At 58.7% G+C, this 57,523-nt stretch carries 52 protein-coding genes (2 of these 52 only partly in view); 36 read left to right on the top strand and 16 right to left on the bottom strand.

Annotated features, from left to right (window positions below; translation table 11 throughout):
• Nucleotides 1-437 carry the 5' portion of a c-type cytochrome gene (locus BLW50_RS29995; protein ID WP_090710761.1) on the bottom strand. Its footprint begins 223 nt before the window's first position, so 437 of the gene's 660 nt are visible here — the first part of the coding sequence; it begins with the start codon at nt 435-437; the stop codon falls past the left edge of the window.
• A gap of 24 nt (nt 438-461) precedes the next feature.
• Nucleotides 462-1,616 (bottom strand): alpha/beta hydrolase family protein, encoded by a 1,155-nt coding sequence (locus tag BLW50_RS29990; RefSeq protein WP_090710933.1) that lies wholly within the window; start codon nt 1,614-1,616, stop codon nt 462-464.
• Nucleotides 1,617-1,786: 170 nt separating this feature from the next.
• On the opposite strand from BLW50_RS29990, the gene BLW50_RS29985 reads away from it, so the two are divergent.
• The 4 genes from BLW50_RS29985 (at nt 1,787) to BLW50_RS29970 (ending at nt 5,365) form a co-directional block, all read left to right on the top strand.
• Entirely contained in the window at nt 1,787-2,662 is an 876-nt protein-coding gene (locus BLW50_RS29985; RefSeq protein ID WP_244544538.1) for a helix-turn-helix domain-containing protein, read from the top strand.
• A gap of 107 nt (nt 2,663-2,769) precedes the next feature.
• The gene (locus BLW50_RS29980; RefSeq protein WP_090710757.1) at nt 2,770-3,534 is read left to right on the top strand and encodes an alpha/beta fold hydrolase; all 765 of its coding nucleotides are present in this window, start codon (nt 2,770-2,772) and stop codon (nt 3,532-3,534) included.
• A gap of 11 nt (nt 3,535-3,545) precedes the next feature.
• Nucleotides 3,546-4,910 carry an MFS transporter gene (locus BLW50_RS29975; RefSeq protein ID WP_090710753.1) on the top strand — a complete coding sequence of 455 codons (1,365 nt, stop codon included), beginning with the start codon at nt 3,546-3,548 and terminating at the stop codon, nt 4,908-4,910.
• On the top strand, nt 4,907-5,365 hold the full coding sequence (locus BLW50_RS29970) for a GlcG/HbpS family heme-binding protein (protein ID WP_210186187.1): 459 nt from the start codon (nt 4,907-4,909) through the stop codon (nt 5,363-5,365). Before BLW50_RS29975 ends, BLW50_RS29970 begins: the two co-directional genes overlap by 4 nt.
• A 50-nt stretch (nt 5,366-5,415) precedes the next feature.
• Here BLW50_RS29970 and BLW50_RS29965 read toward each other — a convergent pair whose 3' ends face one another.
• Nucleotides 5,416-6,345 (bottom strand): LysR family transcriptional regulator, encoded by a 930-nt coding sequence (locus BLW50_RS29965; RefSeq protein ID WP_090710750.1) that lies wholly within the window; start codon nt 6,343-6,345, stop codon nt 5,416-5,418.
• A gap of 183 nt (nt 6,346-6,528) precedes the next feature.
• Here BLW50_RS29965 and BLW50_RS29960 point away from each other — a divergent pair, with 183 nt between their 5' ends.
• From BLW50_RS29960 to BLW50_RS29955, 3 genes are all read left to right on the top strand, one after another.
• Nucleotides 6,529-7,359 carry an alpha/beta fold hydrolase gene (locus BLW50_RS29960; protein WP_090710747.1) on the top strand — a complete coding sequence of 277 codons (831 nt, stop codon included), beginning with the start codon at nt 6,529-6,531 and terminating at the stop codon, nt 7,357-7,359.
• A 47-nt stretch (nt 7,360-7,406) separates the two neighbouring features.
• Entirely contained in the window at nt 7,407-7,631 is a 225-nt protein-coding gene (locus BLW50_RS30550) for a hypothetical protein (protein WP_139267793.1), read from the top strand.
• Between the two features lie 394 nt (nt 7,632-8,025).
• Entirely contained in the window at nt 8,026-9,408 is a 1,383-nt protein-coding gene (locus BLW50_RS29955; protein ID WP_170850475.1) for a DHA2 family efflux MFS transporter permease subunit, read from the top strand.
• A 1,532-nt stretch (nt 9,409-10,940) separates the two neighbouring features.
• Here BLW50_RS29955 and hutH read toward each other — a convergent pair.
• Nucleotides 10,941-12,512, bottom strand: coding sequence for a histidine ammonia-lyase (hutH, locus tag BLW50_RS29945; protein WP_090710741.1), 1,572 nt, complete (start codon nt 12,510-12,512; stop codon nt 10,941-10,943).
• A 253-nt stretch (nt 12,513-12,765) separates the two neighbouring features.
• Here hutH and hutC point away from each other — a divergent pair, with 253 nt between their 5' ends.
• Nucleotides 12,766-13,506: a histidine utilization repressor gene (gene hutC / locus BLW50_RS29940; RefSeq protein WP_090710738.1), complete on the top strand. Its 741-nt coding sequence runs from the start codon at nt 12,766-12,768 to the stop codon at nt 13,504-13,506.
• 23 nt (nt 13,507-13,529) lie between these two features.
• Here the strand turns inward: hutC and BLW50_RS29935 are convergent, their stop codons facing one another.
• Entirely contained in the window at nt 13,530-14,462 is a 933-nt protein-coding gene (locus BLW50_RS29935) for a DUF6282 family protein (protein WP_139267792.1), read from the bottom strand.
• Between the two features lie 152 nt (nt 14,463-14,614).
• Here BLW50_RS29935 and BLW50_RS29930 point away from each other — a divergent pair, with 152 nt between their 5' ends.
• Nucleotides 14,615-15,868 carry an MFS transporter gene (locus BLW50_RS29930; RefSeq protein ID WP_090710733.1) on the top strand — a complete coding sequence of 418 codons (1,254 nt, stop codon included), beginning with the start codon at nt 14,615-14,617 and terminating at the stop codon, nt 15,866-15,868.
• 69 nt (nt 15,869-15,937) lie between these two features.
• Here the strand turns inward: BLW50_RS29930 and BLW50_RS29925 are convergent, their stop codons facing one another.
• On the bottom strand, nt 15,938-16,417 hold the full coding sequence (locus BLW50_RS29925; protein ID WP_090710730.1) for a RidA family protein: 480 nt from the start codon (nt 16,415-16,417) through the stop codon (nt 15,938-15,940).
• Nucleotides 16,418-16,519: 102 nt separating this feature from the next.
• Here BLW50_RS29925 and hisC point away from each other — a divergent pair, with 102 nt between their 5' ends.
• The gene (gene hisC, locus BLW50_RS29920) at nt 16,520-17,641 is read left to right on the top strand and encodes a histidinol-phosphate transaminase (protein WP_090710728.1); all 1,122 of its coding nucleotides are present in this window, start codon (nt 16,520-16,522) and stop codon (nt 17,639-17,641) included.
• 39 nt (nt 17,642-17,680) lie between these two features.
• Here hisC and BLW50_RS29915 read toward each other — a convergent pair whose 3' ends face one another.
• Nucleotides 17,681-18,604, bottom strand: a complete 924-nt coding sequence (locus tag BLW50_RS29915) for an ABC transporter substrate-binding protein (RefSeq protein ID WP_090710726.1) — start codon at nt 18,602-18,604, stop codon at nt 17,681-17,683.
• A 285-nt stretch (nt 18,605-18,889) separates the two neighbouring features.
• On the opposite strand from BLW50_RS29915, the gene BLW50_RS29910 reads away from it, so the two are divergent.
• The 10 genes from BLW50_RS29910 to BLW50_RS29865 all read left to right on the top strand — a co-directional run bounded on the left by BLW50_RS29910 (nt 18,890) and on the right by BLW50_RS29865 (nt 28,678).
• A complete protein-coding gene (locus BLW50_RS29910) occupies nt 18,890-19,855 on the top strand; it encodes an ABC transporter ATP-binding protein (protein WP_090710723.1) in 966 nt (321 codons plus the stop codon).
• Nucleotides 19,852-20,850 carry an ABC transporter ATP-binding protein gene (locus BLW50_RS29905; RefSeq protein WP_244544530.1) on the top strand — a complete coding sequence of 333 codons (999 nt, stop codon included), beginning with the start codon at nt 19,852-19,854 and terminating at the stop codon, nt 20,848-20,850. Before BLW50_RS29910 ends, BLW50_RS29905 begins: the two co-directional genes overlap by 4 nt.
• Before the next feature lie 2 nt (nt 20,851-20,852).
• Nucleotides 20,853-21,860 (top strand): ABC transporter permease, encoded by a 1,008-nt coding sequence (locus BLW50_RS29900; protein ID WP_090710720.1) that lies wholly within the window; start codon nt 20,853-20,855, stop codon nt 21,858-21,860.
• Between the two features lie 25 nt (nt 21,861-21,885).
• Complete coding sequence (locus BLW50_RS29895; protein WP_090710927.1) at nt 21,886-22,761, top strand: ABC transporter permease; 876 nt, start codon at nt 21,886-21,888, stop codon at nt 22,759-22,761.
• Between the two features lie 28 nt (nt 22,762-22,789).
• Nucleotides 22,790-24,325 (top strand): ABC transporter substrate-binding protein, encoded by a 1,536-nt coding sequence (locus tag BLW50_RS29890; RefSeq protein ID WP_090710717.1) that lies wholly within the window; start codon nt 22,790-22,792, stop codon nt 24,323-24,325.
• 87 nt (nt 24,326-24,412) lie between these two features.
• Nucleotides 24,413-25,279 (top strand): alpha/beta fold hydrolase, encoded by an 867-nt coding sequence (locus BLW50_RS29885; protein ID WP_170850474.1) that lies wholly within the window; start codon nt 24,413-24,415, stop codon nt 25,277-25,279.
• Between the two features lie 54 nt (nt 25,280-25,333).
• Nucleotides 25,334-26,020 (top strand): isochorismatase family protein, encoded by a 687-nt coding sequence (locus BLW50_RS29880; RefSeq protein WP_210186186.1) that lies wholly within the window; start codon nt 25,334-25,336, stop codon nt 26,018-26,020.
• A gap of 63 nt (nt 26,021-26,083) precedes the next feature.
• Nucleotides 26,084-27,034 (top strand): ABC transporter substrate-binding protein, encoded by a 951-nt coding sequence (locus BLW50_RS29875; protein ID WP_170850473.1) that lies wholly within the window; start codon nt 26,084-26,086, stop codon nt 27,032-27,034.
• 10 nt (nt 27,035-27,044) lie between these two features.
• A complete protein-coding gene (locus BLW50_RS29870) occupies nt 27,045-27,854 on the top strand; it encodes an ABC transporter ATP-binding protein (protein ID WP_210186185.1) in 810 nt (269 codons plus the stop codon).
• The gene (locus BLW50_RS29865; protein ID WP_170850472.1) at nt 27,854-28,678 is read left to right on the top strand and encodes an ABC transporter permease; all 825 of its coding nucleotides are present in this window, start codon (nt 27,854-27,856) and stop codon (nt 28,676-28,678) included. Before BLW50_RS29870 ends, BLW50_RS29865 begins: the two co-directional genes overlap by 1 nt.
• Nucleotides 28,679-28,761: 83 nt before the next feature.
• Here the strand turns inward: BLW50_RS29865 and BLW50_RS29860 are convergent, their stop codons facing one another.
• Genes BLW50_RS29860 through hutI form a run of 4 tightly spaced genes read right to left on the bottom strand, consistent with a single transcriptional unit; the run spans nt 28,762 to nt 33,073 of the window.
• Nucleotides 28,762-29,358 (bottom strand): HutD/Ves family protein, encoded by a 597-nt coding sequence (locus tag BLW50_RS29860; protein WP_090710704.1) that lies wholly within the window; start codon nt 29,356-29,358, stop codon nt 28,762-28,764.
• A gap of 2 nt (nt 29,359-29,360) precedes the next feature.
• Complete coding sequence (hutU, locus tag BLW50_RS29855) at nt 29,361-31,028, bottom strand: urocanate hydratase (RefSeq protein ID WP_090710702.1); 1,668 nt, start codon at nt 31,026-31,028, stop codon at nt 29,361-29,363.
• 27 nt (nt 31,029-31,055) lie between these two features.
• On the bottom strand, nt 31,056-31,874 hold the full coding sequence (hutG, locus tag BLW50_RS29850; RefSeq protein WP_090710700.1) for an N-formylglutamate deformylase: 819 nt from the start codon (nt 31,872-31,874) through the stop codon (nt 31,056-31,058).
• On the bottom strand, nt 31,859-33,073 hold the full coding sequence (gene hutI / locus BLW50_RS29845; protein WP_090710698.1) for an imidazolonepropionase: 1,215 nt from the start codon (nt 33,071-33,073) through the stop codon (nt 31,859-31,861). Before hutI ends, hutG begins: the two co-directional genes overlap by 16 nt.
• Nucleotides 33,074-33,191: 118 nt before the next feature.
• On the opposite strand from hutI, the gene BLW50_RS29840 reads away from it, so the two are divergent.
• Nucleotides 33,192-34,556, top strand: a complete 1,365-nt coding sequence (locus BLW50_RS29840; RefSeq protein ID WP_090710694.1) for a formimidoylglutamate deiminase — start codon at nt 33,192-33,194, stop codon at nt 34,554-34,556.
• 146 nt (nt 34,557-34,702) lie between these two features.
• On the opposite strand, the gene BLW50_RS29835 is transcribed toward BLW50_RS29840, so the two are convergent.
• Nucleotides 34,703-35,833 (bottom strand): cobalamin-independent methionine synthase II family protein, encoded by a 1,131-nt coding sequence (locus BLW50_RS29835; protein ID WP_090710692.1) that lies wholly within the window; start codon nt 35,831-35,833, stop codon nt 34,703-34,705.
• Complete coding sequence (locus BLW50_RS29830; protein WP_210186184.1) at nt 35,830-36,318, bottom strand: nuclear transport factor 2 family protein; 489 nt, start codon at nt 36,316-36,318, stop codon at nt 35,830-35,832. Before BLW50_RS29830 ends, BLW50_RS29835 begins: the two co-directional genes overlap by 4 nt.
• Before the next feature lie 533 nt (nt 36,319-36,851).
• On the opposite strand from BLW50_RS29830, the gene BLW50_RS29825 reads away from it, so the two are divergent.
• The 4 genes from BLW50_RS29825 to BLW50_RS29810 all read left to right on the top strand — a co-directional run bounded on the left by BLW50_RS29825 (nt 36,852) and on the right by BLW50_RS29810 (nt 39,782).
• Nucleotides 36,852-37,355, top strand: coding sequence for an RNA polymerase sigma factor (locus tag BLW50_RS29825; protein WP_244544529.1), 504 nt, complete (start codon nt 36,852-36,854; stop codon nt 37,353-37,355).
• Nucleotides 37,345-38,145, top strand: a complete 801-nt coding sequence (locus BLW50_RS29820) for an anti-sigma factor (protein WP_090710689.1) — start codon at nt 37,345-37,347, stop codon at nt 38,143-38,145. Before BLW50_RS29825 ends, BLW50_RS29820 begins: the two co-directional genes overlap by 11 nt.
• An 81-nt stretch (nt 38,146-38,226) precedes the next feature.
• Nucleotides 38,227-39,444 (top strand): SorA family sulfite dehydrogenase catalytic subunit, encoded by a 1,218-nt coding sequence (locus BLW50_RS29815; RefSeq protein WP_090710686.1) that lies wholly within the window; start codon nt 38,227-38,229, stop codon nt 39,442-39,444.
• Nucleotides 39,445-39,461: 17 nt separating this feature from the next.
• Nucleotides 39,462-39,782, top strand: a complete 321-nt coding sequence (locus BLW50_RS29810; protein ID WP_244544537.1) for a SorB family sulfite dehydrogenase c-type cytochrome subunit — start codon at nt 39,462-39,464, stop codon at nt 39,780-39,782.
• 41 nt (nt 39,783-39,823) lie between these two features.
• Here BLW50_RS29810 and BLW50_RS29805 read toward each other — a convergent pair whose 3' ends face one another.
• Nucleotides 39,824-40,981, bottom strand: a complete 1,158-nt coding sequence (locus tag BLW50_RS29805) for an FAD-dependent monooxygenase (RefSeq protein WP_090710915.1) — start codon at nt 40,979-40,981, stop codon at nt 39,824-39,826.
• An 89-nt stretch (nt 40,982-41,070) separates the two neighbouring features.
• Between BLW50_RS29805 and BLW50_RS29800 the strand changes: the two genes are divergently transcribed.
• The 11 genes from BLW50_RS29800 to BLW50_RS29750 all read left to right on the top strand — a co-directional run bounded on the left by BLW50_RS29800 (nt 41,071) and on the right by BLW50_RS29750 (nt 55,535).
• On the top strand, nt 41,071-41,640 hold the full coding sequence (locus tag BLW50_RS29800) for a MarR family winged helix-turn-helix transcriptional regulator (RefSeq protein WP_139267791.1): 570 nt from the start codon (nt 41,071-41,073) through the stop codon (nt 41,638-41,640).
• A 315-nt stretch (nt 41,641-41,955) separates the two neighbouring features.
• Entirely contained in the window at nt 41,956-43,041 is a 1,086-nt protein-coding gene (locus BLW50_RS29795; RefSeq protein ID WP_170850471.1) for an ABC transporter substrate-binding protein, read from the top strand.
• A 4-nt stretch (nt 43,042-43,045) separates the two neighbouring features.
• Nucleotides 43,046-44,818, top strand: coding sequence for an ABC transporter permease (locus BLW50_RS29790; RefSeq protein WP_090710680.1), 1,773 nt, complete (start codon nt 43,046-43,048; stop codon nt 44,816-44,818).
• A gap of 8 nt (nt 44,819-44,826) precedes the next feature.
• The gene (locus BLW50_RS29785) at nt 44,827-45,918 is read left to right on the top strand and encodes an ABC transporter ATP-binding protein (RefSeq protein WP_170850470.1); all 1,092 of its coding nucleotides are present in this window, start codon (nt 44,827-44,829) and stop codon (nt 45,916-45,918) included.
• An 18-nt stretch (nt 45,919-45,936) separates the two neighbouring features.
• Nucleotides 45,937-47,736 (top strand): thiamine pyrophosphate-binding protein, encoded by a 1,800-nt coding sequence (locus tag BLW50_RS29780; protein ID WP_090710676.1) that lies wholly within the window; start codon nt 45,937-45,939, stop codon nt 47,734-47,736.
• Nucleotides 47,737-47,779: 43 nt separating this feature from the next.
• A complete protein-coding gene (locus BLW50_RS29775; protein WP_170850469.1) occupies nt 47,780-48,898 on the top strand; it encodes an ABC transporter substrate-binding protein in 1,119 nt (372 codons plus the stop codon).
• Between the two features lie 41 nt (nt 48,899-48,939).
• Nucleotides 48,940-49,932: an ABC transporter substrate-binding protein gene (locus BLW50_RS29770; RefSeq protein WP_139267790.1), complete on the top strand. Its 993-nt coding sequence runs from the start codon at nt 48,940-48,942 to the stop codon at nt 49,930-49,932.
• Between the two features lie 658 nt (nt 49,933-50,590).
• Nucleotides 50,591-51,007, top strand: a complete 417-nt coding sequence (locus tag BLW50_RS29765; protein ID WP_139267789.1) for a hypothetical protein — start codon at nt 50,591-50,593, stop codon at nt 51,005-51,007.
• On the top strand, nt 51,004-53,844 hold the full coding sequence (locus BLW50_RS29760; protein WP_090710665.1) for a hybrid sensor histidine kinase/response regulator: 2,841 nt from the start codon (nt 51,004-51,006) through the stop codon (nt 53,842-53,844). Before BLW50_RS29765 ends, BLW50_RS29760 begins: the two co-directional genes overlap by 4 nt.
• Entirely contained in the window at nt 53,841-54,812 is a 972-nt protein-coding gene (locus BLW50_RS29755) for a GGDEF domain-containing response regulator (protein ID WP_170850468.1), read from the top strand. The genes BLW50_RS29760 and BLW50_RS29755 overlap by 4 nt, the downstream gene beginning before the upstream one ends.
• Nucleotides 54,813-55,259: 447 nt before the next feature.
• On the top strand, nt 55,260-55,535 hold the full coding sequence (locus tag BLW50_RS29750; protein WP_280141546.1) for a c-type cytochrome: 276 nt from the start codon (nt 55,260-55,262) through the stop codon (nt 55,533-55,535).
• 144 nt (nt 55,536-55,679) lie between these two features.
• Here the strand turns inward: BLW50_RS29750 and BLW50_RS29745 are convergent, their stop codons facing one another.
• Nucleotides 55,680-57,275: a GMC family oxidoreductase gene (locus BLW50_RS29745; protein WP_090710661.1), complete on the bottom strand. Its 1,596-nt coding sequence runs from the start codon at nt 57,273-57,275 to the stop codon at nt 55,680-55,682.
• 5 nt (nt 57,276-57,280) lie between these two features.
• On the bottom strand, nt 57,281-57,523 hold the end of the coding sequence (locus BLW50_RS29740) for a gluconate 2-dehydrogenase subunit 3 family protein (protein WP_170850467.1). Its footprint extends 300 nt past the window's final position; 243 of the gene's 543 nt are visible here — the last part of the coding sequence; the start codon falls outside the window, past its right edge — the gene reads right to left on this strand; the stop codon is at nt 57,281-57,283.

Genomic DNA, 57,523 nt, shown 5'->3' with positions numbered 1-57,523 from the left:
TGCGGATTGCCTTCCCGATAGATTTTCATACCTCGCTGTATGGCTTCTGCGCTGGTGGGCTGGGTCTCCGCCGGCGTCTGGCGGGCATAGTAATCGGCGAGGCCGCGGAGGGTCGCGCTGTCGAGGCCCTCGACAACCGGCCCCATGATGTCGCTGGCGCGATGGCTGGGGCCACCACCTCCGCCCGGCTTGAAAGCGGTCAGCTGCTTGAAGAGATATTCCGGAAACTGGCCGGCAATTCTCGGGATGTTGGGAAGTGGAGCATCCTTGCCGAGGCCTGCACCTGTCGGGCCATGGCAGGCCGCGCAGGTGTCGCGAACCAAGTCTTCGACCGTGGAGACTTGCACGTGTACTTGCGCTTGTGCTTGGCCACAGAGAAGGGCTAGTCCGGCTATCCCTACCAGGAGGCTGCGGTAGACGAATGATCTGTCGAGCATAGGCTCATCCTTGCGCGGATCTTGTCAAAGGTGATCGGAGAACCAATCGGCGATGCGGCTCGCCGCCGGTTCTTGGCGGTCGAGCTGAACATGGGAGGCGCCGCCTTCTTCGCGCGTGTAGATGCGCAATTGCTTATTGCGCGAGCCGATGGCCTTGAAGAGCGCCTGGCAGTTCTCCAGGCTTGTCTGGCGATCGTCCTCGCCATGCACCAGCAGGATGTCGCAGGAAATCTGGCTGGCGCAGTCCCGCAGGTGGAACGGTTCAAGCTTGCGCAGTGCATCGTCATAGTCGGTGGCGCCGAAGATATTGAGCAAGTGCTTGCCGGTGGTGCCGAGCGCGCGCTCGTAGTTCATTGAGGTCGACCCCGCGCTTTGGTTGAGGCGGCGAACCCAGACGTCGTGGTAGTCGTAGATCGCGCCCCAGGCGACGCATGCCTTGATGCGCTTTTCGAAGGCGACGGCGCGCGGCGCCGAATAGCCGCCCATGCTGGCCCCGATCAGGCCGATGCGGGCCGGGTCCACGTCGCTGCGTTTGGCGAGCCATTCATAGGCGGCGGTGCCTGATTCCTCGGAATTGTATCTGGCGGTCAGGCCTTTGAGGCGCAGCGAGGCGCCCTGGCCCGGAATGTCGATGGCGAGGCAAGAAATGCCGCGGGCGGCGAGGTGCCCGGCCATCGGATACATTTCCTCCTTCGTTCCGTCGAGACCATCCCAGAGGATGACCGCTGGGCCGGGCTTTTGCACGCCGGCGGCGGGGACGTAATAGGCGGTCAGGGCGGTGTTTTCGAACGGGACTTCGACGAGTTCGATCGCCGGCGCATGCAATTGCGTCCATTGCTGAAAGCAGTCGAGATGGCGGCTGTAGGTGGGTGCGGCGCGGCGGTCGTCCGGGTCCAGGAACGATTCGGCCCATTGCCAGTAATGGGTTGCGCGAAAGAATTGGGCGGCGGCGGTAGCTTTATGACCACTGGCGAGGGCGTCGCGGCCGGTCTGTTCTGTTTGAGTGGCGAGCTTGACCCAGGCCTTATGCCAAGCTTCGCTGTCGCCTTGCGGTGCTTGCTTGGCGGCGTCTTGGAGATCCTGGAGGGCCCAGTGGATTTCGCCGAAGTGGCCACCCGAGGCGAGGCAACGATTGACACCTAGGGACCACATATAATTACCGGGAAAATAAAAGAACATGCTCGCCATCCAAAGTCAGAGTACAGGGGCCGCCGGGCGGCCGTTCGCTTTCCGCAGTGAGGCTTTGCTGATAGATTTGCGGACGTATTTCGGGGAGGGCCACGCGTCCCGGCGCTGATCCAATCGTCCGATTTACGTGTCGACAGCCGGAGAGGGCGATTTTGGTTGAAGTGGTAAGTCATCCGGATGAAGCTCGCTTTCCAAGCGGTATCGTTCAGGGCGTTTTCGGGCGGGTCACTGTTAATGCCTTGGCGCGTCAGCTGGCGCCGCACGCGCATGCGCAGCTCAATATGATCGTCAAACTGAGTGGGATTGACGGCACTTTCGCCATAGACGACCGTATTCTCAAGCTGACCGATACAACGGCGCTTGTGTTCAATCCTTGGCAACCGCATCGTAAATTGGCCAATTCGGAAGGGCCGGCTCTACACCTGACCCTGCTGATTGAAACCAGCTGGCTTCGCAGCCGCGAAAGTGGTCTGCCGATGGTTCTTGATACGCTCTTTCCCTCATCTGCAATCGAGGTGACGCCGGCGATGCGTCTGGCCATCGATCAGTTGGCTGAATGCATCATCGGCGACATGCATCTGCAAGAGCAGCAGATCGAGAGAGTGATCGGCGATCTCCTACATGAGACAATCTTGGCGCATGGCAGTACCGGCCGAAAATTATCCTCGCGCTCTACTGACGCGCGGATTCGAAAGGCGATGCGTTTTCTGCAGGAGCAGGCGGCACGCAATCCCAATCTTGATAAAGTCGCGGAAAGCGTCGGCATGTCGCGGTCGCGCTTCTTTGAGCAGTTCAAGGGATGCACAGGGGTCTCACCGCAGCAATATCTCGACACGGTGCGCGTTGCCGCTGCGACGTCGGCGCTTTTACGCACCGAACGCAGTATCGCTGATCTCGCGGCGGATCTGGGTTTTAGCGAACAAACCCATTTCAGCCGTTTTTTCGTTCAGCATGTGGGGATCCCGCCCGGGGAATTCCGCCGGCGGGCGCTGGTATTGAGTGGTGCCGGCTCGGGCGAGAGCGGAGAAGCGCGCTGACGTTGACCCATTAATCGGACAATCGGGTCAGGCTTGGGAAACAACGGCGGCTTCCGTTCGCGGGCGCGGTGCTAGACGTGCCTCGTCAACGGGAGAGATGAACCAAGATGATCGGACATAATGTGGTCGGGCGTGGTCCCCGGCACGTGCTTGTTTTGCACGGGTGGCTTGGCGATAGCGAGGTGTTCGCCCCAGCATTGTCGTCGCTCGACTTGGATGCCTTCACCTACACCTTCATGGACTATCGCGGTTACGGCCGCTCGTTGGAGCAGAATGGCGCTTATACGCTGGACGAGATCAGCCGGGACGCACAGGCGTTGGTTGATCATCTGGGCTGGGGCCGGTTCGCCATTCTCGGCCATTCCATGGGCGGTGCCGCGGCGTTGCGTCTGGCGGTGGATGCGCCGGGACGGGTCACTGCGCTGATCGCGGCGACGCCAGTGCCTGCCTCTGGCGTGCCGATGCCGTCCGAGGGCCAGCAATTGTTCGGAAATGCCGTCCGGGCAGATGAAGCGCGCCAGGGTATTCTGAACTGGACGACGGGTGGCCGGTATACGCCGGCCTGGGCACGCGGGAGCGCCGCGCGGCTCGCGCGTTTCGCGCGGCCAGAAGCCATGGGCGGCTATCTGGACGCCTGGACCAAAGCCAATTTCGCTGGCGAGGCGCGCGGTCTGTCGATTCCGATCTTGGTGATCGTGGGGGAACATGACGGTGGCGTCACCGCCGAAGCGATGCATGCCACCTATCTCGCCGACTACCCAAATGCGATCCTGCACGTCCTGCCGGCCTGTGGCCACTACCCGATGCAAGAGGTGCCGATCCTTTTCGCCTCCGAGGTCGAGCGCTTTCTTGACGCCCATATGCCGGTTTGAAGGACGAGTCGATGTCCGCTATCCAGTCGGTGCAACCATTTGAAGTTGAAGATGCGGTCGAGACCGGTCGAATGACCGCGTTGCAATGGCGCGTCGTTGCGCTTTGTGGCTTAGTTGCTCTCTTCGACGGGTTCGATACGCAATCAATTGGGCCCTCGGCGTCCGCCATCGCGGCTGACCTTGGTATTCCAGTCAGTTCCTTCGGTACGATCTTCAGCATGTCGCAGGTGAGTTTTCTGATCGGTGCCCTGGCTTTTGGCCCGATAGGTGACCGCTATGGCCGCCGTCCGGTCCTGATCGCAATGACGCTGTTGTTCGGTGTCGCTTCGCTGCTGACAGCATTTTCCAACAGTTATTGGTTGTTGTTGGTCTCGCGTTTCCTTGGCGGGCTCGGGCTTGGTGGTGCTTCGCCGACTTTTGTCAGTCTCGCCGCTTCCTACGTGCCGAGGGCTCTGCGCGCTCGCGTCATCACCGGCATGTGGGCAGCGGTGCCATTCGGCGGCATGCTCGGATCTTTTGTCGCGGCCTTGCTCATTCCTGAAACCGGATGGCGGCCGGTCTTCCTAATCGGTGGCGTTCTGCCCTTGCTGGTCTGTGTCCTTCTAGTTGTGGCATTACCAGAGTCGCTGGATACCCTGGTCGCACGCGGCAGAGGGACGGCCGGGCAGGTCGCTGCGATCGTCGCGAAATTACGGCCAGACCTGGCGGATCTGGGCTCGCGTCAATTCGTGCGTTCTGGGCAATTGCCAGTTGGGGCGCCGATCCGCGATCTGTTCACTCAGGGGCGCGCGGCTTCAACCCTGGCGCTTTGGCTGGCATCGTTTCTCGGTTGGCTGATCATCGTCGTCGTTGCCTTCTGGACACCTCCATTGATGCAGAAAGCCGGGATGTCGACGGAGGCGGCTGCATCCATCCTGGGCATTGAAAATATAGGGGGCGTCATTGGCACGTGCTTCATCGGCTTTGCCATTGATCGGCTTGGTGCCTTTCGCGCGCTCTTTTGGTCATTCTGTTTCGCTGCCACGATGTTGTTGGGGCTTGGCATCTGTGCGCCGGCGTTTGGCGCGAGCGCAGTGTTCGCGGCCGTGCTTGGCTTCTTTGCTTCCGGGTCTGCTGCCGGGTTGATCGCACTCTCCGCGACGCTCTATCCGTCGCATATGCGGGGCACGGGCGTGGGGTGGGCGCTTGGGATCGGCCGAATTGGCTCGATCTTGGGGCCGCTGGCCGTCGGGCACTTCCTATTTCCTTATTGGTCGGTCGCAACGATCTATGCGGTGCTTTTTGTGCCGGCGCTCGCGGCGGCCTGTACGGTGATCTTTCTCGGCCTTCTTCATCGTAACTTAAATGCCGATATGAACCGCAAGGAAAATTCATGAACGAGACGGATCTGATGCCGCGTACGATCACCACACTATCGTATGGGCAGGCGGCGAAGGCGATTGAGGCCTCGGTTGCTTATGCGACCCAGCGCCAGCTGGCGTTGAGCTTCGTTGTTCTCGATCAAAGCGGACATTTGTTGGCTTCCGCACGCATGGACGGCGCGGCTTTCGTGACAATCGAAGTGGCGCGCGGCAAGGCCTTTGCAGTGGCTGCAACCGGCGGCATTCCCGGCGCCATCCTCGCCAAACGCTATGAGGAAAATCCGATGGTTTGGGGCAATGCGGCCAGCATTGGCCTTGGTGCGCCGATGCTTCCGGCAAAGGGGGCGCTCCCGTTGTTTCTCAAAGGTGCTTTCATCGGCGCAATGGGCGCCAGCGGCGCGCCGTCCGATGTTGATGAGGCGGCCGTAGCCGCTGGCATAGCGGCGATTGGTGCCAGTCCGACGCCCTGACAGTCTTATAATTCGAGAATCGCAGAAAAGTGGCTTCCTGCTGGGATTCGTTATGAGCCAATTTCAGCATGTTTCGTGGGCGTTGCAGGCAGTCGTCGCCCGAACCGCCCGATGAGAAAATCGATAAAGACGCGGATTTTGATTGGCAGATGTCGCGTAGGAGAATAGAGCGCGTAAAGCGCTATGTCAGGCGCCTTGTACCGCGACAGGATCGGGTGAAGAACTCCCGATCTTAAGTCGGCGCCGGTAACGAATGCCGGCAGCAACGCAATGCCTCGCTCCTTGACCGTGGCGTCGCGCAGAACCTCAGCATTGTCGGAGCAGAGCGTCCAGGGAACCTGGATCCAATGTTCGTCTCCTGTTGGGCCCGTCAATTTCCATTGGTTATTAGTTGCTGGATTGCCGTAGTTAAGACAATCGTGCTGGCGTAGATCTCCGGGATGATTGGGTATTCCGCGTCGTTGCAGATAGGTGGGGGCCGCGCAGAATATGCAAGGTGTATCGACGATTTTCCGGGCAATCAGGCTGGATGGCAACGGCTCAGTGATATGAAGCATCACATCGATCCCTTCCTGAACCGGGTCAATCAACCGATCATTTGTAATCAGTTCTATACGCAGGTCTGGATAGGCGGCCATAAAATCGGCCACGATCTCGCCCAGAGGCAATATGCTGAAAGATACAGGGGCGTTGACGCGAAGCGTCCCGCGAGGCGCTTTCTGAAGCTGACCCACAAGGTGGTCCGCATTTGCCAGATCGGTCAGTATGCTCTGGCAGCGCTCGTAATAGGCTTGACCACTTTCTGTCGGTCGCGCGCTACGCGTTGTTCGGCTCATGAGCTGAACGCCAAGATGCTGCTCCAGATCGATGACGTACTTGCTGATTGCTGAACGTGAGAGATGAAGCTCTTTGGCTGCTTTTGAGAAGTTTCCGTGTTGCACAACTTTGGTGAAGGCGCGAATGCTTGAAAACTTATCCATGTCATCAATCTTACAACAAGCCCAATTTCGTTTGTTCTTAAATCATGGACAGCATGGTGATGATTGACCGGATTGTCCGGAAAAGGCGCGCCTTCTAGGCTCTGCAAATAAAGCTCCGTTCGGGCTTTTGCATCGCAGGCAGATCAAACGTAGCCTGCGAAGTCGCGAGATGGGCGGTCAATTATGCCATTTGTCACTTCCAAAGATGGTATCGATATTTTCTTCAAGGATTGGGGCCCGAAAAGTGCGCAACCGATCTTCTTCCATCACGGATGGCCGCTGAGTTCGGACGACTGGGATGCCCAGATGCTGTTCTTCGCGGCCCAGGGCTATCGCGTGATCGCGCATGACCGACGCGGGCATGGCCGCTCAACCCAGGTCGGGGAAGGGCACGATATGGATCACTACGCCGCTGACGTCGCGTCCGTGGTTGATCATCTCAACCTCTCGAACACTGTCCACGTAGGCCATTCCACAGGTGGTGGTGAAGCGCTGCATTACGCGGTGCAATTTGGCAAAGGCCGCGTTGCCAAATTGGTGCTGATCGGGGCCGTCCCGCCGCTCATGTTGAAGACCGAGAGGAATCCTGGCGGCCTGCCGATCACAGTCTTCGACGATTTCCGGAAAGCGCTCGCGGAGAATAGAGCTCAGTTCTTTCTGGATGTCCCAAGCGGTCCATTCTACGGCTATAATCGACCAGGAGCCAAAATTGATCAGGGTGTGATCAGAAATTGGTGGCGTCAGGGTATGATGGGCGGTGCCAAGGCCCACTACGATGGGATCAAGGCGTTCTCCGAGACTGACTTCACCGAGGATCTCAAAACGGTCGATATTCCGACGCTTGTGATGCACGGCGATGACGATCAGATCGTGCCTCTTGCCGATTCCGCCCTCATATCAGCGAAGCTGCTTCGGCAGGGCTCGCTCAAAGTCTATGAGAAGCTGCCGCACGGCATGTGCACAACCCATCCCGATCTGATCAACGCTGATCTGATAGCTTTCATCAAAAATTGATTGGGTCAGCTGGGATCGCTTTCGGCCGTTAGCAAGGAGAAGTAATTATGAAATTCTCTGCACTCAGTCTCGCCATCACGGTTTCCGCGATTGTTGCGACGCATCCCGCATCGGCCCAATCGCAACGCCCTTCGCGAACCAAAGCTGTCGAGCAATGTATGATGCTTGCACATAACAATGCGCCGAAGCCAACTGATGCGGCCGATCCAGCGCAGAACGTTGCCGTTAATATGTATAGATCGTGCATGAAAAAGTATGGATATCGCCCGTAGGGCGACAAGCTTTGGGTAGGTGATCGAAGAATGATAGATAGAGTTTAACATTGTCGATTAGATCTCCTTCATATTAAGCCGCAGCACTTGATAATATTGAGGGAGTACATTTTTGTGCGGGCGCTATCCAATATACACGCCCATAGAATCTAAGCTTTGCATTGTAGCGAAAGTGACTTTCTGAACTTGCTATCGCTGATTTGCCGAATGCTGTGACGCAACATCGCGCTTTTGTTTGGACGGCTGAAGCGGCCCTGAGCTTTGTGCATTTGGTGATGCGCGGTCCAGCTTGTCGGCTTTCGCTGGATGGGCTGTCTGAGAGCGTGCAACGTTAAGCACTCTCGCATACAGTTCGCGTATGAGCGCCTTCATTCATACATCTTGCGATGCCGCCATGGCCGCGGCGATTCCTCCAAAATCCGCCGCATCGCATCCCAATTTAATTCTCGCGACGACTATTCTGGCATCGAGCCTCGCTTTTATCGATGGCTCTGTAGTGAATGTTGGCTTGCCTGCAATCCGCGCATCATTCGGCGTGGAGGGTGCGTTGCTGCAGTGGATTATAAATGGATATCTTCTGCCGCTCAGCGCGCTGTTGCTTCTCGGCGGTGCTGTTGGTGACCGCTTTGGCCGTGCTCGGCTTCTAGTCCTTGGGATATTGATATTCACCTTTGCGTCAATGCTCTGCGCAGCATCACAGAGCATTTCCTGGCTGATTTTCGGTCGGGTAGTGCAAGGCATCGGCGCGGCGATCCTGTTGCCAAATAGTTTGGCTATACTTGCTGATGCATTCGCCGGGGCGCAGCGTGGGCGTGCGATTGGAGTCTGGGCTGCAGCGGCCGCGATTGTGGGCGCGGTTGGACCGGTTCTTGGCGGATGGCTGATTGATACGGTTGGCTGGCGGGCGATCTTTCTGCTGAATATCCCTTTGGCAATCGCTGCGATTGTGCTGACCTTTCTTTTCATCAAGGACAGTCAAAGTGGCAGCATCGGTGTACGGCTCGACACGTTCGGCGGTGTTCTGGCGACTGTGGGGTTGGGTGCTTTGACTTGGGCGCTGACAATGGGCGCCGGGCGGGAGGGTTGGACATTTCCGGCCTTCATTGCTTTCGCAGTGGGCGGCCTTGCGATGTTCGCGTTTGTTTGGTTCGAGAGCAAGCAAGGTGAACGGGCCATGATGCCTCTGACGTTGTTTGGCTCAAAAATGTTCGTCGGCCTGACCTTACTAACCTTCTTTCTCTATGGTGCCCTTGGGGGCCTGATGGTCTTGTTGCCATATGTCTTGATCGAGTCAGAGTATCACTACTCAGGAACCGCTGCAGGTGCCGCGTTGCTGCCGTTTCCTCTGGTTATCGCTTTGGGGTCGCCTGCAATGGGTTGGCTGGCCGACCGCATCGGTCCGCGATGGCCGCTCACGGTTGGATCGGCTGTCGCTGCGGCTGGTTATTGTCTTATGTTGCGGATCGATGGCGCTGGCAGCTACTGGACTGCCGTTTTTCCCGCCGTACTCGTCGTTTCAATTGGGATGGCGATGGCCGTGGCGCCCTTAACGAATGCAGTGCTTGCTTCGGTTGATGCCGCGCATACGGGATCGGCATCGGGATTTAATAGCGCGGTGTCGCGCGTAGGCGGACTCATCGCTACGGCATTGCTGGGCGCGTCGCTCGGAACCAGCGGGCAGGAGCTCATTGTATCTAGCCATGCTGCCGCACTCATCGGGACCGGGATGGCTGCTGTCGCATCAGCGAGCGCATTTCTGCTCGTACGAGACCAATAAGTATAGAGCCATAGTTTAGCGCGATGTCGCTCGCGCGGGCGGTGCTCTTCCATTGCCGAGTCGGTCGATCGCAGGCAGCTTCAAGCCGACGGAGCGCTGCGCAGCATCGAATCCGGCAGCACCAGGAGCCCTGGACCTATAAGAGGTGACAATGTGCTGGCAGCGTTAGCATCTTAGCTGTCGCCTCTTCCAGTGAATCGGCTCTCGCCAATCGCGGGAATGGAGCAGGACGTTGTGTTACGATAGGCGTTCGGAGTGCCCACGCGATTTTTGTCTTGTCTGGGCGCGGATAGTGCGTCGTTGAAAACCCGCGAAAAGTTCATGAGCAAGGACGCAGCTCTCGGCCGCTCTGTGCAGTACGTCCCACGTCAGTGCTTCCGGTCCCATTTTTCGTGTCTCACGGCAAATTGCGGCTTCTTTAGATTTAAATCCAGGCATAGGCGAAGTAGTCTTTCTCGAGTACTCGATCACAAGCCAGGCGATCGACGTAGCTATGGAGAGATACTGTGCAGATGCGTTTTAAAGCTGCGATCGTCGGCGTTCTGTTTGCGATCTCTCTCGCTGGTTGCCAAACGACGCAGGAATCGGCCGTCAGCGCCCAGATGACCTGCGAGGCTCAGGGCTTACGGCCTGGAACCGAAGCTCATCGTCGTTGCGTCGCCGCAACCTTTCAGAACAACCGCGCGCAGTCACAGGATGCTGCGAACGCCGCCACGGCCGCTGTGGCTGCTGGTGTGATCGGTGGCGCCGTGATTGGCGCGGCCGCAAGCCGTCCTACTTATCATCGCCATTACATTCACAGGTCGCATTGGCAGCATCCAGGAATGGGATGGCATCGTCCCATGCATCGTCCGGGAATCGGGCCGCGGCCTCCTCGTCCCGGCTTTCATCCGCCCATGCACCGTCCTGGGATTGGCCGCCCAACGACTCGCCCCTTAGGTGTTCAGGGCTAGACGTGTGATCTAGCCCTGGAAGGCCTATTTGATGAGGTGGCAGGAGTGATGGGTGTACGCCCAAGTGCCGGGGTTTGGGAGATAGTTCGTTAAGGAACTTTCTTCGTCCAAGGAGGAGAGGCATGCGTAAACAATTTGCAGCGGCCGCAATTTTATTCGGACTTGTATCTAGCGCATCTGCGATGCCCGTTCCGGCACCGTTAGGGGATATCTCCCTCGTGCAAGATGTTGCGCGAGGATGTGGGCCGGGTTGGGTGCGAGACGCCCGGGGCCGTTGTGTTCGAAAGGCGCGGTTTCATACACTGCCTCCTCGTTCCCGTTTTCAAGCGCCGCCGTGGCAGCAACCGCGGTTTGGACCACGCCCGCCCCGGCCGGGATTGGCACCGCCGCTGCGACCGGGCGTAGGGCGCCCGACGACACACCCATTGGGTGCTCCCCAATAGCCTCTTAGTTGCGGGCCACCAGTGGAGCACACCTGTCACTGGCGCGGTGAAATTTAAGGGCCAAAAACCGCTCGAGTGAGGCGATCGTGACAGAGTCCCCACGTCGCCCACAGACAACAGCTTAAAGTGCAATATCTTAAATGATGGAGCTTGCGCTAAGGGTGCATGCCGCTTGCCCGCAGATCGAGGGCAGGAGAGGAGTGCCCGCGGCCTCGGCGACGGCACCACTCCGGACGAGGTGAATAGCATTTTGTATATGCGGGTATATATACTGGTCGTCGTCGATATACGGCACCTTCGAACGTACGCAATTGCGAACTGCCTGAAGCGGTATGCTCGACGCCAGTGGCTGATGGAAATCGCACCCCTGGGCGGCGGTAAGCAATTCGATGCCGATCACTGCAGCAGCGTTCTCGGCCATGCTAAGTAGGCGGCGTGATCCATGTGCCGCCATGGACACGTGGTCCTCTTGATTGGCGGAAGTGGGGATGGAGTCGACGCTGGCAGGGTAAGCTTTCTGCTTATTCTCCGAGACCAGCGCTGCTGCCGTTACTTGCGGGATCATGAACCCGGAGTTGAGGCCCGGCTTCGCCGTGAGAAAAGCGGGCAAACCTGAGAGAGCCGGATCCACCAGCATAGCAATGCGACGTTCGGCCAGAGAGCCGATTTCGCAGATCGCGATCGCGATGATGTCGGCCGCGAAGGCGACGGGTTCGGCATGGAAATTTCCGCCGGAAACGGCCTCTTCCTCGGCGGTGAAGATCAACGGATTGTCGGTGACGCTGTTCGCTTCGATCTCGAGAATATTCGCCGCGTTTTGCAGGGCATCGTAGCACGCGCCCATCACCTGTGGCTGGCAACGCAGGCAATAGGGATCCTGAACACGCTCATCATTGACACGGTGGGAGGCGCGAATGGCGCTGCCTTCCAGCAGGTGGCGGAGCGTTGCTGCGGTTTTCACCTGGCCCGGGTGCGGGCGTAGCGCATGGATGCGCGGATCGAACGGCGTATCGGAACCGCGCGCGGCATCGGTCGATAAAGCTCCTGTCACCAAGGCTGACTGCATAAGCAGTTCTGCTTCGAAAAGGCCGGCAAGGGCATAAGCGGTTGAGAACTGGGTACCGTTGAGCAGGGCAAGGCCTTCCTTCGGGCCAAGCACGATTGGCAGGAGGCCGGCTTCGGCCAGCGCTTCCGCTGCGGGCAGGCGGCCACGCGATGTCGTAATATGGCCGACGCCGAGCAGAGCCGCTGTCATATGCGACAACGGCGCGAGGTCGCCGGACGCACCCACAGATCCTTGTGCGGGGATATCGGGAATGAGATCTTTGTCGAGCAGCGTCTCAAGCATCTGGATCGTCTGCAGACGGGCTCCGGAGGCGCCTTGCGCAAGGCTGGTCAATTTGAGGGCAAGCATCAGACGGACGATTTCGCGTGGCATCGATGGGCCCGTTCCTGCCGCATGCGACAACACGATATTGCGTTGAAGCGCAGCAAGGTCCACCGTTTGAATGCGGACGTGCGCCAGCTTACCGAAGCCGGTATTGATTCCGTAGACGGGCTCATCGCGGGAGATAATCGTCTCCACGGCCTTCGCTCCGGCTTCGATCCTGGCAAAGCAATCGGGGTTGAGCCGTGCAGCGGCGCCACGATAGATCGCGCGCCAGTTGCTGAGCGGCACCTGTCCGGGGTTCAAAACGATTTCCGTCATCAAGGTTCTCCCGGATCGTGTAAGCGCATGGGCGTTGCCGTGTGGCGCTTACATAACCCGACTCGATTTCTTTTGTCTATACAAATAGTGCGCGTTGACGCCGGCGCTTTGACGGCGAGCGGAAACGTCACGGCGTTCATTTTGGTGTCGATGGTTGAGTTGATCGTGCCAAACGCGCTGGATAAAGCTTGTTGCTCATCGGTAAAGCGGTGCATATTCACCGGGAGAGCGACAAAAGATTGAAAAGGTTTTCATGCCGACGAAGATTCGCGCCAAGCGGCCCATAGCCACGACACTGAAGGACCGGATTCGTTCGGACATTGAAACCAAGATTTTCTCCGGCCGTTGGTCTCCCGGCCACCGCATCCCCAACGAGCATGAACTCGCTGAGAAATATGCTTGCTCGCGGATGACCGTGAACAAGGTTCTGTCCGACCTGGCGGCCAAAGGTATTATCGAACGGCGGCGCAAGGTCGGTACCTTTGTCGGGAAGCCCACGGTTCAATCGGCCGTTCTTCGCATCCCGGATATCAAAGCTGAGGTTGAGGCGCTTGGTTATCTTTATCGCTACGAACTCTTGACCTTACGGCGTCGACACGCGAGCAAGGCGGATCAGGAACTGATGCAACTGAGCCCGAAGCACGATATCGTTGAATGTCGCTGCCTTCATTGGGCCAACCAGCAACCGTTCGCCTATGAGCATCGGTTTTTGAACGCGGCCGCCGTGCCTCAAGCGCTAGAGCAGAGCTTCGAGATCGAGCCGCCCGGAACCTGGCTGCGCAACCACGTTCCCTGGACCGAGGCGGAACACAGCATTTTTGCCGAAGATGCGGATACAGAAGCGGCTCAGGCGCTACGCGTAACGAAGGGCGCGGCCTGTCTCGTGGTGCAGCGACGCACATGGCGCGGCGGCGAGATCATCACGCACGTCCGCACCATTTTCCAGGGCTCTAGCTACCGTCTGAAAGCCAATTTCACGCCGAACAACGACTGACGCGGCATGAAATTGGTTTCAGCTTATCTCATGTTTTCGAAGAGCAGCTTGTTGGTGTTGAGCACCGACATCTGCACGATATCGTCCTCCTTGATGCCGCGCTTCTGAAACTCGCTGAAGAATTCGCGCAGGGCATCTCCGACAGGTGGGGAAAAGATCTGGCCTACGTCCGAGGAGAGAATAACGCCCTCTGATCCCACAGCCTCGATGACCGCGATGTATTGTTCATAGGTGAGATGGTCCATGGCGAGATTCACGAAGGCGAGTTCGCTGTAGGCGCCATACTGCTCCCACATGCGCCGCATCGTTTCCGGATCGAGCTCGGTCGATTGAAACAGCGGGTGGGTCATGATGATCCGGCGAATGCCGGTCTCGTAGGCCAGCTTGACGACGGTAAGCGTCTCGTTCCGGTCGAGGTGGCCCGTGGCCAGGATGAGATCGTTGTCGCGGATCACTTCCAGGGCGCGGCGCATCGCCGCCAGTTTGTCGGTATTATCCGGATCAAAAGTATAGCCGGTCCCCTCGGCATAGAACCGGGTATACTTGCGCTTGATACCCCAGGCCTCCGAAAGATCGCGCCGGTCATAGCAACGCAGATGCGCCTCGCAGCACATGGTCGGCATCCAGACAACGAACCGCTCCGGGTTCGGGTCCGCGGCCGTGACGTCGGTCTTCCAGCCTGACAAAGCGGACCGCACGCCATGATCGTCAACGCCGCCACAGCCGAAGTTCAGCGCGACGGAGCCGACCAGCGGCACCTTGTCGTCAGCCCGGCGTACCTGGCTGACCTGCGCGGTCGTGGGAATGAAATGGTTCTTCATCACCACGCCAAACCCTTCGCGCCGAGCCTCGGCGGCGAGGGTCTCCGCCGTGTATTTACGGCGCAGCAGTTCCGGTCCGATATGCACGTGCATGTCGATCACGCGCTTATCACCAACGTGGGGTAATGCCTTCATTCTTGCGCTCCTGCCGAATTTCGGTCCATTTTGTATAGACAAAAGAAGTTGTCAAGATATAATCGTTGACGAGGGGCGGTATGGTATGGCGCGTGCCTTGCATGCACCGACCGCCATGTCTAGTAGAAACGGCTAATAATCGCGGAGGGCATATGTCGGTTCAAACATCCACGTCGCGGGACGGAACTGCGGGGGGCGAAGACGCCACAGTTGATCGCTATGCCCGCAAGGCCTTGATCGCATCTAATGTCGGCTATGCGATGGACGGCTTCGATCTGATGATTCTAAGTTTCATGCTACCTGCGGTTGTCGCCGGGCTGCATCTGACGGGATCGGAGGCTGGATCGCTCATCACCTGGACCTTGATCGGCGCTGTTGTCGGCGGCCTGGTAGTCGGCACGCTGAGCGACAAATTCGGGCGCATCCGTGTTCTGTCGTGGACCATTCTCCTCTTTGCGATATTCACCGGCCTCTGCGCGTTCGCGCAGGGATATTGGGATTTGCTGATCTACCGTACCATCGCCGGCATCGGCCTTGGCGGCGAGTTCGGGATCGGCATGGCACTGGTGGCGGAAGCCTGGCCCGCCCACAAGCGGGCGCGCGCGTCATCCTATGTCGCGCTCGGCTGGCAGGCCGGCGTGTTGAGTGCGGCGCTGCTCACGCCGCTCCTGCTACCGATCATCGGCTGGCGTGGCATGTTTCTGGTGGGGCTGATCCCGGCGATCATCGCCTTCGCACTCCGCCGCTATCTGCATGAGCCGGAATTGTTCGTGAAGGCCGCGAAGGCGGAAAAAGAGCGCTCCACCAATCCCTATAGTTACTTCTTCGCCAATCGGGAAGCGACGCGTTCGACCATCGGCATCGGCATCATGACGTCGGTCCAGAACTTCGGCTACTATGGAATGATGATCTGGCTGCCGTCCTATCTGTCGACGCAGCTTGGCTTTTCATTGACCCGTTCGGCGCTATGGACATCGGTGACGGTCATTGGCGGTGCGGTTGGCATGTGGGTGTTCGGCCAGCTTGCTGATCGCATCGGCCGCAAGCCGCTCTTCATCGCATTTCAGGTCGGCGCCATGGTGATGGCTTTCATCTATCCGCAGATCAAGGATCCGACGCTGCTGCTGATCGCCGGCGGTGTGACCGGCATCTTCCTGAGCGGCATGATCGGTGGCTATGGCGCGCTGATCTCCGAGAGCTATCCCACGCAGGCACGCGCCACGGCCCAAAATGTGCTGTTCAATATTGGACGTGGCATTGGTGGCTTCGGCCCCTTGGTGATTGGCGTGCTGGCGACACAATATTCGCTCTCGGTAGCGCTCTCGCTCCTGGTGTTCGTCTGGGCGCTGGACATCGTCGCGACCATATTCCTGATTAAGGAACGGAAGGGCGAAGAGCTCGTCTAGTCTCAGGTAGAGGTCTTTTTGCAGTGCAGGCATCCGCCGGATGCCTGCACTTTTTTGTGGCGGTGAAGATCAGTCAATCAGCACTTCCGCTTCGATTTCGACGGGGATATCGAAGGGCAGCTCGGCCACGCCCACCGCCGAGCGCGCATGTTGGCCCCGGCTCTGGCCGAACACTTCAAGAATGAGATCGGAAAATCCATTGATGACGCTGGGCATCTCGCGGAAACCCGGCGCGCAGTTCACCATGCCGAAAACTCGGCCCCAGGCGGTGATTCGATCGAGTGTACCGAGTTCTCGCTGCAAACTGCTGAGAATGGCCAGCCCCGTCAGGCGCGCGGCGAGATAGGCCTCATCCAAATTGACTTCATTGCCGACACGCCCGAGCGGTTGCGCAAAGCTGCCATCGGCTTCGGTCGGGCCGTGACCTGAGACCCAGGCGCGCTGGCCATGAACGCGGACCCAGCCAAATGGCAAGATTACGCCGGGAGGAATGCGAGGTGGTTGTGGAAGAATAATGCCGAGTTCTTCTAGGCGGTCGGAGATGAGCATCGCGATGAATCTCGTTGACAGATTGTGTGTGCTATTATGTATATACATAATAGCGAGCTTTTCAATGTCGTTTGCTCCAACCCTGTAACGATAGGACGACCAATGAGCCGGGCTGTACCGTGGAGTGAAAAATCAACCGTCATTCGTCCGGAAGTCGCGGCGGCGCCGCCCTATAATGCGGGAATGACAATCGACGAGGCGACGCGTCGCTACGGGCTGACGAAGATCGCGAAACTCGCGTCGGGCGAGAATCCGTTCGGAGCCAGTCCGCGGATCGCTGCGGCATTGGCGAAGCTCGATCTATCGATCTATCCTGATCCCGCCGGGCTGAAGCTTCGTCAGGCGATCGCCGATACGCTGGATGTGGCTGCTGGAAAAGTCATTCTGGGCAACGGCTCCGAAGATCTGATCGAGATCGTCTGCCGGGCGGTTCTGCGGTCAGGCGACGATATGGTGACGCTCTATCCGTCGTTTCCGCTCCATGAGATTTATGCCGGCATCTGTGGCGCGCGCACGGTCCGCGTTCCCATTCGCGATGACTTCTCTATCGATGAGCAGGCACTGCTGGACGCAGTGGCGCGCCGTCCACGCATGCTAATGTTTGCCAATCCGATGAACCCGGTTGGCAGTTTCCTCGACCGCGCCGGCTTCGATCGGCTGTGCCAGGCGCTGCATCCGTCGACAGTGCTGGTGATTGACGAAGCCTATATCGAGTACGCTGATCCTGATCGATTTCCTGATGCACTGGCGATGCTACGCGATCTCGATAATCCGTTCATCGTCCTGCGGACCTTCTCAAAAGCCTATGGCCTGGCGGGCCTGCGTTTGGGATATGGCATCACATCCGATTCCGAGTTCACCGAAGTGCTGGATCGGGTTCGTACGCCGTTCAATGTCAATTCCGTTGCGCAGACCTCCGGCCTCGTCGCTTTAGAGGATCGGGCCCATATGGAGCGCAGCATCCGCCACAATGCGGTGGAGCGGGAGCGTGTTGCTGCGGCGCTGCAGGCTGCCGGTGGGCGCGTTGCCCCCTCGCAGGGCAATTTCCTCTTCTTCAGCTTCGGATCGCCGAGTACCGATCTGGCTGAGGACCTGCTGGCACATGGCGTGATCGTCAAACCATGGCTGCAGCCGGGCTACACCGACTTCTGCCGCATGACCATCGGATCGCGCGAAGCGAACGACCAGTTTCTACAGGCCGTGCACGCGATCCTTGCCGCGTAGACAAGAGCGCCGCGGATGCAATATCCGCGGCGCTAGTATTCACCCGCGCCAGATGTCTCGCATCTGCGTTGCGACCAGTTGATCGTAAGGTACGGATGCGTCGATCAGCTTGCTGGCTAGAGCGAACGTGTTGAGCCCATCGATTGCTTCCTGGGAAATCATCGCGTCATAGAACGGCGCGTCACGCGCGATCAGCGGTACGATCAATTCAGCTTCGTCGGCGGGAAAAGACTTTTCTGCCACCCGCTTCGAGAGGGCCGGGTCGGCGCGAAGCGCCTGCTGCGCCTTGACGACCGCACGCACGGCGCCAGACGCGACATCGGGATGGTCGCGCAGAAGCGCTTCGCTCGCCGTCAGCGCTGCGAAGTTATAGAGGTGCGCGCCCACAGGGCCATCGCCCCGGCGCAGATCGAGATGCATCTTGGCAATGCCGAGGCTTTCGCCCAGGGCCACGCGCATGCCATTGCCCCAAAACGCATCGGCGGTGCCTTCTGTGATCGCGTCGATACCATTGCGCGCCATCCAACCCTTTGCGCCATAAGAGGGTGGGGGAGGGACGATCTTTACGTTGTCGCGCTCAAGATCGATGCCAGCTTCCGCCAGCATATGGCGTAGGCCCATCCCCGGCCATGATTGCGCCGACGAAATGCGCAGGCCCTTGATGGCATTCAGATCAGCTCGCTTGAGATCGAGGTCCGCGCGCACGGCCATGAACCAGTAGGAATATTGCGAGAGCGCACACAGCAAGCGGACGCCGTTCCAGTTAGGGAATGCGCGGAGCGTTGCATAGGCCGGGCCACCGATCAGGTCGACCTTGCCTTCGCGCATCAGCTCGGGCCCTTCGTTCGTGTTGTAGACGAATTCGATGTCGATGCCTTCCTGCTTGAAATAGCCAAGTTCAACCGCGGCCACTGCCACGAAGTAAGACGGAGAATCCAGGTCGGCGACCCAAATGTGAAACATGCGCACGCTCTTAAGTTCGTTGGGAGAGAGAGGGATCTCGGCAAGGGCATGTGCTTGCGATAAACGCGGTGTCTGTCGATTGGATATTTGCTGCGCTGCAATTCAAGGCACATGCCTCCAAGCATGGTGCAATCTGCCGCGTCTTTAAGCATCCGGCTTCGCACGATGCAGCCATAGGCTAATACGCCCGCATCATTTTGTATAGACAATGGTGTCTTTTTTTGTATATACAAATGAAAGGGCGCGACACTCTCTGTCGCGGGGCAACAATAAGAGCTGGTCGGAATGGCGCCGATACTTCAGGTCAAGGATTTGCGTACTGCATTCCGTTCGCTGGGCGGCGAAATCCTGACGGTCGATGGTGTCACGTTCGATGTTGAGCAGGGGCAGACCGTTGGCCTCGTTGGGGAATCTGGTTGCGGCAAGAGCGTCACGGCGCTCTCTGTAATGCAGCTGCTCGATAAAAAGGCCGGGCGTATCGCTGGTGGCGAAATTCGTTTCGATGATCGCGATCTTATCGGCTTGTCCGACGAAGAGATGCGTAATGTCCGTGGCAACGAGATCGCGATGATCTTTCAGGAGCCGATGACGTCGCTCAATCCGGCTTTTTCGATTGGCATGCAGATCGCCGAATCCGTGCGGCTTCATCATGGCCTCAGCCGGCACGCGGCGCATGACCGGGCGATAGAGATGCTAGGGCTGGTCAAGATTCCCGATCCGGCGCGACGCGTGAACGACTATCCACACCAATTTTCCGGCGGCCAGCGTCAACGCGTCATGATCGCCATGGCGCTGGCGTGCGATCCGAAACTGTTGATCGCCGACGAGCCGACGACGGCGCTCGATGTGACCGTTCAAGCGCAGATCCTCGAACTGCTGGCCGATCTCCAGCAGAAGCTCGGGATGGCAGTACTGCTGATCACGCATGACCTTGGTGTCGTTGCGGAGCGTACCAATGCGGTCGCAGTCATGTATGCGGGCAAAATCGTCGAACGCGCTAGTCCCGAAATGATCTTCTCGCACCCGCTGCATCCCTACACGATCGGATTGATGCAATCGCGCCCCGAAGTGGGAGCCAACAAAACTCGATTGCGCGCCATTCCGGGTATGGTGCCGCATCCACGCAGTTGGGGCATCGGGTGCCGTTTTCGCGATCGCTGCACGCGGGCGGATGCCGCCTGCGCTGCGGCGCAACCGCCTCTGGTCGAAGTCGAGCCCGGTCATTGGGTCGCTTGTCTGAAGGTCCAATGATGCCGTTCATTGAAATACGAGATCTGAAAAAGGAATTCCCTCTGCGAGCCGGGCTGCTCGGGCGGGCGCGAGAGCATGTCCGGGCGATCGCCGGCGTCGATCTCGATATTCACCAGGGCGAGACCATGGGGTTGGTCGGCGAATCTGGTTGCGGAAAGAGCACATTGGGTCGCTGCATCACGCGGCTCATCGAGCCGACCTCCGGCACCGTCATGTTCGACGGTGAGGACCTGACGAAACAGTCGCGTCAGGCCCTGCGGGCCACCCGGCAGAAGATGCAGACGATTTTCCAAGATCCCTATTCTTCACTCAACCCGCGCATGAAAGTCGGCGACATCATCGGCGAGGGATTGACGATCCATAAGTTGGCGCGCGGCAACGCGCGCAAGGCGCGGGTGATGGAACTCCTCGCCTCCGTCGGCCTGCGGTCGACCTATTATGATCGCTATCCGCACGAATTCTCCGGCGGCCAGCGCCAGCGTATTGGCATTGCCCGTGCGCTTGCGGTGAACGCGAAGTTCATCGTCGCCGACGAGGCGGTCTCCGCCCTCGACGTGTCGGTTCAGGCGCAGATCGTCAACCTGCTGCTCGATCTGCAGCAGAGCCTCGGATTGACCTATCTCTTCATCTCCCATGACCTACGCGTTGTCGAACGGGTCAGCGATCGTGTCGCCGTGATGTATCTGGGGCGGATCGTCGAGGTTGTTGCAGCCAAGGCGCTGCATCGACAGGCTGTTCACCCCTATACGCGGGCCTTGCTCGCGGCGATTCCGGCGGCTGGTCCGGCCGCAGGTGTTGACCGCGTGGTGTTGCAAGGCGAACCGCCGAGCCCGATCAATCCGCCGTCCGGTTGCCCCCTTCATCCACGTTGCCCGTTCGCGGATGCCCGTTGCGCTGCCGAATTACCGGCCCTGGTGTTCGAGGAGACGCACGGTGTCGCCTGCCATCGGTTTGGTCCTGGTGCCGATCGGCCCATGATGGAAGGGGCCAACTGATCATGCTCACCCAAGTGTTCCGACGAGTTGCTGGTACGGTTCCCGTCATCCTTCTGATCTCGCTATTCGTCTTTCTCCTCATTCATGCCGCGCCCGGGGACCCGTCGGCCCTTTTGCTGCCGGCCCAGGCTTCGCCCCAGGAAATCGCCGAGGCCCGCCAGCGCTGGGGGCTCGATCAGCCCATTTACGTTCAATACGCCCGTTTCCTGATCAACAGTCTCAGTGGCGATCTGGGCACATCATTTCTGTTCTCCGATCCGGTCGTCGATCTGATCAAGGATCGCATGCCGGCGACCATCGAGCTGGCCATCGTTTCGTTACTGATTGCCCTGGTGTTCGGCGTACCGCTTGGCCTGTGGGCCGGGGCGAAGCCGAATTCGGCGATCGACAACATCGGTTCCGTGGTCGGGTTCTTCGGCATCTCCATGCCGAGCTTCTGGTTCAGCCTGATGCTCATCCTGGTCATCTCCGGCTATTTCCACTGGTTGCCGTCCAATGGGCAGAGCACCTATGGCATCGCGCCGGATGCCGACAGCGGCTTCTATATCGCGCGCAATGTGCTCTCCGGAAACATGGACGCCGTTGTCGATGGTCTCCGCCACATTCTGATGCCGGCCATCGCGCTTGGTACGAACATGATGGGGATCGTCATGCGCGTGACGCGCTCGTCCGTCCTGGAGGTTGCCCATGAGGATTATGTGCGCACGGCGCGCGCCAAGGGGCTGCCGGAACGCACGGTGTTGTGGCGCCATATCCTGCGCAACTCCCTGGTGGCCGTCGTCACCGTCGTCGGGCTGGAACTGGGCACCTTGCTCAGCGGCTCCATCATCGTCGAAACGATCTTCTCGTGGCCAGGCAGCGGGGCTTTGCTGATCGGCGCTATCCAGGCGCGCGACTATCCGCTGATCACCGGCACCGTGCTCGCCTATTCGATCTTCTTTGTCGTCATCAATCTGGTGGTCGACGTTCTCTATACCCTTATCGACCCGAGGATCCGTTATGGCCAATAGCGCCGGATTCGATACGGAACTGGATATGGCACCGAGGCCGGATCGTCTGCGCCTCGTCCGACTGGCGCTGCGGCGCTGGTTGACGGCCAAGATCATCGTCGGCGGTCTGGTTGTCGTGACCCTAGTGCTTGTCGGGAGCCTGGCGTCCCTCATCGCACCCTATGATCCCAGCGCACAGGATCTGTCGATGGCTCTGCGGTCGCCCGCCTGGTTCTCCGGACCGCATATGCTTGGCACTGATGCCATTGGGCGGGACGTGCTGTCGCGCGTCATTCATGGCACTACGATTTCGCTGCAGATCGCCGCCGCCGTCGCGATTGTCTCGGGCATCGTCGGCGTGGGATCAGGAGCGGTTTCGGGCTATTTCGGCGGTAAGGTGGATTTCGCGATCCAGAAAGTCGTCGAAGTGATGTGGGCGTTTCCGCCGCTTCTGCTCGCCATCGTGATCATGGGCTATTTTGGCCAAGGGTTGGACAATCTCATCTTCGCGCTCGTGATCCAGCGCTGGATTCCGTTCTGCCGGGTGGCGCGCGCGCAGGCCATCGCTTTGCGCAACCGGGACTTCGTCGACGCCGCCCGCTCGCTGGGCGCAAGTGATACACGGATCGTTGTCCGGCACGTCATCCCCAATCTGCTGCAGTCGCAGCTCGTGATCGGGACGTTCGCCATGGCGGCGGCGATCATTTCGGAGGCTGCGCTCAGCTTTCTCGGGTTGGGCGTGCCTCCGCACATCCCAACCTGGGGCGGCATGCTCGCGGAAGGCCGCACTTACATCAGCACCGCATGGTGGCTCGCGCTGTTTCCGGGCCTGTGCATCTTCGCGACGGTGCTGGGTATCAATCTGATTGGCGATGGTCTGCGCGATTTGTTCGACCCACGCCTGAAACGTTCCGATGGGTGACTGCTAGATTTTACAGAGGGAGAAAATCATGTCGATACGACGTACAGCCTGTTTGACATCCGCTGGTCTCTTCGCGGTGGGAGCCGCCTCCCTATTGAACGTCGTGCCGGCCCTTGCCCAGAAGGCGACGCGCGTCACCATCGCGGTGACCGATACCAGCAACACATTCAACCCCTACGGCGAAAGCAATTCGCTGATGTATGGCATCTGGTGCCATGTCTATGGCTGCCTTGTCGATTACGACGCCAAGAAGGGCGAATATGTCGGCCTCCTGGCCGAGCGTTGGGAGATTCCAGATCCCAACACGTGGGTATTTCATCTCCGCCGCGACGTGCGCTGGCACAATGGCGAGCCGCTGCGCGCGAGCGATGTCATTCACTCCTATAAGCGGATATTGAGCGATCCAGAGAGCAAGCAGCAAAGCAATATGAGCATGGTCGCCGATATGGTCGCCGTCGACGACCATACCGTCAAAGTGACGACGAAATCGCCGACGGCCTCGCTGCTCTCCTACCTCGTCCAGCTCATCGTCACGAACAAGAATGTTTATGACAAATACGGTGCGAAGGCCGCCGATACCAAATATGCCATTGGGGCGGGCGAGTATAAGCTGGAACGGTTGATGCCAGGCCAGATGATCGCCTTGGCCAAGAATCCTGATTTTCCTGGCATGAAGGAGCGCAAAGGCGCGCCAGACAGGATCATCTATCAGATCGTTCGCGAACCGGAGGCGCGCCTGGTCGGCCTCTTCAACGGCGAATATCAGGTCGTTCAACGGCTGTTGCCGGATCTCATTCCACGGGTCCGCGACAATCCGAAGACGAAGATCGCCTCGACGCGGGTCGCCGAGTTCATGTTCCTGGGCATGACGCCGAAACAGAAGCCGTGGGACAACAGGCTTGTCCGTCAGGCGGCCTGTTATGCGCTCGATCGCGATTCCATCATCAAGAACGTGCTGAAGGGCGAGGCTGAGCGGCTCGACGGTGTCGTTGGCCCTGGGCAGTATGGCTACGATCCGGCGACAAAGACGCGCTATCCCTACGATCCAGCGAAAGCAAAAGCCTTGCTCGCCGAGGCCGGCTTTCCCGATGGTGTCGATGTCGATCTGTCGACCTCCACCGGTCGCTTCCTCCTCGACAAGACCATTGGCGAATCGATCGTCCCGATGCTGAAGGCGGTCGGCATTCGCGCGACTTTGCACACGCCCGAGGTGGCGACCTATTGGGCGAACATTCAGCGCGGCGACGTTCCCTTCTACTATTGGGGCCGTCAGGCCGTGATGGATCCGAGCGCCGCCCTGTCTCAGTTCTTCGAGACGGGCGGGTCGCCGCGCATCGGCATTTCTGATCCGGATATCGACCGCTATCTGCAAGAGGAGCGCCGGACATTTGAGCCGGAGGCGCGCAAGCGCGTTCTCAATCAGGCGTTCAATGCCATCCTCGAAGCCGCCCCGGCCTGCCTCCTGTGGCGTTACAACCACTCCTACGGCGTGTCCAAGGCGGTTGAGTTTACGCCCCGCCCGGACGATTGGATCACCCCCAATGACGTTCGTTTGGTGGAGTAGCACGGCCCAAAGTCAGCTTGCTGGTGGGGGCGGCGCTCAATGCGTCGTCCCGGCCCATCACTCAACGGCGGCAAGAAAGAGAAAGCCATGTCCCCGAGCAATGAAAAATATATCGAAGTCGACGGCATCCGCACGCATTACTATGACAAGGGCGAGGGAGATGTGGTCGTTCTGCTCCACGGCAACAGTTGCGCCGCGGATCTGAGCGCTGACTGCGCTGTGAATTGGAACTTGAACTTTAGCGGACTTGCGGAATCGGGCCGCGTCATCGCGTTGGATCGGATCGGTCAGGGCTATACCGACAATCCGGTACAGCTCGAGAACTATACGATGGCGACCGACGTCGCCCATGTGGCCGCTTTCATTCGGACTTTGGGCTTGCGCAATGTGCATCTCGTGGGCCATTCGCGCGGTGGCTATGTCGCTTGCCGCACGACCCTGGAGCATCCCGACCTTATCAAAACGCTGACCATCGTCGACAGCGGCACCTTGGCGCCCGGCCAGCAGCGCCACGACGTGGTGATGGCCGGCGCGCCGATGCCGCGTCTGGTCAAGGAATCGCAGCGATGGGTGCTGCAACGCTATTCATTCGGCTACGAGCATGTCGACGACGAGTGGCTCGATGCGTTGACCACGGTCGCGGCGACGCCGAAATACAAGGACGCTCTCACCCGCATGTCGAAAGCCGTGTTTCTCGGTCATCTCGAGAAGCAGAAAGACGAGACCCTGGCCCTGCTGCGCGATCGCGGCATGCGCAAGCCCACGTCGCTGATCTGGAGTTATAACGACCCGACGGCTCCGATCGAGCAGGGGCACGGCTTGTTCGAGATCATTTCCGCGAACGAGCCGGACGCGCAGATGCATATTATCAACAAGTCGGGGCATTTTCCCTATCGCGAGCATCCGGAACATTTCAACAGCGTGATCCGCGGGTGGGTGGCGTTGCATCGTTAGGGGTGTGCCGTGGAACGAATATGGGACAAATTTCTGACGGATCGTGACCGCGAAGTGTTCGCGGCCTCGGGCTATGGCGCGCTGGCAGGCTATGGCAAGCGGCCGGCATTGCTCATCATAGACGTCAATTACGGGTTCTGTGGCGACAAGCCCGAGCCGATCCTGCAATCCATCACGCGATGGAGCAATTCCTGCGGTGCCGAGAGTTGGGAGGCGATTGCGCATATCGCCTCACTGGCCGACCTGTTTCGGGCCAAGCGGATGCCGGTCATCTTTACGACGGGGCATATCCGGCCGGACAATTGGGATGCGGGCGGCTGGGCCTGGAAAAATGCTCGCTCGTGTGAGGCCGTCCCCCATCGGAAGATGGCTCTCGATCCCAACGCGATCGTTGCCGAGCTAAAGCCGGAGCCGCAGGATATTGTGGTTCACAAGCAGAAGCCGAGCGCGTTCTTCGGCACTGACCTGATGAGTTATCTCAACCTGCTCGGTTGCGACAGCGTGATCGTGACCGGGACTACGACGAGTGGCTGCGTTCGTGCTACTGTGATTGATGCCTTCAGCTACAATATTCGCGTGACGATCGCCGAAGACGGCTGTTTCGATCGCAGTCAGGCGAGCCACGCCCTCAGTCTCTGCGATATGCATGCGAAATACGCCGATGTCATGCCGATCGCCGACGTCCAGAAACACATCGCAACGCTGTCCGATGATTTGTTTCCCAACCTGCCGAAAACTTGACGCACGAAATCCTCTCCGCGGAGATGGTCTGGAATGACATGAATGGTTCGATGGAGGTCGCGAATGAGGTTGTCTTCTTGGCTTAAAGCGATGTGCGTGTCGCTTCTCGCGGCGGGCGCAGGCCCGGCTCTCGCCGCCGAGCAATTCGGAGACCTGCGGTTCGCGACGCCGGGCCCCTTCCTGACGACGTTGCCGACGGAGGTTGTCCGCGTCAAAGGGCTGGATAAGGAGGAGGGCTTTAATGCAGTGCTGACGCGCGCGTCCGGCCCGGTTGCAATCAAGGCGATGCTCGCCGGCGATTTCGACTTCTCGCTATCCGGCGGCGCGGCCTTGACCGCGGCCGTGAGCGGGCTGGCGGTCAAAGTGATTTATGTCCACGTCGACAAGTCTCTCTATTTTCTGTTCGCCCAGGAGCAGATCGGCTCGTTGAAGGCGCTCGAGGGCAAGCGCGTGGGGATCGACGCGGTAGGCGGCACCACCGATATCATCGTGCGGCGGGCCATGCGGGAATCCGGGGCGGATCCGTCGCGCACGATCTTTGTCGCGCTTGGCTCGCAAAACGTGCCGACAACGCTGGCCGCGGGCGCCATCGAAGCCGGCGTGATCACGCCGCCGCGAGAGTTTCAACTGAACAGCGCCAAGGCGAAGTTCGTGAATCTCGGCTTTCTCGGTGACTACGCACCGGGGCTGAATGGCGGCATAGCGACCACCGACAAAGCCATCAAGGAACGGCCGCGAATGGTCGCTGCGGTCGTCAGCGTCCATGCCAAGGCCCATCGATTCATTCTGGAAAACCGCGACGAAACGGTCGCCATCATGAGCCGCTTCTTCAATCTGTCGCTGGAGGATGCAGGACAGTCCTACGATACGACGGTGCGACCACATTTCAATAAATCGGGTGCGGTCGATGTCGAGACGCAGAAGAAGTTCGTCGAGGAGCAGATGACCGCCTTGAAGCTGACCCGTGCACCCGAGATGCCACGGATTTTCGACTTCTCGTTCATTCCGAAATAGCTGGGTGCGCATGATGGCCAAATTTCGATCCGAGCCGGAGCACACAGACGGCGGCATTGAGTGCCAGGCCGTCAGCCACTGGCTTCCGAGGGAGGACGGCGGCGATATTCAAATCCTCGATCGTGTGTCCCTCACTATCGCCGAACGCAGCTTCGTGTCGCTTCTTGGGCCGTCGGGATGTGGGAAGACCACGCTGTTGCGCGTGATCCACGGCCTGATCATGCCGTCGGATGGCGCAGTCGTGATCGGCGGACAGCGAGTCGCGGGGCCCGGCGTCAATCGTGCCATGGTGTTCCAGGAGCACAATCTCCTGCCCTGGAAGACCGCATTGGAGAATTTGCAATTCGGTTGCAAACTGGTGGGAATTCCGCCGGAGGAGAGCCGCCGCCGCGCCATGAATGCGATGGCGCTGATGGGGCTGAAAGGCTTCGAGAACTACCTGCCGAGCCGGCTCTCGGGTGGTATGAAGCAGCGCGTCGGCATTGCCCGCGCCTTGAGCATCCAACCGCAGATATTGCTGATGGACGAGCCCTTCGGCGCCCTCGATGCGCAGACGCGCGAGGTTTTGCAGGCCGAGCTGTTGCGCATCTGGGAAGCGGATCGGAAAACCGTCGTGTTCGTGACCCATTCGATCGACGAGGCAATCCTGCTGTCGGACCAGATCGTCGTGATGGATGCTCATCCTGGCCGCATCAAGACCATTATCGACGTTGATCTGCCGCGACCACGCGACGATGACATGCGGGCCGATCCGCGCTGGGTCAGTCTGCGCAAACGACTATGGCAATTGCTCAAACCCGGAATCGTCGAGGTCCACTGATGGTAACGCAAGACCGTGTCATCGAAGGGATGGAAAGCCCGCGCGCCCGATTGAAAAAGCCCGCCTGGTGGACGTCGAGCCGTGCGCTCAGCACAATGTCCGTGGTCGTTTTCCTGGCTGCCTGGCAGTTCGTCACCAGTGTCGGCCTGATCGAACCGGTCTTTCTCGCCAGCCCCTATGCCATTCTGCAAACGGCCTATCAGCAGTTCTTCGTCGATGGCGAGATCTACCAGCATATCGCCGTCAGCTTGACGGAGGCGGTGATCGGCTTCGGGCTGGCTATCTTTTTTGGCGTGTTGCTTGGGTTGGCGATGGGGCGGTTCGACCGGGTGCGGCATGTCTGCGAGCCGTTTGTCATGGCGCTCTATTCAACGCCGTCAGTCGCGTTGCTACCCTTGTTCATCCTGTGGCTCGGGATTGGCCTGTGGTCGAAGGTCCTTATCGTGTTCCTGGGCGGCGTATTTGCCATTCTGGTGAATACGATTGCCGGCGTCAGAGGCACCAATCCGCGCTTGATCGAGACGGCACGGGCCTTCACTGCGAGCCAGACGGAAGTCTTTCTTTACATCATATTACCCGCAGCCATTCCGTTCATCGTCGCGGGTATACGGCTGGCGATCGGCCGGGTGCTGATCAGCGTTTTCGTAGCCGAACTCTATATGTCGAACGAAGGCGTCGGCTTCCTGATCACCCAGGCGGGCGCGACTTACAACACGGCGCTCATGCTGATGGGCATCATGCTGTTCACGCTCACCGGCATGGCCTTGTCCCAGAGCCTTTCGTTCGTCGACGACCGTTATCTGGCGCGTTTCCGGGAGCATTGAGCCGCAGCGAAAGCGTCTTGATACTCGGTCTGCTCGAATATCAAGACGCATCCAATGGCGGATGGATGGCCCAGGCGAGGAGGCTAGCGCGGCCAGAATATCATCAGGTAAATCTCGGCGGGGGCCAGGCCGCTCCGATGAAAGCTGATGGCGTCGTTGCCGGAGAGGTCGGCCTGATCGAGGATCACGGTATCGCCATCGGCGACGTGAGCGGATGCTTCGCCGACGGCGAGCTTTAGGCCGCCGGCGCGCGGCATGATCGCGACTGCTACGGCACCATTCGGGATCATGACGGTCTCTTCGATCTGATGACGCGTCATGCGATGGCGATAACGCGCCTGGTTGCTCATCACATTGAGATCGTCGATCGCGCCATCGATCAAAGTCGCGTTGGTTTCGACGTGACCGGAGAAAGCGTGCGGCGGCGACGAGAGATCTAGTGTGACAGGCGGCGCCCCTCCGATGGCCAGGCGGATGCCTGCCCCGGAGAGGACGGCCAGCGTGCGGTCGACGCCGGGGAACCGCGAGAACGGTCCCGGCGTCGCCACATGCGCCATGCTGATCCGCCAGTCGAAGTCATCGAGAGTGGCGTCGTCTGGCGCGATCGCCACTTCGATCGTCACGCCGCCACCGTTCTTCCACGGCATGCGACGGTAATCGATCGAGTGGATGAGACGCATGGTTAGTCGAGGCTCGGCAGGTTGAGGGCATGCTCCCGTCCGCAAGCGATGGCTTCCTCGTAGCCCGCGTCGGCATGGCGCATGACTCCAGTGGCGGGATCATTCCACAGCACTCGCTCGAGACGCTTGGCTGCCTCCGGCGTGCCGTCGGCGACAATCACCATGCCGGCATGTTGCGAATAGCCGATGCCGACGCCGCCGCCATGATGCAGCGACACCCAGGTCGCGCCGCTGGCGCAGTTGATCAGCGCGTTGAGCAACGGCCAGTCCGACACTGCATCGGAACCGTCCTTCATCGCCTCGGTCTCGCGATTTGGGCTGGCGACGCTGCCGGAGTCGAGATGGTCGCGGCCGATGACGACCGGGGCGCTCAACTCACCCTTGGCGACCATTTCGTTGAAAGCCAGACCGATGCGATGGCGGTCTCCAAGGCCGACCCAGCAGATGCGCGCCGGCAGGCCCTGGAATTGAATGCGCTTGCGTGCCATGTCGAGCCAGTTGTGCAGGTGCTTGTTATCAGGCAGCAGCTCCTTCACTTTGGCATCGGTCTTGTAGATGTCCTCGGGGTCTCCCGAGAGAGCGGCCCAGCGGAACGGGCCGATGCCCCGGCAGAACAGGGGGCGAATATAGGCCGGCACGAAACCCGGAAAGTCGAAGGCATTGGCGAGGCCTTCTTCCTTCGCCATCTGGCGGATGTTGTTGCCGTAGTCGAGGGTCGGGATGCCGAGTTTGTGGAAGTCCAGCATCGCCTGGACGTGATCGACCATCGATCGCTTGGCCGCCTTCTCGACAGCCTTCGGGTCGCTCTGCCGCTTCTCTTCCCACTGCGCGAGGGTCCAACCTTTCGGCAGGTAGCCGTTCACCGGGTCGTGCGCCGAGGTCTGGTCGGTCACCACGTCCGGCCTGATGCCGCGCTTGACCAGTTCCGGGTAGACATCAGCGGCGTTGCCGAGCACGCCGACCGATATCGCCTTGTTGTCCTTGCAGGCCTGGGCGATCAGCTCGAGGGCGTGGTCGATATCCTTGGCCTGCACGTCGAGGTATCCGGTGCGCAGCCGCATCTCGATCCGGCTCGGCTGGCATTCGACGGCCAGGCAGGATGCTCCCGCCATCGTCGCTGCGAGTGGCTGCGCGCCGCCCATGCCGCCGAGGCCCGCTGTGAGAATCCATTTGCCGGCGAGGCTTCCCCCATAGTGACGACGACCGATCTCGACGAAGGTTTCGTAAGTTCCCTGAACAATGCCCTGCGAACCAATATAGATCCAGGAGCCGGCCGTCATTTGGCCGTACATCATTAGCCCCTTGCGATCGAGCTCATGGAAGTGATCCCAGGTGCCCCAATGTGGCACCAAGTTCGAATTGGCGATCAGCACCCGCGGCGCATCGGCGTGGGTGCGGAAAACCCCGACCGGCTTGCCCGATTGGACGATCAAAGTCTCGTCATGTTCGAGGTTGCGAAGGCTAGCCACGATCCGGTCGAAACTCTCCCAGTTGCGCGCGGCACGGCCGATGCCGCCGTAGACGACGAGTTCATTCGGCTTCTCGGCCACATCGGGATCGAGATTGTTCATCAGCATGCGCAGGGGCGCTTCCGTCAGCCAGCTTTTGGCGGTTCGTTCGTTCCCATGCGGAGCGCGAATGGAACGGGTATTGTCGACACGGGTCATCAAACGGTCTCCAGCTTCAATGGATAAGAATCAGGGGTGTTTCGCGAACTGCAGACAAGCGTTCAGAATGGTGGTCAGCGTGGTGCGGACAGGCGCCGCATAGACCGCATCGAACGGCGTCGGCCATTTGTCTTCGCCAACCGGCCCGGATGGCTCACGCATATAGGCGCGACAGGAAAGCTCCATCTGCACGGCATGGACGCCATCCTGCGGCCGCCCGTAGCGCCGCGTGATCCAGCCGCCTTTGAAGCGGCCATTGGCGATATGGCTGAATGGCGAGGTGGCGCAGATGTTCTCGATCGTCGCCGCCAACAAGGGATCGCAGCTGGTGTCTGAATTGGTACCGATGTTGAACACCGGCAGTTCGCCCTCGAACAGGCGCGGGATCACCGAGCGGATGGAATGGCAATCATAAAGAACGACGCGCCCATGGAGGTTGCTTAGGCGGGCAATCTCGTTCTCCAGCGCGGTATGATAGGGCTCGAAGAAGCGCCGCCGCCGGTCGGCGACCTCATCCGAGGTCGGCTCCTGGCCGGGTTTGTACAGCCGCTCGCCGTCGAAGGTCGTCGTGGGGCACAGCTCCGTGGTTGCCTGACCTGGATAGAGCGAATCGCCCGATGGATTGCGGTTCACGTCGATCACGGTGCGCGAAATTGCCGTGTGAACGATCGTGGCGTCGAGTTCGCCAGCGAAGTCGTACAGCTTGTCGATCCACCAGTCGGCATCCTTGCGCGCGAGCCAGGGGGAGACGAGCTGGGTCTCGTAGTCTGCCGGCAACTCGGTGCCGGTGTGCGGTAGCGAAATAACGAGTGGAGCCTTTCCACGGTTGACCGTCAGCCAGTCTTGCATTGACCTCTCCACACACGTTGTTCAAGCGGATTGAATCCGATCCGGTAGACCAGCTCCGCCGGCCGTTCGATGTTCCAGATTGCCAGGTCGCACCATTTGCCGCGTTCGAGAGTGCCGATACTGGAGAGGCGCCCCAGCGCACGCGCGGCCTCGCGCGTCACACCGGCGATCAACTCGTCGATGGTGAGGCGGAACAAGGTGGCGCCGAAATTCATCGTCAGCAATAGAGACGTGAGGGGCGACGTGCCGGGATTGCAGTCGGTAGCGATGGCAATCTTCGTGCCGTGTCGACGAAACGCTTCGATCGGCGGCAATTGTGTTTCGCGCAGGACATAATATGCGCCCGGTAGCAGCACGGCGACCGTTCCGGCCTGGGCCATGGCAGCGGCACCGATCTCATCGGTATATTCCAGGTGGTCGGCCGAGAGCGCGCCATATCGTGCGGCCAGGGCCGCGCCATGTAGATTCGAGAGCTGGTCGGCATGCAATTTGACGGGAAGCCCGGCGTCCTTCGCAGCTTCGAAGACGCGGGTCACCTGCTCGGGCGAAAAGGCGATGCCTTCGCAGAAGGCATCAACCGCATCGGCGAGGCCGGAGCGGGCAATTTCGGGAATCATGGCGCAGACCGCCTCAATATAGGCGTCCTTATTGACATATTCAGGCGGCAGCGCATGTGCGCCGAGGAATGTGGTGACGACATCGATCTGGCGATCATGGGCAAGCGCTCGCGCGACGCGCAGCATGCGCAATTCCGATTCGCGGTCGAGGCCGTAGCCGGACTTGATTTCGATGGTGGTGACGCCTTCCGACATCAACTGGTCGAGGCGGGGCAGGGTCGCGCGCATGAGATCGGTTTCGGTGGCCGCGCGGGTGGCCCGCACCGTGGAGGCGATGCCGCCGCCGGCGCGAGCAATATCCTCGTAGGAAACGCCTGCGAGGCGCTGTTCGAACTCATGGGCGCGGTCGCCACCGAACACCAAATGGGTGTGGCAATCGACGAGCCCCGGTGTGATCCAGCGACCATCGAGCTTGACCTGCTCCACCGCGTCCCAGCCGGTCGGAAGATCGGCTGCCGCGCCGACATATGCGATCTTGCCGTCCTTGGCCGCGATGGCGGCATTCTCGATGACGCCGAGTTCGGGGCGGGTTTCGTCCAGGGTGACAAGCCGGGCGTCGAGCCAAATGGTATCGAAGCGCATTACATTTTTTCCGACTGTTGTTTCAGCTCGCTCGGTTCATTTGTATATACAATATTGCTGGGAGCTGCAATTGTCTATACAATAATAATTGGTGGTCGTGTCACGGAGGAAGAATCTCATGTACCGTCAGTATGTCTTTGAGCACGCTTGGCTGCCGGGCGGATGGGCGCGCAATGTTCGGGTTCAGGTACTTGATGGCATCATTGCCGAAATTGAACCGGACGCGTTATCCACGGTGACGGAAATGGTGCCGGGGCTTGCGGTGCCGGGAATGCCGAACCTGCATAGTCACGCATTCCAGCGCGGCATGGCAGGATTAGCGGAACGCCGTGAGCCGGCTGGCGATAGTTTCTGGACCTGGCGCGAGGTGATGTATCGCTTTCTTGATCGGCTTACACCCGACGATATCGAAGCGATTGCCGCGCTCGCCTATATCGAGATGTTGGAGCGCGGCTTCACCACGGTCGGCGAGTTTCATTACCTGCACCATGCCCCCGACGGTAAACCTTATGACGAGCTTGGAGAAATAGCGTTTCGCATTGCCGCCGCTGCCGAGCGGACTGGAATCGGCCTGACGCTCTTGCCTGTTCTATATGGCTATGCCGGCTTCGGTGCTTTGCCTCCGGCTCAGAATCAACGTCGCTTTATCAATGATCCAGAGCGTTTCTTGCGGCTCGTTGAGCGGACACGGGCCGCTTGTGCGCCCCTTTCCGCGGCAGTGGTTGGAATCGCGCCGCACTCGCTACGGGCCGTGACGCCCGAAACCCTACGCACCGTGTTAGAGGCAGTGCCGGGCGGTCCGATTCATATTCATGCGGCCGAACAAATGAAGGAAGTAGAGGACTGTGTCGCTTGGTCTGGCTCTCGCCCGATCGAATGGTTGCTCGACCACGTGCCTGTCGATGAACGCTGGTGTCTCATACATGCAACGCATATGACGGCGACGGAGACGCAACGCCTGGCCGCCTCGCGCGCGATAGCAGGGCTATGTCCGTTGACTGAAGCCTCTCTTGGCGACGGTGCATTTAGTGGCGCCGCTTATCTCGCCGCCAATGGCCGATTTGGCATCGGTAGTGATTCCAACATCGAGATCGATGCGCCGGGTGAGCTACGCCAGCTCGAATATAGCCAACGCATCGTGAAGCGTGCGCGTAATGTCATCACGGTAGAGGAAGGCGAGTCGACTGGTCTGCGTCTTTATACGGAGGCGCTGAAAGGCGGCGCCCAGGCTTTGGGGCATCCGGTCGGCGCATTGGCAGTTGGCCATCGCGCCGATATTGTCGTGCTGGATGGCGAACATGCGGGATTTGCGGGACTACCATCCGATCATTGGTTTGATGCATGGATATTCTCTGCCGGACGCAGTGCGATCCGTACCGTTTTTACTTCAGGAGTGAGAGTGGTCGAAGACGGTCACCATCGTTGCCATAGGGAAGTGCATGCGCGGTATCGCGCCGTCATGAAAAGGCTACTCGATGCATGACGGCGGTAGAGCCTACGAGTGGCAGTCCGAGCATTGGCGAGGGGCACGTCGATCTTAATAGTACGTTTGTCGCCTGTCAGACTGCTTCAGGTCGTGATTGCTTGCCGCTAGCCCGCGACCTTGTATAAGAGCTCAGGCTAAATGGCTTACAATCTGGCTATCGCGATGTCAGCGCCTTCGCGTAGCGCGCGTAACTTTTTCCAGGTCACGATGGGATCGATCTTGCCATAACCGGCGAACGTACCAAAGCCGCAGTCGGTGCCTGCGATCACGCGTTCAGAGCCAACGATCCCGGCGAATCGTTCGATACGCTGTGCAATGAGCTCAGGATGCTCGATATAGTTTGAGCATGTGTCTATGAGGCCTGGAACAAGAACCTTGTCTGCCGGTAGTTTCGCGTCGCGCCAGACGATCCATTCATGCTCGTGGCGTGGATTGGCCGCTTCGAAGAGAAGCTGCGTCGGCCGCGCCTTCAGCACGATGGAAAGGATCTTTTCAAGGGGAATGTCGAAATCGTGCGGGCCTTCGTAATTGCCCCAGCAAATGTGCAAGCGCATGCGCTCGGCTGGAATGTTCGCCGTCGCCGCGTTGAGCGCTTCGACATTCTGTTCCGCACGCTTCAGAAACTCCGCCTCGCTCAGATTCTGGAAGCCGGTATGTGCCGCCATCGCGAGATCAGGCGCATCGAGTTGAAGATCGAACCCCGCTGCGACGATGGCTTCGTACTCCGGCCGCATCGCGTCGACGAGATCCACAAGATAGGCTTCGTGCGTCGGATAAAACTTGTTCGATTGAAAGGCGGTAATGAGGCCGGGCGAAGCCGCGTTCATGAAGCCGCGGACATTCGCGCTTCTTTTGCTCATAGCGGTCTTGAAGCGGCGAATATCATCTTCGACCGGCTTAAAGTTGACCAGCCGCACGGGTCCAATGCAGGCCGCGCGCGTAAATGCCTGCGTCCCCATGATGGCCGCGAGCTTTTGGCGCAGATCGGGCAGATCGGCGAGATCTTTGGCCGGTATCCGCTCCGCATGGCCGCCGAAACCGGATAGGCGCTGTGTGATATAAGTTGAATAGCCAACCTTGCCGAGTTCACCGTCGCTAACGATCGTCACGCCTGCATCGACTTGTGCGCGCACGGTCTCTTCAATCTCCGCAGTCACCAGCGCGTCGAACGCGGCTTCGTCCACAAGCTCGCTGTGGTCGCGCTTTAAGAGCGCCGTCGTCAGCGCGGCAGAGCGCGGCAGGCTGCCGACGTGGGTGGTGTCGATGAACGTCATGCGAGAGAAACCTTGAGATCGAGAAAGCCCGTACGTTCGGCGAATTTCCAGCCATCGGACGTGTGCACGAGGCGGTCGCGGAAGCCCCCAATGAGCGCTGGAGACTTGGCTTCGGATGCGCCGGCGGGGGCGGCGTAAAGCACAAGCGTCGAGCGCGCGGACGCCTCGTCCGTCGTGATCACGTCGACGACGATGTTGGTGATGAGGTGGCAGGATTTGCGCGGCGGACGACTTTCGAACGAGGCGCGGATCGCGTCACGCCCGACGACCGGATCGCCGCCGGCAGGGCGAATGAACCGCGCGTCGTCGGTAAACATGGCGGTGACGGCGGCCCAGTCAGCGGAATCGTTGAGTAGGCCAAATTGCGTGATGAGACGGGAGATGTCCTGTTCGGCGATGAGGCGGTCAATCGGCTGCATGAAACCCGTGGCTTGTAGCGCGAACCGCTGGGCATTTCGACGGGCGAAATCCTCCGCAGCCCGCATTTGCGGATGCAGCCCACATTATAGAGGTAACTCATGACCGACAAGCTCGGCCCGGCATGGTGAGAACCCCAGGCGTCACGCGCGAATCTGGCGGCTGAGGGCTAGGTGTTTAGCTAGCCATAGATTCGTGTTCGCGGCAGCATTTTCGGCCTGATTAAGACGACATCGATTGCAGCGAGCAGATGAACAGGGAGGCCTGTGACCAGTTCGACAGGCGGGCCATCAGTTCCATGGGTATCGGCTACGGTTGTCGGGCCGAGCCGCAGTGCTGGGGCAATTGCGCCGAATCGGCCACGCCCTGTGGGCCGTAATGTCCTGTTTTGCGTCTCGAAAGCCGGCTGATGCTCGGAAGCAAAGACCGTTAGCCGGGTCGAGTTGACGAATTAACTATGCCGTGATGTCGTTGGGATCATCATCTTCGATGATAGTTTGATTTGCTTCTGTGCAGCGGGTTGCGTCATGCAGAAGCCCCGGTCGAACGAGAGAGCTATGGACCAAGAGGTGCTGCTCTGAGAGAGATCATAGAAGCAGCGTTGCGCAACAACTGGAAAAGTCTTTTCTCCTACGCGCTCCGCTTGACCGACAATCCCGATGTTGCCGCGGATCTGATTCAGTCTTGCGCCTTGAAAGCACTTGGGACCTTAGGGGCGCAGCCACGTCCAGAAGCCGTGCGCGCATGGTTGTTCAAAATCGTTCGCAATGCCTGGATTGATAATTATCGGCGAAACCGCCTTCTGGATGAGCAGATGGAAGGAGACTATGCGCTGGAGGATGCCAGGATCGATCATCGTTATGACGACGGCATTATCGCAGAGATTACCGTCCGGCAGGCATTGAAGCAGATCGCGCCTGTCCATCGCGAGATCATCGAATTGGTCGATCTGGCTGGCTTCCGCTATGGAGAGGTCGCATCCATCCTGGGTGTGCCGCAGGGAACGATCATGAGCCGACTCAGTCGGGCGAGACAGGCCTTGCTGGCCGTCATCGAGTGCGAGAACCTGCGCCCATTCGAAGCGAGACGCCGACATGCAGGGTAACAGTTCCGCCCCGGACGGCGAGATTTCCTGGGACAAGTTGAACGCCTATTTCGACGGCGAGCTTTTGCCAGGCGAGGCTGCCGATGTAGCGGCGGCGATCGCTCGCGATCCTCGGTTGGCTGAACGTTTGGCGACGTTGTCGCGTCTGCATGCCACTACGCGTCTTCTGCGTCCTGAGGCGGCAGCGCCAGCGTTCGCGCTGCCGCGCCAGCGCCGCCTGAAATGGGCTCTGTCCATGGCGGTCGTTTTGATCCTTGCATTCGGCATCGGTCTCGGCGCACTGCGCTTCTTGGATCCAGCGCCAAGAGAGGACGGCGCGCTCGCCGCGGCAGTCGCGGCTCATCGTCATTGGATTGCGGAACAGCAAGAAGGAACGCCTGGCCAACGCATCCAGGTCGATCTTACCTCCGCTCAAATCGGGCGCCTTCCCGATCTGCGCGCTTCCGCGTTGGAGCTCGCTTACCTATCACTTGACCCGACGTCGCGCGATGGCGGGCTGCTCGCTGGCTATCGTGGACAGCATGGCTGCCGGCTTGGGCTGTGGATGGCACCCCATTCGCGACGCTGGGGGGAGACGCCGGTTGCAACCGACCGCGATGGGCTGCGCATACGCGCCTGGAGCACGACAGAAGCGGATTATGCATTGCTGAGCCGTGGCATGGATCCGGCTCGCCTTGACCGCTTCGCTGACCTCATTGCCAAGCTCACACGCCAGAAGCAGGTGCCGACCGAAGAGCAGATCGCAGCCCTTAGGGAGGTACCGAATATCGGACAGCCATGCGGCGCCTGAGCCACCTTTCCGCGTCATGGAATAAAATGACGCTTTCGTGCGTCTCTATCTACTGAGGAATATGTCCTCGGGAGAAAGACCATGTTGAACAGACGACAGATGTTGACATCTGCCGGCGGGGCCGCCTTGGGCTTGGGAGCCGTGGCAATCGGCGGCTTTCGGTTCTCGGCCATGGCTGCCGAATCCGTCAAACTGCCCTTCGAAAATGGCGAACGCCAGCTCGTCCAAGTGCCGGGCAAGCGTCCTTTAATACAACAAACCGCCCGTCCGCCGCAGCTGGAGACACCATTTTCGGTCTTCAACGACGGCGTCATTACGCCCAACGATGCGTTCTTTGTTCGCTATCATCTTGCTGATATTCCAGCAAAAATTGATCCGGAGCTGTTCCGGCTCGAGGTGAAGGGCAAGGTGTCTAAGCCGCTCTCGTTATCGCTGCACGAACTGCGAAGCACGTTCCCCGCGATTGAGATCGTTGCGGTCAACCAATGCTCCGGCAACAGCCGAGGCTTCGTCGAGCCGCGTGTCGCCGGCGGCCAGCTTGGCAACGGTGCCATGGGCAATGCCCGTTGGCGCGGCGTTTCGCTCAAGGCCATACTTGAGCGAGCAGGGGTCCAGGGGGGCGCGGTTCAGGTCGCCTTCGCGGGCCTCGATGGGCCGGTTGCCCCTGACACGCCCGATTTCACCAAGGCGCTCACACTCGATCACGCGCGCGACGGCGAAGTCATGCTCGCCTATGCCATGAACGGGACGGATCTACCTTGGCTCAATGGTTATCCGCTGCGCCTGGTTGTGCCGGGCTACTATGGTACCTATTGGGTCAAGCATCTGAACGAGATCACTGTGCTCGACAAGGAGCTCGATAGCTTCTGGATGAAGACGGCCTATCGGATTCCCGACAATGATTGTGCCTGTGTCGAGCCCGGAAAAGCGCCCATCGCAACAATCCCGATCAACCGCTTCAATGTTCGCTCGTTCATCACCAACGTGCAGGATGGGGCAAAGGTCAAGGCAGGTAAACTAGCCTTGCGTGGCATCGCTTTCGACGGCGGGGACGGCATTGCGGAAGTCCAGGTTTCCGGTAACGGTGGCCAGTCCTGGGTCAAGGCCAGCCTCGGCAAAAATCTCGGCAAGTACTCGTTCCGCGAATGGACGGCGAATGCCGTCGTCGCCGCAGGCGAGCAGAAGCTGATGGTCAAGGCGACGAACGCCAAAGGGCAGTCTCAGCCGATGCAGCCGCTCTGGAATCCGTCTGGCTATATGCGCAACGTCGTTGAGACGACGCGCGTCATGGCAGCATGAGGGAGAATATCATGACAATGATCACTCGCCGTCCCCGCGCGCTTGGCGCTGCGTTTATCCTGGCACTTGCTTGCATAGGAACTGTGCTCGCCGCTCCGAAGACCTACCAGCTCCCAGACGAAACAGCGACACTCAAGCCAGGCCCTGAGCCGGGCTTCGAAGCCGCCAAAAACAACTGCGTCGCTTGCCATTCGCTCGACTACATTAACTACCAGCCGAGCAAGAAGGGACATGCTTTTTGGGACGCTGAGGTCCAGAAGATGATCAAGGTCTACAAAGCTCCGATCGATGACAAGGATGCGAAAGCCATCGCGGATTATCTCGGCCAGACTTACTGACATTTGAAGCAACTGGCGCCTCCCGCTTGGAGGTGCCAGTTCTAATCTGCACCCAGTGCACCAAGGCCATTGAACAGGCTGTCTATAGGGACGTCCCAGGCATCATAACCGTAGACCCAATCGGCATTGCCGGAGCTGCGCAGCCATTCATTCTCGGTCGAAGCTTGCTGAATGCGGCTAGCGCGTTGCTTTCGAACGGCGACATAAGCCTTGAGTGATGAGGCGATGTCTTCATCACGTTCTAGGCAGCGAGCCAGAACGGCGGCGTCCTCCAGGCACATAGCCGCGCCTTGAGCCATGAAAGGCACCATGGCGTGACAGGCATCACCGAGCAAGGCGACACGGCCGGTTTCCCAGTTGCGTAAGGGCGCGCGGACATAGAGAGCTGTCTTGAGCGGCGTCTGGCATTCCGCGAGCACGCGCCGCGCGTCAGGATGGTAACTGGCGAAGGCGGCACGCAGATCTTCAATATCGGCTTTGGCCGACCAGGATTCGCGGCTGATTTCCGGTTCCTCCTTGGTGGCGAAAACGAAAAGTTCCTCGCCATTATTAATGGCTGCTGTCACCAGCTGGCTTTTGAGCGTCGGGCCCCACCATTTGACGAAGGATTGATATTCATAGCCTTCGAGGCGCGCGGTCGGAAAGATGTCTCGGTACGCAACCATGCCCGTATAGGTGAGATCAGGTGCCTCGAAGAAAATCTGCCGCACGGTCGAATGAATGCCGTCTGCGGCAATGAGGCCGTCGAAGCGCTTCTGCGTGCCGTCTTCGAGATGAATCGTGACGCCATCGGTCGTCTGATCGACTCTGACCAGTTTTGAATTGAGATGAACGGCGCCCGGAGGTAGGGCGCTCTCAAGTGCCGAGAGCAGATCGGCGCGATGCACCATCAGCTGCGGAGAGCCATACTTGCGCAACGCCAGCTCGCCCATTTCGAGGCGTAGGGTCTCCTCGCCCGTGTCCCAGGTGCGGCTGACGCGGAATTCGGGACTGAAGGAGGCTGCGCGCAAATGCTGGCCGATGCCGAGACCATCGAGAACGCGAACCGCATTGGGCGTCAAATTGATCGCCGCGCCGATGCGACGGAACGCCTGCGCTTGCTCGAAAATGGCAACGGAGATACCACGTTGATGCAGAGCAATCGCTGCGGCCATGCCTCCGATACCCGCTCCCACGATCGCAATTTGTCGAGAAGCCATGCCGTCCATCCTCGCTTTGACAACGGATCGAGTATAGCAATGAGTTTACATCGTCAACTGAATAGCTGGCTAACGAAAGACCTGACGAGATGGCAAAGACGTCCAGAACGGTGAAGACAGCAAAAGCCGGGGTGCGGCCCGTTGCTCCAAAAGACAGCAGAGGGGATGGCAGCGAACGGACATCAAGCTTGATCGATTCGATGACGCTCGGCGCCCGCATGATGACACTGTCCAATCTCATGCGCCGTATCACGGCTTTGAGATTTCAACGGTTCTTTGATCTCGCGCTTGTCGACGGATGGATCGTTTCGCACCTTGGCGTGGGCGGCCCGATGTCGCTTGATCAGCTGGCTTATTGTGCCGGCCTTGCCAAGAGTCAGATGAGCCGGGGAGTGACCAAGCTTGTCTCACTGAAACTGGTCGATCGCCGCCGTAATCCCGACAATCAGAACGAAGTGATCTTGACCCTGACCTCTGGCGGCAGGGACATTTACAAAAAAATTAAACAGCAATGGCCCGAATATAATCGACTTCTGACGACAGGGTTGAGTTCCGCTGAAAGCGACATGCTGCTCGACCTGGTCAAACGGCTGACCGACAATTCGCGGCGCAACCTGACCGACGAGCAACAAGCCAGCGGCGAGGAGGTCGATTTCTAAAGTTCGGAAAGATGTATCATGTACCGAGCTATAATGAGTGGGTATGAGCATGGCCGCGATACCGTTTAGATGATGGTAACAAATACCTGTGTCCGAAAGGTTTGTGCGATGCGTTGGCGCGCATCTTGGCGTCGTCAAATAGTTTCACCGGCTAAACGCGGTGCGAAATAGCGCTAAGCGCATATACCATCAGCATTCCACGCCAATCATTTCGTCATGCAGGCGCGCGCAAAGCAATTGACTTTGTAAACAGCTTCACACACATTCTCGTCATCCATCTTCGGCGATATGCGCCGAGATACGGGAGGGGCGATCATGTCGCGAGCGGTGTTGACGCGCTTGATGGGTGTCGCGGTCTTGGCGGCGCTGACGTTTGGCGCAAAGGCGCAGACAGTAGCTGTTCCGCAACCGTTGCAAGCCGTGTTGGACGACGTGAAGGCCAATCCAATCGTGAATTTGGCGTGGGCTGAATCGTCCTTCGGCGGTTCTGCCGGCGCTAAACGTTTCGAAGCTGAGATCCGTAAGAAATACGGCGTCAATATTTCCATTCGTTTTATTCCCATGTCTGGTTTCGCGCGCGTCGGCGGCCGGATCGCCACCGAATATGCGGCGAAGCAGTCGGCCTTTACCGATGTATGGCTGTCGACAGCCGCGCAGATCGTTCCGATTCTGGAGCGTGATCTCCTGGCAACGATTGACTGGAATGCATTGATGCCAGGTCGTCTGCCGACCAATGCCGTCGATGCCAACGGTAGGTCCATCAAGGTTGCGACGGGCTTCTCGGGGGCCGACTACAACACGCAGTTGGCGCCGATGGTGCCCAAAACCCTCGAAGATTTCCTGCGCCCAGAATGGAAGGGGAAGCTGGCGACGACCGCCTATGCCGCGAGCTTCGACGTGTTGGCCGCCAACGGTGTCTGGGGCCGCGAGAAGACGCTCGATTACGTGAGGAGGCTGCTGCCAAATATCAGTGGCTTGATGGATTGTGCCGAGTCAGAGCGGATCGCGACCGGTGAATATGCGGGGCTCGTGATGAATTGCCTCGGTCAGTTTGCCATCCAGTGGCACGATAAGGGCGCGCCGATCGCGCGCATGATCCCGCTCGATGCGCCCGCCCGCCGCTACTACTATCTGTCGGTGCCAAAGAATGCCGCCAATATGGCGGGCGCCAAGCTTTTTGTTACTTACATGATGTCGCCCGAGGGCCAGAAGGCGCTGTGGGATCTCGAGCGGCTCGATTTCGATGAATTGCCGGAATCGCATAGCCGCGATGAGGTCAATGCGCTCAAGGCGCAGGGCGCCAAATTCACCGATGTGACGGTCGAATGGGTGGCCGCCAATCCGGAAGTCGAAAAGACCAAGGAAGAGATCATTCAATTGCTGCGTACGAAGTCGAAGTGATCCTATGACATTGGTGAGCCCGGTTGAAATTCAAGGCAAACCGACGGAAGTGAGCAGGGGCCTACTCGCGAGGCTGCCTTTCGATCCGTTCACGGCCATTGCCGGCACGATTGTCGTCGGGTCCTGCGCCGTCGTTCTAGGTCTGGTCGGTATTGTCGGCTGGCTGAGCCTGGTCGAGGGCCTGCCCGGCGATGCCGACAAAGCGTTGTCGCTAGCCAACTACCATAAGGTCTTCGAGGACCCGTTCGTTCTAACTGTTCTTTGGAACACGCTGCAGTTCTGCTTCGCGACGCTCGTCGTGGCCATGCCGCTCGGGCTGATCGGAGCCTGGCTGGTGGAGCGAACCGACTTTTCAGGAAAAACCGTCCTCTTGTCGCTGATGAGCATCGGCCTGCTGATCCCGGGTTTTGCCTCGGCCATGGGGTGGCTCTATCTGCTGCATCCGCGCATTGGCGTGGTGAATACGTGGCTGCGCGATCTCTTCGGGTTGGTCGAATCGCCGTTCAACATCATGACCATCGCCGGCATGGGTTGGGTGCAAGGATTGAGCCTGGCGCCGCTCATCTTCGTTATGACGGCGGCGGTGTTTCGCGCCATGGATCCTTCCCTCGAGGAAGCCGCGAGCACCCACGGGGTGAAGACGTGGCGCGTGATAATGAAAGTTACGCTGCCGCTCGCCTGGCCTGGTATTCTGGCGGCGGCCATCTATGTCTTTGTGATCGGCTTTGCGGCATTCGACGTGCCAGCGGTGCTCGGTTGGGGCAATCGCATTTTTACCTTCAGCACTTTTCTGCTGTCGGTGATCAATGGCAGTGAAGGCCTGCCGCGCTATGGTCTGGGAGCGGCTCTGAGTGCTGTCGTAATCGTTATCGCCGGCCTGCTCGGCTATCTCTATTCCCTGATGCAACGCAAGGCATACCGCTACACGGTCGTCACCGGGAAAGCCTATAAGCCGAAACTGATTGAGCTCGGTCGGTGGAACATCGCTGCCTGGACCGGTGTCATTCTCTACTTCTGTTTCAGCAAGCTGGTGCCGCTGGTGCTGCTCGTTTATGCTTCTCTGTTACCTTTCTTCCAGTTTCCGAGCCTGCGCGCCTTCAAGGCGATGTCCCTGAACAATTATTATTCCGTGCCATGGGGGCTGGCGACGGAGGCGCTCGGCAATACATTGATCCTGATGGTGCTGACGCCGACGATTACGCTCGTCATCAGCGTTGCTTTCTCCTGGATCGTACTCAAGACACGCGCGCCGGGTCGCAAGACGGCGGACTTCATCGCCTTTCTCCCCCATGCGGTGCCGAACGTGATTTTTGGAATCGGCGCCCTTCTGGCGGCGCTCTACCTGCTGCAATCCTTCATTCCAATCTACGGCACGATCTGGCTTATTCTGCTGGTCTTCGTCGTGGCGCGATTGAGCTACGGCACGCGTATGACCAACAGCGGTCTGATTCAGATCCATAAGGAATTGCAGGAGGCGGCCCAGATCAGTGGTGCGACGGGATTTGGCACTTTCCGTTCGGTGATCCTGCCGTTGCTGTCGCCGACACTGATGTATGCCTGGTTGTGGATCGCCTTGCTGACCTATCGCGAGCTGACGCTTGCTGTTGTGGTGTCGAGCTCCGGCAACGTCACGCTGCCGGTCGTCGTGTGGTCGCTATGGTCGAGCGGCGGATTAGGCCGCGCATCGGCGCTGGCCGTCATCAGCATGCTGCTCGTTGTTCCCCTGATCGTCATCTACTGGTTCATCGCCAAACGCCGCGGCGCGCTCTCAGCCTGAGAAGTATCATGTTGGAAATCAAGGATCTCGAACTGACTTATCGCTCGGCCCAAGGCGCATTCTATGCTGTGCGTAAGGTCAATTTGCGTATCAATCGCGGCGAGCTCTACACGCTTCTGGGGCCGAGCGGTTGCGGCAAGACAACGACTTTGCGTTGTGTTGCTGGCCTGGAGCGCCCCGATTCCGGTGAAATCCTGATCGACGGCAAGAAGGTGTTTTCTTCGCAAGACGGCATCTGGGTGCCACCGCATCAGCGCCCCATCGGCATGGTGTTTCAGTCCTACGCGATCTGGCCGCATATGTCCGTGTTCGAGAATGTCGCCTTTCCGTTGCGGCAGGGTGTAGAGAAGGTTGGTAAGAAAGAAGTCCGTGACAGGGTCATGCAAGCCCTGTCGACCGTACATCTTGATCATCTCGCTGAGCGGCCTGCACCGTTTCTCAGCGGCGGCCAACAGCAGCGGCTCGCTCTGGCGCGTTCTCTAGTCAAACAGCCGAAAGTTTTGCTGTTGGATGAGCCGCTTTCCAATCTTGATGCCAAGCTGCGCGAAGAGATGCGACTCGAGATTCGCAGTATGATCGAGCGGCTTGGAATCACCACCCTGTTTGTCACCCATGAGCAGATCGAAGCGCTCAGCATGTCAGATGTGGTGGCGGTGATGAACGAGGGCAATATCATGCAGGAGGCCTCGCCCAAGGTCATTTACAGCGCCCCAACATCGCCTTTCGTGGCGTCCTTTATCGGCAAGAGCAATGTCTTTGGCGCTACGGTGGAATCCGAAGCAGCGGGGGAAGCCGTTGTGGCCTCGACGATCGGTCGTCTGCGATGTCAGGCTCCTTTTGCTGTCAAAGTAGGTGATCAGGTGATGGTCTCGGTCCGGCCTGAAGACATCGAGATCGGCGGCTCGATGGATCGAGGCAACAACATCGTTCAAGGTCTATTGGGACAGGCCGTTTTCATAGGCGATGCGCTGGAGTGTGCCGTCAAGATCGATGGCACAGATCTACGCATCAAAACATCGCGAGAGGCTGATCTTGTGATTGGCGCGCCGGTGTCTCTGACGATCGCCTCCAACCATTGCCGGCTGATGCGGCCGAACTGACGTCCGGAAAGGTCCGTTATGGGAGAACAGAAATCGTCCAACGCTGCATTGAAGCGGGACATCGCCGAACCGAGTGATAACACGGCCATAGGCTGGGGAAGCGACGTTGCGGCGGAAATGCTGCGACGGATCGGCGTGCGTTATGTGACCCACAATCCCGGATCCAGCTTTCGTGGCCTGCATGACAGTCTGGTCAACATGCTTGGTAATGATGATCCGACCATGCTGCTCTGCCTCAATGAGAATCAGGTGATTTCCATTGCGCACGGCTACGGCAAAGTCACGGGCGAGCCGATGGCCTGCATCCTGCATGCCAATGTTGGCCTGTTGAACGGTGCCATGGGCATCTTCAATGCCTGGGCCGATCGGGTGCCGGTCTATATCGTCGGTGCTGGCGGCCCCGCCGATGCCGAACGCCGGGTGCCGTGGATCAACTGGCTGCATACGTCGCGCGATCAAGCAAGCTATGTCCGTGGCATTACGAAGTGGGATGACGAGCCGCGCTCGGTCGGTGCCCTGGTCGAGGCCATGTATCGCGCCAATATCATCGCCCGTACCGCGCCGAAGGGCCCGGTCTATATCTGTCTCGACGCCGCCTTGCAGGAAGATGCCTTGAACGAGCAGATTGATCTGCCGCCGGCTTCCCGTTTCCTACCGGCTGACGCACCGGTTCCTTCACCGGAATCGATCGAGCAAGCCGCTGATCTGCTAATCGCGGCGCAGCAGCCCGTCCTGCTCATGGGGCGCGTTTCGCGTAGTCGTGCCGACTGGGACAATCGCGTTCGACTTGCCGAACTGCTAGGTGCTGGTGTCGTGACCGATTTGAAGACCGCGGCAGCATTTCCCTGTGATCATCCGCTGCATCGCTGCATCGGCTACCATTTCCGCACGGCGATCGATCACGTGAAATCAGCAGACGTGATCGTCGCGCTCGATTGGATCGATCTTGGCAGTGCGATGAAAATGCTGCCTGCTGGAGAACGTCAAATCATCAGCGCTTCGGTCGATTCCTACGTCCACAATGCTATCAATATGGATTGTTACGGATTGGCGCCATGCGATCTCCCTTTCCAAGTGGAGCCGGACGTCTTTGTCCGGCATCTGCTGCCGATCCTCGAAAAAAAGCTCGCGGGCAAGAGCCGCTCGCCACTGGGCGCTGCTTTGAAACCGGCGGTCCGTCCGGCAATGACGGCCGGGGCGGAAGTGGAGCTCGAGGACATCGGCTGGGCGCTTCAGGAGGCGAGGGCGCTTCATAAGATCACTTTGATGCGCACGCCGCTCGGCACATCCCCGGACGTCTGTCATTTCGCCGATCCAATGGATTATCTGGGCAACGATGGTGGAGCTGGCGTCGGTTCGGGACCGGGCAACACGATCGGTTGCGCGCTTGGTTTGATGGACAGCGATCGGGTCGCCGTTGGCGTCATCGGCGATAGCGATTTCATCCAGGGTGCGACGGCTCTGTGGACGGCGGCGCATTACGGAATTGCCGCTCTGCTGATCGTCTCCAACAATCGGTCGCATCTCAACGACGAGCTGATCCAGATTCGCGTCGCCAAGCAACGCGGCCGGCAACCGGCCAATGCTTGGATCGGCCAACGCATGGAAGATCCGGCCGTCGATATTCGTAAGATCGCCGAAGGCTATGGCGCGGAAGTGATCGGGCCGGTGGAGACCACTGAAGCTTTGAGGCTGGCCGTTGAAAAGGGCTTGGCCCTCGTCAAGTCCGGCAAGGTGTGCGTGATCGACGTTCATGTGGCCGCAGGCTCGCCGTCACGGCTGGCGGAATATAAGCCGGAGCGCGAGAAGGCCTCCTGACGGCTGGGTTGCTCAAAAATAGTGGAAATCGATGGGTTCCGTCATGACAGAACGATGCTTGCTGACTTTCGGCTTCTCCAGATACGTGCGCGGCTTGGTCGGTGCCTTAGGATTGGCGACCGGCTTCGCAGCGTCGACTGCGCCGGCGTTGGCACAGGCCGATCCGCCCGCCGTTCAAGCACTGGTCGAACAGGCAAAGAAGGAGGGCACGTTACGCCTTTCCTGGGGGGAGGCGACTTTAGGTGGCAGTGGCCTAGCGCGCCAAATGGTGGCGCGGATGAACAAGCGCTATGGCACCAATATTGAATTGCGGTTCACGCCGATCGAGGCCTTGGCGCGCATCGCGTCGCAATTGCTGGTCGAATTCCAATCGAACCAGCCGGCTTTCTCCGATCTCTATATGGGCACGGCCGCTCAGCTGGTGCCGTTGCTTGATCGCAAGATGTTCCTGCCGATCGCTTGGACGGAACTGGCGCCAGGCCGTATTACAACGCAGATGATCGATGCCGACGGGACATCCCTCAAGGTGGTCACCGGCCTGACTGGCGCTCTCTACAATACTGATGCGACCAAGCTGCCCCCAAAAACTTTCTTCGATTTTCTCAAGCCGGAGTGGAAGGGGAAGGTCGCCACCACGGTCTTTGGCGCCGGGTTCGATGGTCTTGCCGCCAATGGCATGTGGGGGCCTGAAAAGACCCTGCAATATGTCCGCGATCTCGCGCCACAGATCGGAGGCTTCATCAATTGCACCGATACCGAGCGCGTTGCCGTTAATGAATTCTCCGCCTTCGTCCTTGATTGCGTCGGCGATAAGCTGACCATTTTCCAGGAGAAGGGTGCACCGCTCGACATCGTATTGCAGCCCGACGCAACGGCGCGGCGCTATTTCTACTTCCAAGTGCCACGTCATGCACGCAGCCCGGCATCAGCAACACTCTTCACGCTTTTCGCCCATAGCGTCGAAGGCCAGAAAATGCTGTGGGACGAGGCCAAACTCGATCTGGCGCTCTATTCCGGATCACAAATGGCCAAGCTGATCGCCAAATATGAAGCAGCTGGCGTTAAATTCACCGATGTGACGATCCCCTGGTGGCAGGCCCATCCAGAGATTGGGCCGACCGTCGAGCAGATCGTCAAGATTCTCGCTCAGGCTAAACGTTGAGTGTTCGATCTCTAAAAACCTTACCAATTCGGGAAACGTCTATGTCGCGCTTATCACTTTCATTTTGTACTGGCCCCTACGACAGGATGGCCGCGATCCACGACGGTGCTGTTGCGATTGATGGGATTGATCTGATCCCCATGGCGGTGCAGCAGCCGATGGAAGTTTTCGCGCGCATGCTGCAGAATCAAGAGTTCGACATTTCCGAAATGTCGCTAACTCATTGCTATGCCCTGCGGCAAAACGGCAAGGCGCGCTTCTTCACCGTGCCGGTATTTCCGTCGCGGATGTTTCGTCATTCCTACATCTTCATCAATCGCCATAAAATCAAGACGCCCCAGGATCTTGCTGGAAAACGCATTGGTGTCCAAGGTTTTCAGATGACGGCGGCCGTGTGGATCCGTGGCCTGCTGCGCCGCGAATATGGCGTGTCACTCCAAGACGTCGAATGGGTGGAAGGCGGAGTCAACGAGAAGGGTGTAGCCGGCGGGGAGGCGACAAGCTTCCATCCGAAGGGTCTCAAAGTTGCGCATGCGGGCAATACACGCTCGTTGAGCGATATGCTCGCCACAGGCGAAATCGATGCGCTGATTGGTGCGATCAAACCAGCTTCGCTACGCACGAGTCCAGACGTAGCGCGTTTATTCCCGAATTATCATGAGATCGAACGGAGCTACTTCAAAGATACCGGCATTTTCCCGATCATGCACGCCATGGTGATCAAGGATAGCGTTTATAAGGCCCACCCTTGGCTAGCCAACAATGTCTACAAGGCTTGCGAGCAAGCTAAAACTATTGCGTTGAACCGCGCGCGCTTTACCGGCGCCCTGCAGTTCATGCTCCCATGGCTCGACGAACATCTCGAAGAAATCCACGATCTTTTCGGTGGCGACGCATGGCTTTATGGGGTCGCGCGAAATCGTAAAGCCCTGACCGCGTTTAGTGACTATCTCGTCGAAGATGGGCTCCTCGCTAAGCCGATGACGCCGGAAGAGGTGTTCCTGCCTATCGATGGGCTTGCTGCGAAAGTTTAAAAATATTGAGGGCTTATAAACTGCCGACGTGATGGGGGTGGCGCGGATTGATTGTTAAGGACGGGAGCAGCGGCGATGCCCATAGTGGACGATCATCCTGCAATTGAAAACGATTGATCAAATTGTCTGTAGTTTATCCGGCATGATTGCGACTGGATTTACAAGCAGCGGGCAATCGATGGTGAGGCGCTTCTTCAATTTCGCTGTTCGATGTGTTCGCGCCTCGACGTCGGAACTGCTCATCAATCCGGTCTATGCGCTGGACAGCCTAGGGACTGGCTTTATATCGGCGGAGCTCACCTACAGTTCGGGGTGTCAGCGAGGCATCTGCTGAACAACCCTCTGTCACGGTGCAGGGTGGGCAAGCTATTGGCATAATTGATGATCTTAGCCCAATAAGTCCGCTCTCCGTCATTTTCCTTTCTGCCAGCATTTTACCCATCAAGCCGCTGTGGGTGCCATGCCGTTGCGTCACTGGATGGGATAGCTCCAACAGGGTCGGCTCGGGGCAAAAAGACCGCCAATAGAGCAAGTCACGAGTATCTTGTCGTGTAGCGACTAATGTTCGCTGGCGGGATGTCCAGATGGAGTGGTTGCTATTTCATTAACCAGATCGCAAGCGCCGACAACTAAGCTCGTCCACAGAATGGGAGCGATAGTGGATATGCCGGGCGTCGCGAAGTTCCGAGGGTATATAGAAATAGATCAGTTCCGTGCTGTTCCTCTGGTACCGACACGTGAAGATGGCCTGACCCTGCGGGATCTTACTCCAGCAGCAATGCTGCTCACAGTTGGGCTATTCGGGCTGTTGGCTGCAACGCTTTCGGCCGCGGAAAAAAGCGGACAATATCTGGTTGTCGCAGCGCCCTGGTCGAGCCTCGGCCAAACGATGAGCCTCGTCGGGATGGCCCACGGCGAGATCGTCGAGGCAGGTCGCTTCGAAAATGTCATCGTTGCAGCCTCATCGCGTCCCGATTTTGCGGACAACGCACGCCACGCCGGCGCCTGGCTTGTTCTTCCTTCGCCGCGTGTTTTCGGTTGTTTCGACTCGAAAACCGGGAAATTCGCCAAATGAGCACTGAGCTTGATCGCCTGCGTGTACGCTTTAGCCGCTTCCTCGTCTTCCTCCTGTGGGGTCATGTTCCAGTCCTTGGCGTAGTGGCCGAACTGACCGGACATTCCATCATAGCGGCGGTGGGTGCCGGTGCACTTCTCGCTGGAGCCTACCATCTGACCTACAGGCGTAACGGTATTGCGCCTGTGACTCGCTATCTTTCCGCAGTCGCTCTCGTTGGGGAGCCCGCGCTATTTTTGTTTCTGCTGAGCGGGCACGCTTGGCAGATGGATGCGCACATGTATTTCTTCGCGATGCTGGCGTTGACGATTGCCTGGTTTGATAGGCGCGCGTTGCTTCTGGCCGCTACTGCTATCGCGTTGCATCATCTCATTCTTCTCTTCTTGCTGCCTTACGCAGTCTTTCCAGGCGAAGGAAATTTGGCGCGCGTATTGCTTCACGCGGCCATTGTCGCGTTTCAGACCGCCGTTCTGGTGTGGGTCAGCAATATGGTCGTACAGAGCTTCGAGCGCATCAACCGTATGAGCGCGGAGATTTTGGTGCAGAACAAGGTGCTTGAAGAGCGCACGCGCGACGCAGAGGACGCCAATCGTGCCAAGAGTCTCTTTCTGGCCAATATGAGCCACGAAATCCGCACGCCAATGAATGCAATTCTGGGCTTTTGTCACCTATTCCAGCGCACAAATCTGAACCAAAAGCAGCACGACTATATCGCTAAAATCAATGGTGCGAGTGTCTCGTTGCTGCGCCTGATCAATGATATTCTCGACTTCTCAAAGAACGAAGCGGGCAAGCTGACGCTCGAAGAACGCTCGTTTGCTCTACGCGAATCGATCAGAAACCAAATTCACCTCGTTGCTGGCGATGCCAGTGCGAAGAGCGTGACGATAGAGACTCGGATCGACCCTGCAATACCGCAAATGCTGGTCGGAGACGAACTGCGCTTCAATCAGGTTGTGCTCAACTTGCTCAGCAATGCCGTCAAATTTTCCAAGAACGGAACTGTTATAGTCGCCGCGAATCTCATTGAAAGCGATGCTGCCAAAGCCACAATCCAATTGTCGGTGCGCGACACAGGAATCGGCATGACGCTGGAGCAACAAGCGTCGCTCTTCAGTTCATTCACCCAAGTCGATAGCTCAACTACCCGCCGTTTCGGCGGGACTGGTCTTGGTCTCGCTATTTCGAAGCAGATTGTTGAGCAGATGGGCGGACAAATTCGGGTCGAGAGCGAGGCGGGAGTCGGGAGTACTTTCACCTTTTATGTCGTCATGTCGCTCGATGACGGCGCGGAGGCGGCCACTGTTATGCCGTCGAAAGCTATTTCTCAGCTGCGTATCTTGATTGCGGATGACAATCCCGCCGCGCGACAGATCATCGAAGAGATTTTCCTCAATTGGGGAATGCCTGTGGATCTGGTGGCATCGGGGGCGGAAGTGATCGGTGCCTTGGAGAATGCTGGCAATGCGGGCCGGCCTTATGATCTCGTTCTTCTCGATTGGAAGATGCCGGTTATGGACGGCATGGAGACGATCAAGGTCATGCGTTCGAATCCGCGAATTCCCAAACTCCCAATTACGTTGATGATCACGGCCTATGGCACGGACGAGTTCATGGCTGAGATCGGCAAAACAGATATTGCCGCATTCCTAACCAAGCCAGTGCGCCCGCGCGCTCTACTCGATACGATGACCGAGTTGTTTCCTGAATTAGGCAAAGATCGCGCGGTTGCTACAGCCACCGAAGATGCGTTGCCTATGGTTGCCGCGCCGCTCAGAGGATTGCGCGTACTCTTGGTTGAAGACAATGAGATCAATCGCGAAATCGCGACCGAATTGTTGGTTGATGCCGGCTTGCAAGTTGATGTCGCCGAAAACGGACGAATCGCGTGTGAGCGGATGAATGAGCGTGGCTCGGATTACGCCGCCATTCTCATGGATGTGCAAATGCCGGAAATGGATGGTATCGAAGCTACCAGCGTCATACGTGAACACTGGTCGTATGATCGCCTTCCCATCATCGCCATGACCGCACATGCCTATGAGGAAGAGCGTCAACGCTGCTTTTCTGCAGGTATGAACGATCATATTTCCAAGCCGGTTGAACCGATTATTCTGGTGCAGGCACTCGATCGCTGGCTCAAAACGATGCATCGCAAAGCAGAGGAAAAGCCGAGTGTCTTGAATGGTGCTTCTCCGGCCAGCACTGACTTGCCCCTTGAACTTCCTCCATTTGGCATTGCGGCCGCGCTTAAACGCGTCAACGGCAAGACGGGACTGTTGCGCAAGCTGATCGTTAATTTTGGTGACAATTACGCTGAAGTCGCGCGCGATCTGAAGAGAATGATTTCCAACGGCGAGATGGCCGAGGCGCGACGTCTCGCCCATACGCTTAAGGGCATCGCCGGATCTCTAGAGCTTATCGATGTCCAGGCGATAGCAGCCGATGTCGAGAGAAAACTCGCACTGCAGAATGAGGATGAGATTTTCGATCGGATTGAGGCTTTAGAGCTGGCAATCGCACCTGCAATTGCGGCCGCACGGCAGATTGCCGCTCCGAAAGTGGCCGTTCCATCCATGATCAACAGAGCTGTCGATGTGGAAACGTTGGCCGCGGCGCGGGAAAGTCTGAAGGAGCAAATCAAACGCCGCAGCCTCAAAGCGCGATCAGCGTTCGGTAGCCTTGCTACTGTCATGGGTCTGTCGAGCGAGGAACGCGAGGGCCATCCGATCGGTCAGGCGCTTGATAGTCTCGACTACGATCGTGCGCTTACGCTTCTCGAGCAAGACATGGAAACCTCGCGTGAAAGAGAGAACCAGAAGGCGACGCTGGCATGATCAAAAGACCGACGATATTGATCGTGGACGACGAAATCTCCAATATCGAGATCATGAACGCCACTTTGGAAGACAACTACGAAATCTCTTTCGCTACCTCAGGTGAGCAAGCGTTGGAAATCGCTCGGGCCATTCTGCCTGACCTCATTTTGTTGGACATCTTGATGCCGGGCATGGACGGCTTCGAGGTCTGCGAACGCTTGAAGCGGGAAGCGTTGCTGGCCGATGTGCCGGTGGTCTTCACGACGGGGTTGGGCGATACAGAAGACGAGGTCCGAGGACTTTCCCTGGGGGCGATCGACTATGTTACTAAACCTATTCAACCCGTTATTCTGCGCGCACGTGTCGGTAATCATGTCGAACTAAAGCGCTTACGCGATCAGCTCGCCGAAATGGCGGTGGTCGATGCGTTGACAGGCCTTAGTAATAGGCGGCGCCTGGAACGGACGTTGGAAGTTGAAACCGCCCGGCTCGCTCGGACGGGGGACTGGCTTTCGGTAATCCTGCTGGACATCGATTTTTTCAAGCAATTCAACGACACTTACGGCCATCCAGCTGGTGATCGATGCATAGCGATGATTGCAGCGGCTCTCAATCGAGCCGTCAAGCGTGCCTCCGATCTGTCAGCCCGCTATGGCGGCGAGGAGTTTGCCTGTGTCCTTCCAGGCGCCGACGCTGACGCGGCGATGACGGTGGCCCGTGAAATCCAGATCCAAGTCGAAGCACTAAACATACCGCATGAGAGTTCGGCTGTTAGCTCCTATGTCACCATCAGTGTGGGCGTAGCCAGTGCACAATGCGCGCCAGAAATGTTGCCCGACCTGTGGGTGGCTCAGGCAGACAACCAGCTCTATCAGAGTAAGGCTGCCGGGAGGAATCAGATCAGGGGTATCATATTTGGCGAGCTGGTCCCGTCCATTTTGTCTGACGGCCCGCTGACTGATCGCGTTAGGCGCGATCGCGCATGATTAACAGGTCATCGGGAGTCTCAGACCATTGAGCGACGTTATCCGCTCAACGAGGAGCCGAATGCTTCGCAGATAGGAAGAGGGCGAAGACGTTTAAAATTTTCGCTCCAGCCAAGCCGCCGTCTATGTTCGTTTTATTCGCCCGTGGTTGATCATCGTCCAAGCAGATCCTTTACAGCGATTTCATGAGTGCGGTGAGAGCTCCGGTCATGCCGGGAAACTCTTTGCCCAGACCGAAAGCGACGAATGGTATCGTCGTATTGACTATCTTTGTTTCGGCACTCTCTGCCATCCGGTTCGCCAATGACGGGCTCTTTTGTTCCTTATTGAGGAAATTTCTGCTGTCGCTTATAAGCGCACCTACTTTCTCGGGGCGATTGATAAAATTGAGGGGCGAAGATGCGGGCTGGGTTGGTCGCAATATCTATTTTGTTTGGATCATTCCTCATGACGAGCACGCACGCTGCGCCGAATTCGAGCGTGCGCCGAGGACAGCAGATGGCCAAAGCTAACTGCGCGATCTGCCATTCCATCGACAAGCGCTCGGAGAGCACCGATAAGGAAGCGCCGCCCTTTCGCGAGTTGAAAAATCGCTATCCGCTCGACAGTTTGGAAGAAGCGTTTGCCGAGGGCCTGTCCACATCCCATCCCCGGATGCCGATCTTCAAGATCGAGAACCCGCAGGGCATTAGCGACTTCATCAATTTTCTGAAAAGCCTGTAAGGGAACGCTAGGGCAGGGCGCGCGTCTGGAGGTCGCGTAGAGGATTCAGCGCTGCCTCATGATCATATTAAGGGACGGGCCAGAATCCAGTGGCCCTTATCGGCTCATTCGAGTGAGGCTGATGTATTTCAGGCGCCGCGACGCCTACACTGGCCAGTTCGAAAGAACGTGCTCGACAGCCCGCAATGCGATCGCATGCGTCGTGAATGTCGGATTGACCCCGGCCGACGTCGGGAACAGTGTGTTGCCCGCGATCATGACATTGGGAACTTCATGTGTGATTCCGTAGCTGTCGGTTACCGACGTATCAGGATCCGTGCCCATGATCGTTCCACCCATGAAGTGTTGATTGACGAGGGGGCTTGCCCATACTTCTGTCGCGGACGCCGCAGTTAAGATCGATTTTCCAACTGCCGAGGCGTGATTGTAGAGCGCCCGTTCATTGTCACTGAAAGCAATCGTCAGCCGTGACAATGGCAAGCCGAACTGATCCTTGTCGCTCGACAGCTCGATCCGGTTCTCTGGTCGCGGAATCATCTCGCCGACCATCTGGATGGCGGCGTAGTGCTTGGCCGCACGTTTCATCCACGGATCGAGGGCAGCTCCGTAAATATCGGGCCGCGACGCCGCGAGGCCGTTCAGTCCATTCGGCTTCATCGCTTGAGCCGCCAGCCACTGATAGCTGGCCAGATAGCCCTTTTTCGGATCCTTGGCATAATCATCCTGGGATACCATTAGACCGATGCTCACGCCCTGATGAGGCTCCGTTTCGTCCTCGAACAGGCCGGAGACGTTGAGCGTCGGGTGGACGAGAATGTACTTGCCGACCATGCCGTTGCGGTTCGAGAGCCCGTTCGGATGGGCGCCATTGGTCGAATTAAACATGATGCGCGGTGTCTGGCTGAGCGCGGCAAGGACGACAAGATCGGCGTACTGCGTCCGTAGAGCTCCCTTAGGGTCGACATATTCGACGCCCGTGGCGCGCTTGCCGTTCGACGTTGTCAACACACGGGTGACGCGTGCGTCGTTCACGAGCTTGGCGCCATGCTGGAACGCTTCATGCAGATAGATCGTCTGCGGGTTCGCGAGCGCTCCAATCGGGCAGCCAGCGTCGCACCAACCGTCGTATAGACACGAAGCTCGCCCCTTGTATTCGCTCGTATTGATCGCCACGGGGAGTGGCGCCGTCCGCAAACCGAGCTTATCGAAGCCGCGTTTGAGAACTTGTGCCGCCTGGAATGCCGGCAATCCTGGCATCGGATACGGATCGCCGGCCGGTCGCCAGACTTCAGCTTCCGCGTCACCCGCCATGCCGACTTCTGCCTGGATCCGGTCATAGTATGTGCGCAGATCCGAATAGGCGATCGGCCAGTCGTTACCCTGACCGAACGTCGATTTCATGTGGAAATCTTCTTCGTGCAGACGGAACCAGGCCGCGTAGTGATGCGCCGCCGTTCCGCCGGTCTGCGAACCGGTCGAGAAATAAGTGCGGATGGTCACCGGCTGCGTGACTTCAAGCTCCGCCATGCCGCCGCCCCAGTGCAGCGACCGCGCATAAATGTCGGAACTGATCATGTCGGGTGGCAGCACCGACCGTCCGCTTTCGAGGATGATGACCTTCTTGCCTTGGGCCGCCAGCTTCGCTGCGACGAGCGCGCCCGCGGCACCTGAGCCGACCACGACCGCATCGACATGATCATGGGTCTGCGCGCTTGTTTTGTTTTGTGTTGCAGTCGCCATTGTTGTCACCACGTCGTCTTTGGCATGATATGGGGCATGTACGGCATGTCCAACGCTTTGAAGCCGTCGGCGGAGCCGTAGACGACATCAACACCGTCGTTGCGCATCATCCCGTAGAAGACCGGTGAAGCCACCGCGCCAGCATCCCATGGCTTGATCGTTCCGGTCCGCAAAGCTTCGATGAACGTGTGTTGTGCATCAGGCGAAAGCGATAAAAACGGGCTGTTGCCCTGCGCCTTCATCGAAGA

It is taken from the genome of Beijerinckia sp. 28-YEA-48 (assembly GCF_900104955.1).
Taxonomy (GTDB): Bacteria; Pseudomonadota; Alphaproteobacteria; order Rhizobiales; family Beijerinckiaceae; genus Terripilifer.
This window is presented reverse-complemented; position numbering and strand designations above follow the sequence as displayed.

Coding starts and splice junctions, on each gene's coding strand:
- BLW50_RS29820 (WP_090710689.1), top strand. CDS start 37,345: ATGCAGGGTAACAGTTCCGCCCCGGACGGCGAGATTTCCTGGGACAAG.
- hutI (WP_090710698.1), bottom strand. CDS start 33,073: ATGCGCTTCGATACCATTTGGCTCGACGCCCGGCTTGTCACCCTGGAC.
- BLW50_RS29870 (WP_210186185.1), top strand. CDS start 27,045: ATGATGGCCAAATTTCGATCCGAGCCGGAGCACACAGACGGCGGCATT.
- BLW50_RS29980 (WP_090710757.1), top strand. CDS start 2,770: ATGATCGGACATAATGTGGTCGGGCGTGGTCCCCGGCACGTGCTTGTT.
- hutH (WP_090710741.1), bottom strand. CDS start 12,512: ATGACGGAAATCGTTTTGAACCCCGGACAGGTGCCGCTCAGCAACTGG.
- BLW50_RS29830 (WP_210186184.1), bottom strand. CDS start 36,318: ATGCGGGCTGCGGAGGATTTCGCCCGTCGAAATGCCCAGCGGTTCGCG.
- BLW50_RS29910 (WP_090710723.1), top strand. CDS start 18,890: ATGGCGCCGATACTTCAGGTCAAGGATTTGCGTACTGCATTCCGTTCG.
- BLW50_RS29935 (WP_139267792.1), bottom strand. CDS start 14,462: ATGAAGGCATTACCCCACGTTGGTGATAAGCGCGTGATCGACATGCAC.
- BLW50_RS29795 (WP_170850471.1), top strand. CDS start 41,956: ATGTCGCGAGCGGTGTTGACGCGCTTGATGGGTGTCGCGGTCTTGGCG.
- BLW50_RS29965 (WP_090710750.1), bottom strand. CDS start 6,345: ATGGATAAGTTTTCAAGCATTCGCGCCTTCACCAAAGTTGTGCAACAC.
- BLW50_RS30550 (WP_139267793.1), top strand. CDS start 7,407: ATGAAATTCTCTGCACTCAGTCTCGCCATCACGGTTTCCGCGATTGTT.
- BLW50_RS29835 (WP_090710692.1), bottom strand. CDS start 35,833: ATGACGTTCATCGACACCACCCACGTCGGCAGCCTGCCGCGCTCTGCC.
- BLW50_RS29785 (WP_170850470.1), top strand. CDS start 44,827: ATGTTGGAAATCAAGGATCTCGAACTGACTTATCGCTCGGCCCAAGGC.
- BLW50_RS29840 (WP_090710694.1), top strand. CDS start 33,192: ATGTACCGTCAGTATGTCTTTGAGCACGCTTGGCTGCCGGGCGGATGG.
- BLW50_RS29925 (WP_090710730.1), bottom strand. CDS start 16,417: ATGCTCATCTCCGACCGCCTAGAAGAACTCGGCATTATTCTTCCACAA.
- BLW50_RS29930 (WP_090710733.1), top strand. CDS start 14,615: ATGTCGGTTCAAACATCCACGTCGCGGGACGGAACTGCGGGGGGCGAA.
- BLW50_RS29875 (WP_170850473.1), top strand. CDS start 26,084: ATGAGGTTGTCTTCTTGGCTTAAAGCGATGTGCGTGTCGCTTCTCGCG.
- hutC (WP_090710738.1), top strand. CDS start 12,766: ATGCCGACGAAGATTCGCGCCAAGCGGCCCATAGCCACGACACTGAAG.
- BLW50_RS29775 (WP_170850469.1), top strand. CDS start 47,780: ATGACAGAACGATGCTTGCTGACTTTCGGCTTCTCCAGATACGTGCGC.
- BLW50_RS29755 (WP_170850468.1), top strand. CDS start 53,841: ATGATCAAAAGACCGACGATATTGATCGTGGACGACGAAATCTCCAAT.
- BLW50_RS29915 (WP_090710726.1), bottom strand. CDS start 18,604: ATGTTTCACATTTGGGTCGCCGACCTGGATTCTCCGTCTTACTTCGTG.
- BLW50_RS29970 (WP_210186187.1), top strand. CDS start 4,907: ATGAACGAGACGGATCTGATGCCGCGTACGATCACCACACTATCGTAT.
- BLW50_RS29770 (WP_139267790.1), top strand. CDS start 48,940: ATGTCGCGCTTATCACTTTCATTTTGTACTGGCCCCTACGACAGGATG.
- BLW50_RS29800 (WP_139267791.1), top strand. CDS start 41,071: ATGGCAAAGACGTCCAGAACGGTGAAGACAGCAAAAGCCGGGGTGCGG.
- BLW50_RS29890 (WP_090710717.1), top strand. CDS start 22,790: ATGTCGATACGACGTACAGCCTGTTTGACATCCGCTGGTCTCTTCGCG.
- BLW50_RS29900 (WP_090710720.1), top strand. CDS start 20,853: ATGCTCACCCAAGTGTTCCGACGAGTTGCTGGTACGGTTCCCGTCATC.
- BLW50_RS29780 (WP_090710676.1), top strand. CDS start 45,937: ATGGGAGAACAGAAATCGTCCAACGCTGCATTGAAGCGGGACATCGCC.
- BLW50_RS29805 (WP_090710915.1), bottom strand. CDS start 40,981: ATGGCTTCTCGACAAATTGCGATCGTGGGAGCGGGTATCGGAGGCATG.
- BLW50_RS29815 (WP_090710686.1), top strand. CDS start 38,227: ATGTTGAACAGACGACAGATGTTGACATCTGCCGGCGGGGCCGCCTTG.
- BLW50_RS29990 (WP_090710933.1), bottom strand. CDS start 1,616: ATGTTCTTTTATTTTCCCGGTAATTATATGTGGTCCCTAGGTGTCAAT.
- BLW50_RS29905 (WP_244544530.1), top strand. CDS start 19,852: ATGATGCCGTTCATTGAAATACGAGATCTGAAAAAGGAATTCCCTCTG.
- BLW50_RS29860 (WP_090710704.1), bottom strand. CDS start 29,358: ATGCGTCTCATCCACTCGATCGATTACCGTCGCATGCCGTGGAAGAAC.
- BLW50_RS29745 (WP_090710661.1), bottom strand. CDS start 57,275: ATGGCGACTGCAACACAAAACAAAACAAGCGCGCAGACCCATGATCAT.
- BLW50_RS29760 (WP_090710665.1), top strand. CDS start 51,004: ATGAGCACTGAGCTTGATCGCCTGCGTGTACGCTTTAGCCGCTTCCTC.
- BLW50_RS29790 (WP_090710680.1), top strand. CDS start 43,046: ATGACATTGGTGAGCCCGGTTGAAATTCAAGGCAAACCGACGGAAGTG.
- BLW50_RS29955 (WP_170850475.1), top strand. CDS start 8,026: ATGGCCGCGGCGATTCCTCCAAAATCCGCCGCATCGCATCCCAATTTA.
- BLW50_RS29895 (WP_090710927.1), top strand. CDS start 21,886: ATGGCACCGAGGCCGGATCGTCTGCGCCTCGTCCGACTGGCGCTGCGG.
- BLW50_RS29960 (WP_090710747.1), top strand. CDS start 6,529: ATGCCATTTGTCACTTCCAAAGATGGTATCGATATTTTCTTCAAGGAT.
- BLW50_RS29865 (WP_170850472.1), top strand. CDS start 27,854: ATGGTAACGCAAGACCGTGTCATCGAAGGGATGGAAAGCCCGCGCGCC.
- BLW50_RS29885 (WP_170850474.1), top strand. CDS start 24,413: ATGTCCCCGAGCAATGAAAAATATATCGAAGTCGACGGCATCCGCACG.
- BLW50_RS29975 (WP_090710753.1), top strand. CDS start 3,546: ATGTCCGCTATCCAGTCGGTGCAACCATTTGAAGTTGAAGATGCGGTC.
- BLW50_RS29750 (WP_280141546.1), top strand. CDS start 55,260: ATGACGAGCACGCACGCTGCGCCGAATTCGAGCGTGCGCCGAGGACAG.
- BLW50_RS29810 (WP_244544537.1), top strand. CDS start 39,462: ATGATCACTCGCCGTCCCCGCGCGCTTGGCGCTGCGTTTATCCTGGCA.
- hutG (WP_090710700.1), bottom strand. CDS start 31,874: ATGCAAGACTGGCTGACGGTCAACCGTGGAAAGGCTCCACTCGTTATT.
- hisC (WP_090710728.1), top strand. CDS start 16,520: ATGAGCCGGGCTGTACCGTGGAGTGAAAAATCAACCGTCATTCGTCCG.